Genomic DNA, 57671 nt, shown 5'->3' with positions numbered 1-57671 from the left:
TGGATCACCGGCCGTACCCATATGGCCAAGGCGATCATCATAGGTATGGCGGTCAGTGCCATAGGGATTTACAGCTATGTGCAACTAGGGGTTTCACCCAAGATCATGTGGGCCGGTCCCAACGCGGTTATCGGTGGCTTGCTGTTTGGTTTCGGTATAGTGCTGGCCGGTGGCTGCGAAACCGGTTGGATGTACCGCGCCGTGGAAGGGCAGGTGCACTTCTGGTGGGTTGGCCTGGGTAACGTTATCGGCTCCACCATTTTGGCCTACTACTGGGACGACTTTGCCGAACCACTGGCCACCAGTTGGGACAAGGTCAACCTGCTTTCCAGCTTGGGGGACAAGGGCGGCTTGCTGGCCACCTACCTGATGCTGGGCCTGGCGTTTGCCGCCATGCTCGCCTGGGAAAAACAATTCTTTGCCCGTAAAGCCAAACGGGATGCACAACTGACTGCGGAGGCCGTGTAATGAGCCAATATACTCCTGATTATCAATTGGATATGGTTGGTGAACCCTGTCCTTATCCCGCCGTTGCCACCCTGGAGGCCATGCCCCAGCTCAAGCCTGGCGAAATTCTGGAAGTGATCAGCGACTGCCCACAGTCGATCAACAATATTCCATTGGATGCCAAGAACCACGGTTACAAGGTGCTGGAGATAGAACAAAACGGCCCGACTATCCGTTATCTGATCCAGCGCTGAGGAGCCGGTTATGCTGACGATTCTCAGTGGTTTGGGCATAGGTCTGGCCATGGGGTTTGTGATGCAGCGGGGGCGTTTCTGCATGGCGGGTGGCATACGTGACACCTTCCTGCAGAAAGACTTCACCATGGTGATTGCCATATTGATCGCCATCAGTATCCAGAGCCTGGGGCTGTTTGCCTTTTATGAGTTGGGCTGGGTCAAGTTGCCGACGGGGCATTTCCCCTGGTTGGCAACTCTGATTGGTGGCGTGCTGTTTGGCCTGGGTATGGCGGCGGCAGGCAGTTGCTCCACCGGAGCCTATTACAGGGCGGCCGAAGGCTTGGCTGCCAGTGTGATGGCAGTGCTGGGCTTTATTGTTGCCAGTAAACTGGTGCGCACGGCCGAGCTCAAGAGCATGCTGGCCCCCATCAAACAGCAACAGTTGGCCGATCAGACCCTGTATCAAAGCCTGGGGGTTTCTCCCTGGTTGGTGAGTATCGCCCTGGCGCTGCTGACTTCCGTACTGGCGATGCGCTATCTCAAGCGACGCAAGCACCCTGTGGCCCTGATGACCCCGAGGCGCAGCGGCCTGGCACACCTGTTGTTTGAAGCCCGTTGGCACCCCTTCGTGAGTGCGCTGATCATCGGCGTGCTGGCTCTGCTGGCCTGGCCTGCGAGCCTGGAAAGCGGTCGGGTCGGTGGCGTTGGTATCAGTGGCCCCAGCGCTCAGCTGTGGGATCTGCTGACCACTGGCAACACCAAGTTCTTCGGCTGGCCGGGATACTTCCTCATCGGCTTGTTTGTCGGGGCCTTTATTGCCGCCCGCGGCAGTTCGGAGCAGCGTTGGCGCTATCCGGGCCACAAGACGGTATTGTTTGGGCTTATCGGCGGTCTGTTGATGGGCTTTGGCAGCGGCATTGCCGGTGGTTGCATGTTGGGCAATGCGCTGGTGGGTACCGCCTATCTGTCCTGGCAGGGCTGGCTGTTTATTCCGGCCATTCTGCTTGGCAGTTACTGCTTCAGTTACTTTACCCTGATCCGGCCCATGCGCCTGGCTCAGATCTGAGTTTTATCCAAGGAGTTGTATATGAAACATGTTCTCGATACTACCGGCAAACTTTGTCCTTTCCCTTTGATAGAGCTGCAGAAGCTGATAAAGGGCATAGAAAAAGGCGACGAAGTGGTACTGGACTATGACTGCGCCCAGGCGACAGAAAACATTCCTCGCTGGGCCGCCGAAGAGGGCCATGAGGTGACTCACTTTGCCCAGAAGGGCGATGCTGCCTGGACCATGACCATCAAGAAGGGCTAACGGTCGTAAAGGTAAAAAAGCGCTGCCGAGGCAGCGCTTTTTTCATCCAAACTGTAACGCTATCAGCGAGCCTGCATCTGGATGCTGACCCCTTCAGCATTGGCACCATCCAGCATCAGATAGTACCAACCTTCGCTTGGCGCCTGCAGCAGTAAACGTTCTGCATTGCCTTGCTGGGTGGATACCTGTTGATAACTGTTGGCCGTCGGCCAGCTAGTGCCACCATAGAGGCTGACATCGCCGCTGCCGTGGCCTGTGACAACTTCAATCTCCTGAGTACCTTCGGCAATATAGAAGTAGAAGTCTCCCCGGCCACTGGCGGCGCAGATGGCCGCGCCGGACTGTAACTCGCTGTAACTCTGGGGAGCCTTGGTGGCGCAGGCATTTTCGAGAACACCGGGCTGAGGTTCACCGGCCGTGGCCACTTTCAGGCTCAGGCTGACACCGGCATACTGGCTGTCACTCTCCACCGCCAGGTAACGCCAGCCGCGATTGGCCGTGACTGTTAGTGTCTCGTTGTTGCCTGCGGTCTTGGCGAACGCATCATAGTGAGCTGTACCTGCCCAGGTATCGGCAGCATAGTAGAGATCGGCGTCACCAGTGCCGCCGCCGAGGCTGAAGGTCAGGCGAGTGTTATCTTCCTCAACCCAGACATAAAAGCTGGAACGGCCACCACTGAGGCATTCATTCTTGCCGGCCAGCAACTGGCCATAGTCTGTGCTTGGAGCACCGCAATCCACCGGCTCGCCGCCATCGCCATCACCGCCGCCTTGGGCCGGGTCCGGGTCGGCTTCGACTTCTGTGGTCGACAGCAATAGATCCACGCCGCCAAATTCACCGGCCAGAGTCAGGTAATGCCAGTAGCTGTCGGGGTTGAGGCGCACCTTGATCACCTCGTGATTCCCATTGCCTATACCTAAGCCCTCGTTGTTTTCGGCGCTGGCCCAGCCTTGGGAGCTGAAATAGATATCGGCATCACCCCAGCCGTCACCCACCTTGATCCACAGCTCTTGGTCGGAACGCTGCTCATTGGCAAACACCAGGCTGGCGCGGCCGTTTTTCGAGTCGATACACTCGATTGGCACATCCAGCAGCGGCGTCATGCCTTCCTGATAACGATAAGATTCGTCGCTGACCGTGCAGGGGGCAAAGTCGCGGCTGATATTGCCGCCCGGGCCACTCCAGTTACCTTCACGGCCGCTGGGTGCGGCGTCTATGTCGCTGGGGCCCTTATCCACTATGCCATTGTCGGCCGTGCTCAGGCCGCTTGTCAGCCAGCTGTACCATTCATTGTCATAACGACTGCCTATGCCATCTATCAGGGCTTGATACTCGCTGTAGTTGTCGCTGCGCAGCAGACTGAGGATCTGGCGAACATCATCCATATGGCGCTCGAACATAAAGCGCACCGCCAGGTAGCCCCAGCGATAGACTCTGTCCTGCCCGGAATCATAGGTGTTTTTGAATATTTGCGACAGGGCAAATGCCTTGGTTTCACCAAGTGCTATGGCTGCGGTGTTGGCATCCCGGTAGGAGATGTATTCAGCCAATCCTTCAACCCACCAGATGGTGTCGGCCGAAATGCCGCGGGCAAAGTCGCCGTGGAGGTTGAAGCGGCCATCCAGGTAGTGCACATATTCATGCTGCAGGTTCCAGACATGGAAATCGGGGCGGCGCCACTCGGCTTCATAGGCGATAAAACGGGCCTGATTCTTGAGCCCGGCCGGCGAGCCTTCAAGATACATGCCGCCGTTGTCTGTATTGATGCCGAAGAAGCTGCCGGCGAATGACTGGTAGTCGCCGGAGGAGTTGAAGATCACCAGCTCAAGATCGTCGTTGTTATCCTCGCCCACCGGAGTATTGCCGGTTTCCAGCTTGCTGTGGAAGTAGGCTTCCTGGCCGCTGAGCACTTCGCAGATCCAGCTTGCCTGATCCTGATACAGATCCTGGGCGCGCATCTTCAGGGTATCCGAGCACTTCCAGTTGAAACTCAGGGTGTCCTGCTCCAGTTGGTATTTGAAGCCGCAAATGCCGTAGTAGTCGCACTGGCTGCGGTCATAGTAGTCGGCCATTTCTGCAGCGGCGAGCCAGATGGCGCGGCTGCTGTCCTCTTTACTGCTGCTGTCGATTACCGCCTTGACCAGAGTAGTGACCCTGGGCTTCATCGCCTCTATGTAGTAGAGGCGGGACATCTCACGTACCGCATTGACCAGCAGGTATTCGGCGTTGGTTCCAAGTAGTTGGCGCTGCTCAAGTTGAAACTGATTGAGGGCATCGAGAATGCTCTGATCCCGGGCGAACAGCGCTTGCATTTCGTCGTTCCACTGAGCCCGGAACAGGGTAGTAAACACAGCATTGGCGGCGGCATTCATGCCAAACAGCGCCTGCCAGTCGCTGTCGTATTCGTTGAGAACCTTGATGGTTACCCAGTTGAATTCGGCACCCAGATTGGCCGAATCCACCAGTATCAACGCTTCTTTGAGAACCCCGGCATTGGCCTCGGAAACTGTCCAGCTCTTGGGATTGTTGAACAGACTATCCAGTGCGCCGCTTAACGCCGTGGTTACCGAGGCATCATAGGCGGGCACATCTTCAGGATGATAAAACTGCACGTAGAGGGCGGCGCGGACAAAGTTTATCAAGGACTCCAGCCCTTGGATGTCAGTTCCTGTGTAGCTTTCGGCGCGGCCGTCTATGGCATTGGCCACCGCCAGCACATTGGCCTGGCTGAAGCTGGCGGTGGCCTGACTGCCCACCAGGCTGTAAAAGGCACCGACACAAGCAGGCGTGGCGGCGCTTAATGCATCGACCAGTGCCTGACCATTGAGGCCTGTCAGCTCATCACAGCTGCTGTCGGCCTGCATCTGCCGATCGCCGGCCGCCGAGCGGCTCATCAGGTTGAGGCTTTCGACGGCTTGGCGTTTTTGGGGCGTTTTTTTGTCAACGGCATGTCCTTCAATTACCTGGTTCGCCACCGCCTGACTGCTAAAGGCCTGCGGCGGCGCCGGCAACGAAGCCTTTGTCTGCCTCTCCGCTTGAGAGTTGACCTCGCGCTTAAGCCGCGTATGAGAGGCCAGTCTCGCCTGCTCGTTGGCTTGAGCGGGCAGTAAGGGATGACCGTGCAGCCTGGCGGCTGGATGAGGTGAGGAAGCTTGGGGGGAGGAGGGCTGTGCAAACGTCTGTTGGCTGAATGCCATGCCGGAAAGCAGGCCGATACTGGCGACCAGTGGGCTGATCTTCATTGGTTTTCTCCATTTTATTTGAGTCTGCTGTTGCAGATCTTTAGTGGTTAAAGTGACCTCCTGCGCCGTTTGCCGATACTGCCTGACTGTGCACAACACTTTATTCAGGGTAAATCAGTGTTTCATCATAGAAGTAAAAGAATAAAATATACAATATAAAATTGTCTATTTTTTATTCCAAAGGAAAACAGCGAGGATTTCCTTGGTCACCGCGAGCTAGGATAGATTTATAACGCAATGAAATTAATAGAATTTACATTTAAATTCGCCAAGGCTGAATTTTGCCTGGCGGCTTTGTTGTGCTTCTGGCAAAAGACTGAAGCCATTTGCTGTGAAGCACGCCTTGGATCCAGGCCTGTAAGTCGATGCAGTGCATAGATGGGACTTTTTCGCGCGAGTATGAGCCTGAGGCGGCTTCTGCTACTGTGTTGGCTACAGGTATCAGTCTCTGCCAGGCTTGGCCTCTGGATTAACGTCAGAGGCAAATCTTTCGGCAGTGGCTCAGTTATCAAGGAGCAGTGTATGAGACAGGTGACTTTCGACACACCCGGGCAGCCCGAGGTGCTTTATCTGACGGATGTGGAGATCCCCAAACCCGGTTCGGGTCAGGTGTTGATTCGGGTGGCGGCGGCCGGGGTCAATGGCCCGGATCTGGCCCAGCGCAAAGGCAACTATCCGCCGCCGGCAGATGCTTCCCCCGTGCTGGGGTTGGAAGTGGCCGGCGAGATAGTGGCGCTGGGGCAGGGCGTAGCACAATGGCAGACCGGGCAAGAGGTCTGTGCCCTGGTGCCGGGAGGCGGTTACAGTGAGTATGTGCTTACCTGGGCCGATCATTGTTTGCCTATTCCCAGGGGCTGGAGTCTGGAAGAAGCCGCTGCGATTCCCGAGACTTTCTTTACTGTGTGGGGCAATCTGTTTATGCGAGCCGGGTTGCAGCAAGGCGAGACAGTGCTCATCCACGGCGGCTCTGGGGGTATCGGCAGCAGCGCCATAGCGCTGGCCAAGGCCTTTGGTGCCAGGGTACTGGTGACTTCCGGCAGTCCTGAGAAATGCGCCTGGTGTCAGCAACTGGGAGCCGAACTCGCGATTGACTACCGCCGACAGGACTTTGTCGAGCCTGTGTTGGACTGGACCCAGGGCAAGGGTGTCGATGTGGTGCTGGATATGGCAGGTGGAGACTTTGCCAACAAGAATCTCAAGGTACTCGCCTTTGATGGCCGCATGGTGTCCATTGCCATGCAAAGGGGTGCCAAGGCTGAAGTGGATATCTTTCGCCTGATGGCCAAACGTATTGTTTGGACCGGCTCGACTCTGAGGCCTCAAAGCGTCGCGGCCAAGGCGGCGATTGCTGCCGAACTCAAGGCTAAGGTCTGGCCGTTATTGAATGAAGGTGCCCTGAAGCCACATATTTTTGCCAGTTTCCCGCTGCAAGAGTGCATTGCGGCACACCACTTGTTGGAATCCGGAAGTCACTCGGGCAAGGTCGTACTGACACTGAAGTAAGTAGCTACTGACGCTCAACACCCTATGGCTGCTGAACACTCGCTCGGCAGCTTTTTCTCTGTCGCCGCTGTTTGGCTGTAACATGCAGCCTTAAGGCGTTTGCGTGCAAAATTCAACTTGCCCTGATGGAAATTTAGGCTAAAGTCCTTTGTGAGAGCACTCGAGGGTGCTGTCATGAAAAATTAATCGTTATTTAGTTGGAAAAATCACGGTTTGTAGCATTGATTCTCGGAAAGATTCTGTAAGAATACGCACTTGAAAACTCCACCTCCCAAAGGTGGAAACCTATTGTGGCAAAGTGAGCAGTAGTGCGCTTCTTTGGCCGAAAAACTTTAGGGAAGGCGCGAGCAAGTCCAGGCATTATGCGCAGCGACTTATTGGCAACTTCTCTGGTGTATGTGTTGATTTAAGGGTATTGGCATATATGTATAACACTGCAAAGAAACAAGTTTGGTATGGCGAGCTCAGAACCGCACGTGGCAATGCTATCGTCGTCCATGACAATCAGTTACCCGAGGCATCTCCTGGACGTATCTACCTGTTCAACTCTCAGCGTAATGCGATTATTGAATATGTGGAAGATATAGTTAAACCCAACCTGCATGATCTGGGTGAGGATGAAGCCAAGGCTGCCGAGCGTGAGTTCGGTAGTGCATTCAAAGCGGTCCGCAGCGAGTTTATGCAAAAGCAGCAGGCCAGAGTCAATCTGAACAACGTCAAAGACAGCGCTCCCGCGCGTAAGCCCAAGCCGGAACCTGAGGTCGAGGTCGAAGCCGACAACATGGGTGATGATTTCGATGACGATTGGGATGACAGCTTCGACGACTGATATTCCTATGCCCGGCCGTCCGACTTCAGTTCACTGAAGCGATGGTCCGGGTATACCGGAAAGTCGAACGCTGACATTTTAAGACGATGATTTATAAGTTGGAGAATAATGATACCAGATATTAACGAAGAATATTATGTACTGATATGTGGCTCTGGAAAGGTGCCTTCCCCTTATGTTTCCTGCAGTAAAAGTCATTATTTAACTTTTAGACAACCGACTTGTCTTAAAATGCCTATTCAGGTTGAATCTGAGGCAGATGATAATGAGGCTATTCCACTGATCGAAGCAATGACTGCTTTAAGTGATCCATTACTGTCAAACCGGATAAGTAAAGTACTGGAATACTTTGACCTTTATCAGGTTCAGTTACTCCCTGCTTTATATACCCACAATGATGGAAATGTACATTCATATTCAATTTTAGTCGTAGATAATGATATTGATGCTTATGACTTTGATAATGGAAAATACACTGGGATTTTAGAGGATGGTGAAGTAAGAAATCCAAGGAATTGCCGACTGGACTATAATAAGTTATCTAAAATACCTCTTGAAAAGAGATGTATTTTCCAAATTCCAGGGATGATGGATTATTTGGTGCATAAGTCAATCGCAGAGCCATTAATCGCCTTGAACGCCAGTGGTTTGCATTTGGTTCCTGTGCTGGAATGGGATCTTAGCTTTGGTATGACAATTTAATAGCTGGATTAAAGATGAATCATTGTCAGATTTTCATCACAGCAAATACTGGCAGAAATTAAACTATACAACCCAAGCCAATATGGGGCGGATGATGTAGATTCAACCCGATCTTCCTTTATTGACAATAAAATTTTAAATTGAATTGTAATGTCAATGAAATACGACAATCAATATCCGGTGATAGTCGATTATTCTTTATCGAAGCTATCGACTATGATGGCGCCCATAGAGGCCGGCATGGCGATCAGCAGGGTGCGCTTCAGCGCCAGTAAGGGCTCGCTCAATAATGGCCATTTATCCAGGGCCAGTAAGACGACACTCACCACCAGCAGGGTCAGGGCATAAGCCAGCAGGATCCGCAGCCAGAACACCCACACCCTGGCCTTGATATTGGCCTGAAACACACTCTGATAAGCAAACAGGGCGATAAAGCTCAGGCTCAATACCACCACCAGCACCAGATTCACCATCGGCAGATTGGCCGCCAGCATCCAGGCCTCCTCGGAAAAAGAGATGGGCACGGACAAGGCAAAGGCGCCTATGCTGATCTGGCCGAGATCCTCGGCGTTGAAATAGAGTTTGGTCATGCCTGGGTATCGAACTCGTAGCGGCTCAAATGGTGATAGACTTGTCCGGGTGTTATCCAGGGATCGCCGTGCAGCTGTGGCTGATTGGCGCCGTCCGGCAGCATTTGCGGCTCAAGACAGACACCCTGCCAGGCCTTCATCGCCTGGCCCTTACGACCCTTGACGCCTTCGAGCCCGGCGCCGGTGTAAAGTTGCACTCCGGGTTGATTGGTATACAGTGTCAGGCCGCGACCCGATAGCGGCGCGCTCAAACGGCCCACACGCCAGAGCTCATCTTTCTGTTGCCGGCTGATAAAGCAGTGATCCAGCCCTTGGCCGGCGGCTAGTTCCGGCTGCCCCAGCAGCGTCTTGAGTACCTTGCCCTGACTGAGATCCAACATGCTGCCTTGGGTATCGACTATGCCGCAGGGAATGCCTTCAGAGTCGGTTGCCAGGGCTTTGTTGCTATCGAGTTGCAACTGGTGCTCAGCGATATCCGCCCGGCCATCGAGGTTGAAATAGCTGTGCTGGGTCAGGCTCACCGGGCAGTCTTGGCTGCTTGAGGCCATAAACTCAACAAACAGGTTGTTGCCCGCCAAACGATAGTCCAGCTGTACCCGGCATTCACCGGGAAAGCCCATGTCGCCATCCGGGCTTATCAGGCTAAGGCGCACCCCGTCCGGCAGTGTGCCCAGTTGCCACAGGCGCCGATGAAAGCCTTCGCGGCCGCCGTGCAGGCAGTGGCCGTTGAAGTTCTTATCCAGAGAAAAAGCTTTGCCGCGGCCGTGGATTTGACCTTGCTTGATGCGATTGGCGTAACGCCCCACAGCGGCGCCCAAACAGGCGTCCTGGGCCAGATAATCGGTTGCAGAGTCACAGCCAAGCACGATATTGGTTCGTTCACCGTGGCGATCCGGCGCCCACAGTGAGCGAATAATGCCACCGAGACTGAGCACTTCCAGCGCCAGAATGCCGTTGTCGATTCTGATTCTTTCTATCTGGCCGCCGCGGGGATCTTCCCAACTGTCGAGTGCGCTGAAACGTATCATCTGCTAGTTCCTTTTGGCTTTAGGGCTACAACTCAGTCCAGGCGGCTGGCTCCGTCGCTGGGGCTGCATAGGTACACACTGGCCTCCAGCTCGGTTTTGGCCGGATATTGCTGCTCGACGGCGGCTATCACCTTGTCGGTCAACTCATGTTCCACCAGGGCGATGACGCAGCCGCCAAAACCCTTGCCTGTCATCCGTACTCCGCCGCGTTCGCCGACGACTTCGGCTATCAGCTCCACCAGGGTATCAATTGCCGGATGGCTGATTTCAAAGTCATCGCGCATCGAGCGGTGTGATTCGGCCATCAGTTTGCTGAGCCTGGCGATATCTCCCTGCTCCAGGGCGCGGCAGGCGCTCTGGGTACGTTGGTTTTCACTGATCACATGGCGGGCGCGGCGAAAGGCAACCGGGTCCAGTTCATCTTCGGCGCTTTGCAACGCCCTGAGTGACAAGTGGCGCAGGGTATCCAATCCGAAATGACCGGCCACCTGCTCGCATTGCAAGCGGCGTTCGCCAAACTCTGTGCTGTGGGCGATGGAGGGCAAGCCGGAATTGATGATCAGCAGGCTGAGATCGTCTGGGAAGGGCACGCTCTCGCAGTCCAGATCCAGGCAATCGATCAGCAGCGCCGACCCGGCTTCGGCCATGGCACAGGTGATCTGATCCATGATGCCGCAGCCATAGCCGACATAGTGGTTTTCGCCCCGCTGCGCCAGTTGTGCAATCGCCAGCGGCGACAGATGCAGTTGACTGGTGTCATTGATGGCGGTGCCGAAGGCGATTTCCAGCGAGGCCGATGAGGCCAATCCGGCGTTGGCCGGCACATTGCCGATCACCGCCAGGTCCAGGCCGCGAGCCGGCAGGCCACTCTGGGCCATGGCCGAGGTAAAGCCCTTGAGATAACTGACCCAGCCCTCATCCTCGCTCATGCTGCCTTCATCGCCATAGTGCCATTCAAAAATGCCGGGAAAGGCAGCCGATACGGCGCGGAACTTGTCATCGTCACGGCGTTTGACCGCGATTATGGTGTGAAAGTTGATTGCCGCCGGCAGCACCAGACCTTCGTTATAGTCTGTGTGTTCCCCGATAAGGTTGACCCGCCCGGGGGCCTGATACAGGGCATCCGGCTTGGTGCCGAAGGTTTTGACAAAGAGTTTGGTAACGCTGGGGGCAGGATTCGACATGCTCTTATGGATTCCGCAAAAAAACGCTCGAACAGCAACATAAATGACTGCTTTTCTGTTGTTATATCATTTCTGTCACTGAGGTGTAAGTGAGATTTTTATTCGGGTTGCGCCCAAGGGAAGATTAAGGAGATATCTATGGGAACAAGAGAAAAGCCTCACTCGCCGTTAGCGGACTGAGCGAGGCCAAATTATGCCGAAAAATATCAGGATGCGGCTTCCTTGGCGGGCGATTCATTGACGGTTTCGGCCGCCAGCAGTTCACAGACCACATGCTCAACGAAACCGGCACCGGCGGCCTCGTAGAGGTTATAAACGCTGTGAACGCCGGATTCGCGCAGGGCCACGGCATCATCACCATATTGCACTATGGCGCTGATCTTGCCTTGGTAATCCAGTTTCTTGAGCTGCTCAACCGCAAACATGTTACCCGCGTGGTACGGCATCGCCAGCAGCACAAGTTCCAGCGCCGGAGCCCGGTCGAGTTTTTCCCAGAAGTCGGTATCCGAGGCATCGCCCTGTACCACATTACGCCCTTGTTCACGGTGGAAGTCCACCAACTCCTGTTTGTGTTCTATGCCGAGGATCTCACCATCAAACCTGGCCTTGAGTTCATCGTAGGCGCCTGAGCCTATGCGCCCCATACCCAGAATAAGGAAGCGAGGGTTGCCCACGGGGATCTGCCTGTCTTCCGGATGCAGTGGGTGCTTCTCGAGCTTGACCAGCTTCTGCTGATACTTCTGGTAGATGCTGCCCACCATGGCGTTGAGCGGCGCCGCCAGCACGAAACTCAGGCTCAGGGCCACGGCAATGATCACCAGCCATTGGGCGGGAAGCCAGCCTTTGCTGGTGGCTACGGCAGCCACAATCAGACCGAACTCGCTGAAGTTACCCAGGTTGAATGAGCCCAGCATTGAGGTACGGGAACGCAGTTTGAAGCGGGTAAGGATATAGACAAACAGCAGAATTTTCAGCGGCACCAGAGTCACCAGCAGCACCGCCAGCATAATATCTGTCATGCTCGGCAGGCCGTTGAGGCCTATGGTGAGGAAGAAGGCCACCAGAAACAGTTCTTTAAAGTAGAACAGCGACTTGGCCAGCTCAGATGCCTTCTTGTGCCCGGCCAGCAGTATGCCGATGATCAGCGCGCCGAGATCCGGTTTCAGTCCCACGGACTCAAACAGCCAGGCGCCGACCACCAAAGCCATTACCAGGCCGAAGAGCACCAGGAGTTCACCGTGGCCGACCTTGTCAAAGGCCCTGTATATCAGCGGCTTGGCCAGAGGCAGCAACAGCAGTGCCAAGGCCCATATCGACGGAAATTCACCCTTGGAAATAGTCAGGAATAATACGGCAAAGATATCCTGCATGATCAGAATACCTATGGCGACCCGGCCGTAGAGAGATTGCATATCGCCTTTGTCTTCCAGCACCTTGACCGCAAACACAGTACTGGAAAAGCTCAGGGCAAAGGCCAGCAGGGTCAGTTGTTCGACCGTGAGATTGGTCAATTGCACCAGGCCAATCAAGCCCAGTAGCTTGAGAATGGGGACAAAGATTACCATGGACAACATCAGGTGCAGGCTGGAGCCTGCCCAGACTTCGGCCTTGAACAGGCTGCGGATATCCAGCTTGAGACCTATGGCAAACAGCAGCAGGGTCACACCCAGACTGGCCAATTGGTTGAGCAGCGGCAGGCTTTCATTTTCTATGCCCATGGTATAGAGCACAAAGCCGGCGGCCAGGTAGCCGATAAGCGGTGGTAAATTGATACGGTTGACCAGCATACCGCAGGCCAAGGTAATAACGAGAATTGCAGGTTCCATTTTGCTCTTTCAGGAAGGAGGCTAGCTGTTTAAAGAGTATTCTATAAGAAGAGCATTAAATTTAAATAAAAAAGCGAACTTATCTGCTGATAAATTCGCTTTTTCAGAAATGTCGGCGTGTTGAACGTTAGTTTTTGAGCAAAATATCCAGGTGGGCGGCAAACTCTTTCGGGCCCATGAAACCTGTCACTCTCAGTTCATTCTTCAACTGGCCCTGTTCATCGATGAACAACAATGTCGGCAGCCCCAGCACATCGTAGGCCTCCAGCAGAGCGACATCGGTTTCATCCATGGCAGTCACATCGGCTTGCAGCAGCACCATCTGTTCCATCCGCTGTTTAACCTCGGCATTCTTGAAGGTGATCTGCTCAAACTCCTTACAGGCCACACACCAATCGGCGTAGAGATCCAGCATCACCGGCTTGCCGGCGGCCTCGGCATCCGCCAGTTCGGCCTTGAAGTCCTCAAGCGACTTGATGCGCTTAAAGGCATGATGCTCGGCTTGCTGTTGCCCCATGAAGTGGTAACCCATGGCGCTCATTACCGCCTGGAGGCCATAGGAGAAGCTCGACAGCAGCAGCAGGGTCAGGATCACGCTGCGCACCGTCTGTTTCCAGTTGAACTGGCTCAGCTTGTTCTGGTGCATCAGGTAGCCGACAAAGACGATGGCCCACACAGACCACATGAGATCCGACACCAATCCAGGCCAGATGCGGCCCAGCATTATGATGGACACGGCCACCAGCAGGAAACCGAACACATGCTTGATGATGTTCATCCAGGTGCCGGCGCGCGGCAGCAACTTACCGCCCGAGGTGCCTATCAGCAGCAGCGGTAGTCCCATCCCCATGCTGAGGATGTAGAGGGTCAAAAAGCCCTGCAGCAGATCGCCGGTTTGCGCCACGTACACAAGTACTGCCGATAAAGGCGCCGTGGTACAGGGCGAGGCCACCAGGCCCGAAAGCACACCCATGACAAATACGCCCAACAGATTGCCACCCTTTTGCTTATTGGAGAGGCTGTTCATCCTCTGCTGCCAACTGGCGGGCAGGCGCAGTTCATAGAGGCCAAACATAGACAGACTGAGTACCACGAACAGCACGGCTATGGTGATCAGCACGGCCGGATGTTGCAGCGCCGCCTGATACTTGAGGCCGGCCGAAGCCACCACCAACCCCAGCAGCGAATAGGTAATAGCCATACCCTGCACATAAGCCATCGACAGGGTAAAGGCCTTACCGGTAGAGACTTTCTGCCCCTGGCCGACAATGATCCCCGATAGAATGGGATACATGGGGAATACACAGGGGGTCAGCGCCAGACCTATCCCCAACACGAAGAAGGTCAGATAGTTGAGCAGGGTGCTGTCACCGGAGAGCAGTTTATCCAACAGGTTATCCTGTTGGGTCACCGCCTGGCCCTTGGGAGCCGCCTGGGAATCGGCTGCCTTGTCTGCATCGGGCAGTATGCCATCATTGGCCGCCACAGGTTTAAGCAGGGCGTCACGGGTGGTGGGCGGGAAGCAGAGCTTGCCTTCGGCGCAGCCCATAAAGGTTACGGACAACTTGGCGGCTTCACCCGCCTCCTTAATGGCAACTGGAATCTCGATAAAGGAGTAGTACACCTGCTGCTCACCGAAATACTCATCCGTGTGGCCCTTGCCCTGGGGCAGGGCTATCTCGCCCAGTTCACCGCCATCTATGCTGAACTTGAGTTTGTCGCGGTACATGTAGTAGCCGTCGGCTATTACCCAACTGAGCTTGACCTTGTTGCCTTGCTGACTGAAGTCGAAGGCAAAGGCCTGATCCACGGGCATCAGCTCAGGTTCACTCTTGAGAAAATCGAATTGCTTGTTGCCAAAGATCCCATCGGCCTGAACCAGCGGGCTGAGAAGCAACAGGCTGCCTAGCAGCAGGGTAAGTATTTTCTTCATAGCTTAGTGTTGTCTTTTATCCAATCCAGATAGGCGGGCAGCCCATGGCTGATGGGCACAGCAATAATTTCAGGTACTTCATAGGGATGCAGTTCGAGTATTCTCTGCTCCAGCCTGGGGTAGGCGCTGGCCAGACACTTTAGCTGCAGACTGACTTCAGTCTCCTGGCAGAGTTCGCCCTGCCAGATATAAAACGAATCCACGGTCTGGCTCACCTGAGCGCAGGCCACCAGCGACTCGCGCACCAAGGTTGCGGCCAGGCTCTTGGCACTGTCTGTATCCGGGCAACTGCAAAAAACCAGCAGCGCTTGTTGAGATTTTATGTCCATAATGAGCGGGTTAAATTAAACCTGACTTAAGCCAAGGGGATTAAAATCGAGCGTCTACTTTACGTGTTTTGCCGCAAGCTTGCATTAAGGCTTTGCTGAAACAGTGAGCTCAGGCGTCAAACCCGGGGCAGGCTGCGGACTTGAAATCAGACCGGGTTATCCCCATTTAGTTTTCAACTACTGTAAAAAATGAGGCCTACATGCCATTTCTGATAATGTTTATCATCTTTGTGCTGATCCCTGTCGTCGAACTCTCGGTGCTTATCCGGGTCGGCGAAGTTCTGGGCAGCTGGAACACAGTGGCATTGGTGATCCTCACCGCGGTGGTCGGTGTTTCTCTGGTTCGCAGCCAGGGCTTGAGTACCCTGATGTCGGTACAGAAAAAGTTGGCCGCCGGTGAAGCGCCGGGGCAAGAGATAGTCGAGGGCATGATGCTGGCCATGGCTGGTATTCTGCTGCTTATTCCAGGGTTTGTTACCGACCTTATCGGCCTTATCCTGCTGACTCCAATCACCCGGGCACCGCTGGCGCGTTATTTCTATCAGCGGATGCAGCTCAAGGTGGTTGCCGGTGCTCAGTTCAGAGCCGGTGCCAACCCCTTTGAGCCGCCACATCAAAGAGGCCAGGGCGGTGATGTGTTCGAAGGTGAATTTGAGCGCAAGGCCGACCCTTCCGATAAGCGTCCTGAGAGCCATCAGCTGGGTGGGGAGAGCCATCAGCTGGAAGAAGATAGCCCTCAGCGAGGTGAAAATGGCCCACAGCGAGGTGAAAACGGCCCTCAGTCGCAGGATACGGAAAGCCAAGACGATGATCGGCCCGGTAGCCGGTGATCAGCACAAACACTGATAAAAAAGACCTTCCGCTCGGAAGGTCTTTTTTTCTCATAGCCGGCAAACAGCCTGTTGCCTCAAAAAGTGAAGAGGCCGGCAGCGTATTCTCAACTATCGTCAGCCAAATCTGCGCCCTTGGTTCGCATCCAGTCGGCCAGTGAATCCAAGGTAGGTTTCAAAGACTTCCCCAATGGGGTTATTCGATACTCCACACGCGGCGGCACTTCGGCGTAAACCTTGCGCTGCACCAGTTTGCGACGTTCAAACAGGCGTAATTGCCGCGTCAGTTCCTTCTGCGTAATGGGGGCTACGGCCCGCTGCAATTCACTGAAGCGTACCGGAGAGTCGATCACTATCAAGCGATAGAGAATGGGGATGGCCCACTTACCCGAAATGAGATTGACAAAGCTCACCATAGGACAGGGTTCAGAGCTATCCAACTCATAGGAGGGCGCGGCCGTTAAACTTGTTTTCTGAGAACTCTCTGCGGTAGACATAGCTATCCAAATGCCTCTTTAGTATCAAAAGGGTGCCTACTATACAATGGATACTATTGTAAATAAAATGCGCCCTCCAACAGTGTAGAGGGAGGTATGCATGAAACGACTGCAAAATAAGTTTGCCTTGGTTACCGGGGGGACCAGTGGTATAGGCCTGGAAACCGCACGACAGTTTCTTGCCGAGGGGGCCAAGGTTGCCATTACTGGGCGCGACATCAATGCCCTCAACCGGGTTCGGGAAGAGTTGGGGGGTAACACCTTGGCCATTTGCTGTGATGCCGGCGATATAAACTCACAACGGGAATTGGCACAAACGCTCAGCCGCCAGTGGCCGCGTTTGGACGTCTTGTATGCCAATGCCGGAGACGTTACTCATCTGCCATTGGCGGATTGGGACGAAACCGCCTGGGATAGATTGATGTCGGTGAATCTCAAAGGGCCGTTTTTTCTTATCCAATCACTCTTGCCTCTGTTGGCAAACCCGGCCTCTGTCATCCTCTGTGGTTCAACCAGCGCGCATATCGGCCTGGTGCAAAGCAGTGCCTATGCCGCCAGTAAAGCGGCGCTGCTGTCGCTGGCGCGAACCCTGTCGGCAGAGCTGCTTGGGTCTGGCATCAGAGTCAACTGTTTAAGCCCCGGGCCGACAGAGACTGCGGCTTTGGGTAAGTTGGGGCTGGCTGCTGAAGAGCAAAAGGCACTGCAGCAGGAGATTCGGCAACTGGTGCCCATAGGTCGTATGGGAACGCCCTGGGAAATCGCCAAGGCGGCCGTGTTCCTCGCATCCGACGAGTCGCGCTTTGTCATCGGCACCGAATTACTGGTCGATGGTGGCGTTGCCAATCTCTAAGGAAGGTGCGAGCCAGTCCCATGTGTGCTCTACGTCGGCAGAGACTAGGCCGAAAGGGCTTCGACAGGGGGCTTGGGTTGAATCAGCTTGCCTATCTTGGGCCCTTGCTGTTGCTCGGCAAAGCGCTGTTGAATGTCGAGCAATTCAGCTTCGCAGGCACAGAAGGCTGCCACCAGTTGTGGGTCGAACTGGCCTCCGGCCTCCTTCTTGAGGTAGGAAAAGGCTTCCTGATTGCTCCAGGCGCTCTTGTAAGGCCGCTCAGAGGTCAGGGCGTCGAACACATCGGCAATGGCGGCTATGCGGGCGCTGAGGGGAATGGCATTGCCCTGCAAACCCTCAGGGTAGCCACTGCCATCCCAGCGTTCGTGGTGGCTGCGGGCCACTTCCGCCGCCAGTTGCAGCAAAGGTGAGGCATCATCGCCGAGAATATCGGCGCCTATCTTGGTATGCCCCTGCATGATGCGGTACTCCTCCGGCGTCAGCTTGCCCGGCTTCAAGAGAATATGATCCGGAATACCTATCTTGCCGATATCGTGCATGGGCGCGGCATTGAACAACAGCTCGACCCAGGATTCAGAGGCGCCCAACTGTCGGGCCAATACCCGGCAATAGTGGCTCATGCGCTGCACATGCAGGCCGGTTTCGTTGTCACGATATTCGGCGGCGCGCCCCAGGCGGTTAATGATCTTATGACGGGTCTGTTCCAGCTCCCGGGTGCGCAGCTTCACCAGTTGTTGCAGTTGCCTGGCCTGATTGGCCAATGCCAGCTGGTTGGCAATACGTACCTTGAGGATAGCCGGACTGATGGGCTTGGAGATGTAATCCACGGCCCCCAACTCAAAGCCGGTTTGCTCGTCGATCACTTCATTCTTGGCGCTGATGAAGATCACCGGGATCTGCGCCGATCTGGGGTGCTGTTTCAGGCGGCGACAGGTTTCAAAGCCATCTATGCCGGGCATCATCACATCCAGCAGGATAAGATCGGGCTCCAGCCCCTGATCCAGCATGGCCAGGGCTTTTTCACCGGATGTGGCGGCGCGCAGACTATAATCCTTAGCCAGTACTGCATGGATAAGTTGCAGATTGTCGGCGGTATCGTCCACGGCCAGAATGCAGGCCTTGTCGAAAGTTTGCATATATCTCCTCAGTGCCCAATGGGGCGGTCGAGTTAGTGTCTGAAACTTCCTGTCACCACCTTGTTATATTGAATATCCTGTCACATCCTATTTACTTTTTATGCCATATTCATCTGAAAGGCGCTGAGATTTTGGCACTTTTCAGCAGTTAATGTTGTATCAGTTTGTTTCCTTGGGGCGATCCACTTCACTAAAGCTAAATTATCTTTGGCATCCATCGCGGCTTTCGCGCAAGATATGCGCCTTTTTTAGACAGCTGACGCCCGAATTGAGGCAGTGTCAGCAATCTGACACCCGACTCCGTTTTACTCTGCTTGGCACAAGCACGAAGGAATAAATAATGGGAAAATCCCTGTTGCTGTTTTGTCTGCTGATTTGCTTGAGCCCCTTTGGGTTTTCCAAGGTGGGCGATCTGCCGCTGCAGCTTGATGATGGGACACAGCCGGAAACGCCCAAGGTGGTGCTCTTGCTGGAAGACGGCAGCCCATTTTGGCAGCGGGTGGAACGCTTTACCCGGATGGCGGCGCAGGATCTCAAGCTGGATCTGCAGGTTCGTTTTTGCGATGCCAAGGGGCGGAACCAACTGTCTATCGGGCGTGAAGCGCTGGAGCAGGGGGCATCCGGGCTGATCTTTTCCCCTTTCGGTGAGCAGAGTAAAGAGTTGTTGGCATTGGCAGACAGTTATGGTGTGCCGACAGTTACTATCAAATCCTCCTTTCCCGAGTCGACACACAAGCCTCATGTAATGCACCGCAACTGGATTGGCAGTATCACGGCCAACAGCAAGGTGCTGGGCAGCATGCTGGCCCGGCAACTGCTGGAGCAAGCCGATCCTGAGAAACCCGAATTGCAACTGCTGGTGATGGCCGGGCCTGAGTCCGACCCCGAGGTGCAACAGCAACTGGCGGGGATCCGCGCTTATCTGGATATCCTGCCGCAGCCGGTGAAGCTAACGGTGAAATACACCCAATGGCGCGCCAGAGATGCCGAGCGAGCCTTGAAGCAAGCGTTGGATCAGCAGCAGGGCCTGGACGCGGTATTGGCCATGAATGCGGTGATGGCATTGGCAGTTGCCAAACAAGCCGAGGAAGAGGGGCTGCTGCTGGGTACCAGTAATTGGGATGCCGATATTGCCGAGGCGATGCGCGGAGGCAGAATCCACGCAGGCATTGGTGGGGTGGAGTTTCAAGGTGCCTTTGCCCTGGTGATGCTGGCGGATCATCTGCGTGGCGTGGATCTGTCCGGGCAGGCGTTCAATCAGTATCTCAACCTGATCGCCATTAATGGCGAAAACCTCAATCGTTACTGGCAATTGTTTGATGTCAGCAACTTCAATCCCGACTTTTCCCAGATCTCCATGGCCGCTAACCCCAGGATCATGTCGTTGGATTTTCGACTGGAAAACCTGATCCCGGATCTGGATGTGCACGAATTTATTGCCCGTTTGAGCCCGGAAGAGCTGCAGTTTTTGCAGCAGCATCAGGTGGTGGATGTCGGGGTTGCACCGGATGCGGCGCCGGTGGACTTTCTCAGCCTGGAGGGCGTACATCAGGGCATGATGGCCGACTTTCTCTACGAGATAGATCGCTTCCTGCCGCTGGTGTTCAATGTCCGCAATGAGCTCAGTTGGGACAAGAATATCCGGGCGCTGAAGGATACCGAGGTGGACATGCTGAGTCTGGCTTCGCCTTCCAGCGAGCGTCAGGAACATATGTTGTTTACCCGGCCGCTGGCCGAGTTCCCCGGAGTGCTGCTTACCCGTCACGATGCCAAGAAGATCAACGGCCTTAAAGATCTGCAGCAGCAAACTCTGGGCGTACTCAAGGATGATGTCACCGAAGAGGTGATGCGGCGGGACTATCCGCAGATGACATTGCGGCGTTTTCGCTCCATCGAAGCCATGATGCGGGCGGCGGAAAAAGGCCAGGTCGCTGCCGTATTTACCAATCTGCCCACGGCCAATCACTATCTGGGCACTCATCTCAACAGCCCACTCTGGCTCGCCAGCGATACCGAGTATAAGTTCCAGGTGGCGATGGCGGTGCGCAAAGACTGGCCTGAGCTGGCATCTATTCTCGACAAGGCCTTGGCGCAGATCCCAACCTATAAGTCGCAGGAGATCCAGAACCGCTGGATCAACGTCAAGTACGACTTCGGCATACATCACAGTAAGGTGCTTAAGTGGAGCCTGGTGGCCGCGGCGCTCACCATCACCTTGCTGTTGCTGTTTTGGCGCTGGAACCGGCGTCTCAACCGCGAGGTGCAGCAGAGGCTGAGAGTGGAAACCGAGTTGAAGGCCAGTATGCAGAGGTTTCAAGTGTTGTTTGACTCGGCGGTGGATGCCTGTGTGCTGGCCGACAGCCAGGGAACTATCCTCGACTGCAACCAGGCGATGCTGGCACTGCTGGGGCGTGAGGAAAAATCCCCCTTACTGGGGCAAAAGCCGGACTGGTACTACTACCCGGCGCCGGGGAATCGTCAACAGGTGGACCAAAGGCTGAAGCAGGTCTTGAGCCAAGGTAAAGTGTGCTTCGATGGCGACTTGCTCGGGGTTCATGGGCGCAGGGTTCCGGTTGAAGGTACCTTGGTGCGGGTGATGCTGCAGCAACGCTCGCTGATCCTCTGCTCCTACCACGACCTGACCCAGAAGCGGCAGATGCAGCAGTCTCTGGCGCGGGAGCGGGACATTCTCAAGAAGGTGCTGGGCAACAGCCCGGTCGGTGTGTGGATTGCCGTCGACGGTGTGCTCAGGTATGTCAACGAGCCCATGACCCGGATGACGGGAATGCGCCTGGGGCAACCGCTACAGCCCTGGTTCCCCGAGCCGGAGGCCTACACTGAAGCTGTGCAGCGGCTGGAAGGGGAAAACGATGTCGTGACCATAGAGACCCGTATCTTCTCCGACGAGGGCGGCTTTCGGGATGTGCAGCTGAGTCTCTATCGCACCGAGCTGGACGGCCAGGCCGCCAGCCTCTGCTGGGTGGTGGATATCACTCAAAACAAGCAGGTGCAGACTCAAATGGCCCATGCCAAAGAGTTGGCCGAAGCGGCCACCCGGGCCAAGTCCGAGTTTCTGGCCAATATGTCCCATGAGATCCGCACGCCGATGAATGCCATTCTGGGCATGTCCTGGCTGGTGTTGCAAACAGAGCTTGACGGTCGTCAGCGTAACTATCTCGACAAGGTGCATCAGGCGGCGTCGTCGCTTTTGGGGATCCTCAACGACATTCTCGATTTCTCCAAGATAGAGGCCGACAAGCTGGAACTGGAACAGCGGCAGTTGGATCTGTTTGAACTTGTGGGGCAACTGGTGGGGGTGATGGGCTTCAAGGCCGATGAGCAGCAGCTGGCACTGCGAATGGAGCTGCCGCTGGATATGCCGCGCCTGTATCTGGGGGACCCGCTCAGGCTCAATCAGATCTTTACCAACCTGCTGGGCAATGCCCTCAAGTTTACTCCCCAAGGCGGCGAAATCTGCCTGCGGGGCCGTTTGCTGCATCGCCAGGGGGACAAGGTGCGGCTGCAGTTTTGTGTTCAGGACACCGGCATAGGTATTCCTGAGGACAAGCTGGCAACCCTGTTCGACTCTTTCGAGCAGGTGGATGCCTCCACCTCCCGCAAGTATGGTGGTACCGGCTTGGGGCTGGCTATCTGCAAGCGCTTGAGCGAGATGATGCATGGCCGCATCTGGTGTCAGAGCCGCGAAGGTGAGGGCAGCCGCTTCTATCTGGAGCTGGAGCTCACCTGCCGGGACGAGTACCACTATCTGGCCGATTACGCGCCACTCAGAGGTCATGAGGTGACTCTGGTCAGCAGTGATGACGGCGAGTACCGACACTGGCATTGGCTGTGTCGCCAGCTCGGCATCAGGCTGCAGCGTTTCCATAGTTTGCAACAGCTTGGCGAATGGTTGGGCGGCCTCGAAGCCGACAGCGAAGCCGAGCTCAAAGGCTTGCCGCTGCTGCTGGATATGAGCCGCGAATGCCCGGACGCCCTGGCGGCGCTGCCATTGCCAAGCCATGCCGGAGTCTGGCTGCTGGGGAACCTGAGTCAGGATGAACAGTTAAGCCGCATCGGCGGCGAGCAGAGATTGCTGCGCCCCTACACTCCCTGTGGTCAGTTGACGGCGCTGCGATCTTTGCTGGATCTGTCCGGCGAAACGCCCTGTTGCTCCGATGAGCCGCGAACACATGTGAACATAAGGCAACAACTCAAGGGCGCCCGTATCCTGCTGGTGGAAGATAACCCGCTCAATCAGGAGTTGGCGCTGGCGCTATTGAGTCAGGTGGGGATGCAGGTCAAGCTGGCCCAGCATGGGCAGCAGGCGCTGGAGCTACTGCAGCAGCAAGACTTCGATGCTGTGCTGATGGACTGTCAGATGCCTGTGATGGATGGCTATCAAGCGACCCGGGCTATTCGTGCCAATCCGGCGCTAAAGGGGTTGCCTGTGCTGGCTATGACGGCCAACGCCATGGTGGGGGACAGAGAAAAGGCGCTGGCGGCGGGCATGGTGGAGCATATCACCAAGCCGATTCAGGCCGAGGTGCTCTATGGGGCGCTGGCGCGTTGGGTCAAACCCAGGCTAGAAACTCCGGCAGCGGCATTGCCTGCAGAATCTATGCCTGCGAGTGGCTTACCCGAGTTTCCCGGGCTGGACAAGGACGCAGGGCTCAGATGCTGCAACGGCAATGAGGCGCTTTACCTGCGCTTACTGCAACTCTTTTGCGACACTGGCAAGGGGGTGGCAACTGAATTGGCAGAGGCGATGCAGCGCCAGGACTGGCCGCAGCTGCAGCTTCTGAGTCACAGTATCAAGGGCTCGGCCGCCAATATCGGCGCTATTGAGCTGGCCGAGTGCGCCGGTGCCCTGGAGTTGGCACTGAATAGCAGGATAGCCACAGCACTCGGCTCGCAGTTTGGTCAGCAACAGGAGCAGGATAATCCAACCGACTTGCCGCAGATACAGACTCGGCTGGACAGTCTATTGCAAGCTCTTGAGGCACTGGTTCTCGCCCTGGAGGCCTTGCCCCAGCCGTCATCTCAGCCATCATCGCAGCCGTCATTAAAGCCTCAGACGTTTGAGACACTGCCTCCAATAGGCAGTTTCAGCTCAAGTGCACCTGCGACCAAACTTGCCGCCCAGTTCGATGCCCTGAACCAGAGCCTGGATGAATACAACACAGAAGCGCTGGAGCAGGTCGATGCCCTGGTTCAGCATTCGGCACTGCAGCCCTGGCGCGAGTCGCTTGAGCGGCTGCAGCGGGCGGTGCGGGCCTTTGATTTCGAGCGCGCCGCCACTGAACTAGCCAGGCTTCGGCAGTTGGCCCGGGTTTGATGGTGCTGTCTCCCTATCAAGCGGCAGCTTGGGTAAAGCCTGTCTGGTAAAAGCCTGCTGCATCAAAGCTGGCTGCACTAAAACCGAGCGTCTCAAAACCCTGTAACCTATCGCCCCAAAACCCTGTGGCGCAGCTAGTGCGGCAGCGCCATAGGGTAGCTGAACAGCAGCAGATGGCAGAAGTTGAGGCAGAAGTGGCACAGCGCCGCCAGCCACAAACGGCCGCTCAGATGGAACACCAAACCATAGAGAACACCGGCGAGGGCGGCGAACAGCACCAGAGTCCAACCCCCGGCCAGATGCGCCAGCCCGAATAGCACGCTGGCTAGCGTTATCCCAAGCAGGGCGCCGCCGCGCTTGACCAGATACTGCTGCAATGCGCCGCGAAACAGCACCTCCTCGGCGACGCAGGTCAGCAGCAGATTATTGAGCGCAAACAGCCACCACCAGCCCGGCAGCTTGGGATCCCAATGAATGGCGCCGCTTAAACTTGCCAGCCCCAGCAGCGCGGGCGTGGCGGCAAACAGCAAGGCCAGCAGGATTATTTTTCGCCTTGGCAGAGATTTCGGCGTACCCGCAACCAGCGGCCAGGCCAGCAGCAACAGAAACAGGCTCAGCGGCTTATCCAGGTTGAGATACATGCTGAAAGGTGCACTGCCGCTGCTGGCTTGCACTTTATCCAGCAGCTTGAGGTTGTCAAAGCCCGGCAGCAGATGCACTGCGAGTGCCACGGCGCTCAGCAGTATCAAGCCCTGGGCGCCATAAACGGCAAACTGTTTGAGCCGTATGTGGCCCTGTTCGTTTGCCTCATTATTCGCCGCCGCACTCTTGGCTGAATTTGCCTGTCGGCAAAACCGCTGGCGCCATTGTGGCAACTTGAATGCCAGCGCCAGCAATAGGCCCACAAGTATCAGAGTCGGCGCCGCAATGCGGCCCAAAAACAGCGCCAGTAGCAGGCTGGTGGCGAGCAGCAAGAGTGCGATGGGAATACGGCGCAGCAGCGCAAAAGGCACCGCCAACATCAGTGCTAGCCAGATAAGCAAATCGACAGAAGGCACAAAGGGCATGGGGAAGGCTCCGAAAAAGCGGCGATTAAAGCTGTATAGAGGATACCGGGCAAGCGCCGCTAACAGAGATCGGACTAGTTCAGCCTTTGCCGAGCAATTGATTAACCCAAGTCTGATAGTCGCCCTGATAGGTGGCTATCTCCATGGTGCTGTAGGGCGCCAGTAAGATGCCGGGAAACTGCCAGCCACGTTGCTGCATCTGTTTCAGAGGCGGCAACATGTCTTCTTTGATGGCATCAAAAGCGATGCGATAGCTGGCGAAATCCCCCTGGCTGAAGCGGGTTATCAGGCGGTCGAACAGCGCCTTCTCCTCCGGCTCAGCGTCTGCCGGGTTGGAATGGAAAAAGCCCTGCCCATACCAGTAGAGCAGCAAGGCTGTGCCGGCATCACAGAGAGGGTGATTGAGTATGGCGGCCGGGCTTTCAAGGCCGTTGTCCCAATTGAGATTGGCGGCCACATAATGCAGCTCTTCCATGCTCTGCAGCTCGGCTATGGTCATTAGGCTATCGGCAGTCTTGGCAAATTCACCGGCAATAGCCGTCAGTGCGGCGCCGATTTCCGGGTCTGCCAATTGTGCCTTTAACTGCTCGGCATCGCAGATGGCGCCGCTCTCGGCGCATTCAAAGGCCCTGAAAAATTGCTCTTGGGTCAGACGTTTGGCCATCCTTGTTTCCTGTGCTTTATCATCCCTCGTTGGGGCAGGGGGATTTGATTTTTTGCGGTTCGCTGATGTTGCTGGCCAGATAATAGCTGGCAATGCCCATGAGTATGTTGGTTACAGGCAGTGCCAGCATCAGGCCTTTTACCCCGCCGAGGAAGGCGCCCAGCGCTGCCAGCGGCAGCATCAGCAGGAACAGGCGACACAGATTCAGTACCAGCGAGGCCATGGGCCTGTGATAGGCGTTGAGCGAGGTGGCCACTATGATCACCACGCCCAGCGGGCCATAGGCGGCGGGCAACACCAGAACATAGAAACTGAGCCATTCCAGCACCTGAGGGTCGGTACTGAACAGGGCGGCAATTTGCGGCGCCAGCAGCGCCAGCGGAATATACAGCAGGGTCTGGAACAGGAGCACAAACTTCAGCGCCAGCAGCAGTGCCTCGCGGGCACGCTCCTTTTGACCGGCACCCAGGTTCTGGGCGATAAAGGGCACCAGGCTGGAAGACAGCCCCATCACCACAATCAGCAGCAAGGACTCCAGCCGGGTTCCGGCACCGAAGGCGGCCACGGCGGCGTGATCTATCCGCGCCAGCATCCCCATAATCGCGGCGTTGGCCAGGGGGTTGATCATATTCATCAGCGCCGCCGGTTGGGCGATATGGGCCAGCTGTTTCCAGTTATCGGCAAAGCGGCTGAAACACCAACCCGCGGCCACCAACATATGGCGTTTGACCACCAACAGGTAACTGGACAGCGACAGCGCCACCAACCAGGAGATCAGGGTCGCCACGGCGGCACCTTGAATTTCCAGCCTGGGGAAGGGGCCGATACCAAAGATAAGCAGCGGGTCGAGGATCAGGTTAATCAGCGCCGCCAGCGACAAAATTGCCGCCGGTGAGCGGGTATCGCCGGTGGCCCTCAGGCCCTGATTGCCCACCATCAACACCACCAACAGCGGCGCCCCCAGATACCAGAGATTCATATACTCATGCACCAGCGGCAGTATGTCGTCTTTGGCGCCGAGCAGGGAAAACAGCGGGTCGATACACAAGCTGCCCAGCAAGGATAGCCCGGCAGTCAGAATAAAGGTCAGCAGCAGGGCGTCGTGCAGAAACACCTTGGCCTTGGGGGCGTGCCCGGCGCCTATAAGGCGGCCAAGATTGGTGGACACCCCGGCGCCTATGCCTATGGCAATACTGGACACCACCAGGGTCACAGGGAAGGTGAAGCTGATCGCCGCCAGCGCCTCTGTGCCCAGCTTACTGATGAAGTAGGTGTCTACCAGGTTGAAGCCCAGCACGGTGAGTATTCCTAACATGTTGGGAACACTCATATTAAGCAGTACACGACCTATCGGCTGACTGAGCAGCCCGTGTCTGTCTCTCATGGCCCGTATCTGCCTCTTGTGAAATGGATGAAGTAAATCGTGCGGAAGCGCGATTCTAACAGGATTGCCCCGGCTTTAAAAAACGAGGGTCAAAAATTTTCAAAAAATTTTGACCTGTCCCCTTGGAAGTGCCAAATCCGGCCCCATATAAGCCAACATCAAGCGGCTAAAGCCTGTTGGCCTGGCCGTCTTTTACATAAACCATGAACCGCCTCATATTGGGCAAAAATCATTAGGAGAATCCATAGATGAATATTCGTCCATTACATGACCGCGTGATCGTCAAACGCCTGGAAGTTGAAAGCACTTCGGCCGGTGGCATCGTACTGACCGGCAGCGCAGCCGAAAAGTCTACCCGTGGTGAAGTACTGGCTGTTGGCAATGGCCGCATCCTCGAAAACGGTGACATTAAGCCATTGGACGTGAAGGTAGGTGACGTAGTGATCTTCAACGAAGGTTACGGTGTCAAGAAAGAGAAGATTGACGGTGAAGAAGTACTGATCCTGTCAGAAGCTGACCTGATGGCCGTAGTGGAATAAACCACTCGAACCATTGAAAACCTTCCAAAGTAATCAAAAAATTTAAGGATAATCAACATGGCAGCTAAAGAAGTAAAATTTGGCAATGACGCTCGCGTAAAAATGCTGGCGGGCGTAAATGTTCTGGCTAACGCAGTAAAAGTGACTCTGGGCCCTAAAGGCCGCAACGTCGTTCTGGAAAAGAGCTTCGGTGCACCACTGATCACCAAAGACGGTGTTTCAGTCGCCAAAGAGATTGAACTGGAAGACAAATTTGAAAACATGGGCGCGCAAATGGTTAAGGAAGTTGCTTCCAAGGCCAACGACGCTGCCGGTGACGGTACCACTACCGCCACAGTACTGGCCCAGGCTATCGTGACCGAAGGTCTGAAAGCCGTTGCCGCCGGTATGAACCCAATGGATCTGAAGCGCGGTATCGACAAGGCTGTAATCGCCGCCGTTGCCGAGCTGAAAGCCCTGTCTCAGGATTGCTCCGACTCCAAGTCTATCGCTCAGGTAGGTACCATCTCTGCCAACTCTGATGAGTCTATCGGTGAAATCATCGCCACCGCGATGGAAAAAGTGGGCAAAGAAGGCGTGATCACAGTTGAAGAAGGTCAGGCGCTGGAAAACGAACTGGACGTAGTTGAAGGTATGCAGTTCGACCGCGGTTACCTGTCTCCTTACTTCATCAACAAGGCTGAAACCGGCTCTGTTGAACTGGACAACCCATTCATCCTGCTGGTTGACAAGAAGATCTCCAACATCCGTGAGCTGCTGCCTATCCTCGAAGGCCTGGCCAAGACAGGCAAGCCACTGCTGATTGTTGCCGAAGACGTTGAAGGCGAAGCCCTGGCGACTCTGGTTGTCAACAACATGCGCGGTATCGTTAAAGTGGCTGCCGTTAAGGCGCCTGGTTTCGGTGACCGTCGTAAGGCCATGCTGCAGGATATCGCTATCCTGACCGGTGGTACTGTTATCGCCGAAGAAATCGGCCTGGAGCTGGAAAAAGCCACTCTGGAAGACCTGGGTACCGCCAAGCGTGTGGTTATCACCAAAGACAACACCACCATCATTGATGGCAGCGGTGAAGAGTCTCAAATTCAAGCCCGTGTTGCCCAGATCAAGCAACAGGTTGAAGAATCGACTTCCGACTACGACAAAGAAAAACTGCAAGAGCGTATGGCCAAGCTGGCCGGCGGTGTTGCGGTAATCAAAGTCGGTGCCGCTACCGAAGTGGAAATGAAAGAGAAGAAAGCCCGCGTTGAAGATGCGCTGCACGCTACCCGCGCCGCCGTTGAAGAAGGTGTGGTTCCTGGGGGCGGTGTTGCCTTGGTTCGCGTTGCCTCCAAGATTGGTGAGCTGGACGTGAGCAACGAAGATCAGAAGCACGGTGTGGTTATCGCCCTGCGCGCCATGGAAGCCCCACTGCGCCAGATTGCCACCAACGCAGGTGAAGAAGCCTCTGTTGTCGCCAACAACGTCAAGAACGGCAGCGGTAACTATGGTTACAACGCCGGTAACGACACTTACGGCGACATGCTGGAAATGGGTATCCTGGATCCAACCAAGGTTACCCGTTCTGCGCTGCAGTTCGCGGCCTCTGTAGCCGGTCTGATGATCACCACCGAAGCCATGGTAGCCGAGCTGCCAAAGGAAGAGGCTGCGCCTGATATGGGCGGTATGGGTGGTATGGGCGGAATGGGCGGCATGATGTAATTCTAGCTGGTTAAAATCGTCTATAGCGGCGTTATCTTGCCACTCGTTTAGTTCACTAAACGTCGCGGCAAGATGCCTGGCTCTAAAACGATTTTTCCTGCGCTAGACGCAAGGTCGGTCTTAAGCTCAGAAGCTTAGAACTTAAAAAAAGCCCCGATGCCAAAGGTATCGGGGCTTTTGCTTATTCCGAGAAAGGAAAAGACCCGCGCCTCGAACGCGGGCCTTTTCCATTTCAGCTGTTTCTGCCGAGGGCGGGGGAGTGGTTTGGGTTTGGAATGGCTTCCGGCTGATTGTGCAACTCATTGCCTGCCGCAGGCCTTATGCATATGCGCCTCAGTGACACGCTGTGAATACATCCGTGTAAGCTCGGCGCCAACATCCATGTTGGCGACGGTCACTGATGCGCATATGCCGGGTCATTTGGTGCAATCTGCTAGTGATGAATTAGCAATTGATCATATTGGGTTTGGATAGGGCTGCAGGCTCTACTTTTCGGCTCGTCGCCCTCTTACTAATAGATAGGTCCCTGTAGGCTCCGCACAGCAAAAGTGTTGTGGGTGTCCTGGCTTTTCGGCCGCTTCGAGCGGGATTGGTGTATTCCTCGGCAAAAGTGTTACGGGTAGCCTGTATTTTCTGCGATTTAAATAACTAACTACAATGAGGAATCAATAGAACTAAGAATAGGTGTAGGATACTTCGTAAATAGCGGCATTTACTATGCCATCTGAATGTTCAAGCTCAATGATTTTTGGGGCATGTATCTGAATATTCTGAAGAGTATCAGCGTCAGATATCATCAACATCTCACGCCTTTCAGAGACTATTTTGTCATTGCGAGCAGTCACAGTGACAAAATAGTTGGTTTCCAATCGGCTACCGCTACTGGCTGCTCGACAAATATTCGCTAAGCGCCGGATGTCTGCAGCCATACTTTGAGTTTTAATTCCTCGCTTAATCTCAATTATATGTGCTGGAGTATCTTTTGAACGCGTGAGTAACACTAAGTCAAAGCGACCATTTTCACGATCCTGAGGCTCTCCGGTTGTCTGAACTTCTAAATAAGCTAGCAACTCCTTTACACTCATTTCAAAACGTGCTTTGAAGTTATCAAACTCGGTGACCATTGCCTGACCAATTGTCACGCCTAAAAAATATTCAGGCATTTTATTAAGCGGCATGCCGCAGTGAACTAATGCAAAGTCATGTGCATCTCTTATCGCCTGTTCAATTACTTTTAATCTATTATTTTTAGAAGATTTCATTATTTAATCTCTATTGTTTATTTTTGCCAGACTCGTCTTCTTATCACCATGAGTCATTGCTAAAAAATAAGTATTGTGAGTCCCCTCAGTTTTTGGTTGTCCTCGGCAGCAGCATTATGGCTGTCCTGACTTTCTGGGTATACTCCTTGTGACCTTTCCCCCGAATTTAAGACCATGACATTGATGAGATTTCCAATACACTAGAGCCAATGGAGATCTCAACATGAAGAAGCGTTACACCGAAGAACAAATCATCAAGGCCATCAAACAGCATGAGGCAGGGGCAAAAGTCGATGACATTTGCCGTGAAATGGGCATATGCCGGGTCATTTGGTGCAATCTGCGGGTGAAGTGTTGTGGCTGTCCTCACTCTTTTAGAACTTAAAAAAGAAAGCCCCGATGCCAAAGGCGTCGGGGCTTTTTTATGGTTTGGATTTAAATAAAGAGCACAGATTATCGATAAGTTCTAAGCTAATACTTTGCAACCAGCGACAAACCGAATTAGATATTTCTAATGTAGTAGACAATGCGGTTTTCGCTTCTTCTGGATGGTCGGTTTTGAAGATTAATATAAACATAATAAATGCTAACACCAGTCCGACCCCAAGCATCCAGTTGGACATTTTATCTATAAAATCAACTCGATCCTTAGCTTTAATTAATTGAGCATTAGGTGAAGTGTTTTGGCTGTCCTCACTCTTTGCGTAACGTCGTGGAGCTTCGCCCCACACCCGAGGAAAGGGGGCAGTATCGACTTGCCCCCTTATCCAATCCCCCAGCGACCCGCGACGAAGCGGACAGCTCCTTGGGCTTATGCTTAAAATCGGCTAATGCGCCAGACGCTCATCCCTGATTCGACTGACGCTGCTTCGGCATCCATGCCTCGCTACGCCATTTTCAGCAACGCCCTGCGGCCGCTTCGAGCGGGATTGGTGTATTCCTCGGCAAAAGAGTTATGGGTGTCCTGACTTTTCTGTCCTTTTTGGCAAAACAAGTGACAGTTTTTGCGGTCGGTTGCAGCCACTTGTTAACTTTTACTCGATATTGGGAAGGTTTGTTTTTTTACCGTCAATTGATAAAACAGTTTTGTTATCTTCTGCAGCAATATCTAGCTCCATTGCTTCCAGGCTATCAATTGCAGTTTTTTCCATCTTAAAAGTTATTTCATCAAGGTCTTTTTGTAATTTGGCGTTATCTTGCTTAAGCCTCTCTGCAGCCTCCCTCCAAATCCTGGCTTCATTCTTGAACTTTTCAATTTCATCCTTGTTGACAGAATCCATAGCTGATTCTTCAGCCTTGCTAGCTTTATCTTCAAAGTCTTTGACCTGAATTTCAGAGTTTTCATCAACCTTAGATTTAATCTTATCCTTTAGTGCTTTGGCAAGCAGCATAATTATGTCTGCAAGATGCTCCCTTAAAATTGGCCAAGCGAACTCCTTGAACCATGGCCAAAAAGCTTCCACTAAAAATACTCTAACTGTATTCCATATGCTCATTTTACTCTCCTAAAGTTAACGCCGTGTTAAGGGCCCGAAGCAGCGTAGCTGCGAAGGGCCCAGTGAACGTAGCGAACGAACTTGAACACCTTGTATGGATAATAACCAAGCCAAAAGGGTAAAGTGAGACCCAGGCTTTAGCGGCAACTAAAGCTTTCTATGTGGCAGTTCGGTTGAATGCTGGCTCCTCTGGCGAGAGACCGATAACAAACATGAACGCCTCATAGGACTCCAAGCATAAACCTCGAATAGTCGACTGGGTCTCGAACCCGCATTTCGCAAGCAAGAGTTAGCTTATTATGAATACAAACACACTTCAAAACATTAATATTGGTGTTGATACCGGCAAATCACAGCTCGACATTTACATCCGTCCATTCGATGTCTTTTTTACCGTGCCAAACAACGAAAAGGGTATCAAACAAGCCTTAGCTACTATCAAAAAACACAACCCACAGCGTATCGTTATCGAAGCGACTGGGCGCCTAGAAATGCCCTTCGTGTTAGCGTGTACCGAGGCCAAGTTGCCTATTGTTCGTGCCAATCCTGTTCATATCAAACGCTTTGCCGGTGCTATTGGTCGTAGAGCCAAAAATGACCGCTTAGATGCACAGCTTATCGCCCATTATGGTGAAGCCATTAAACCTGATTTGACGGTCATAAAGGCTAAGAACATACGTTTAATGAGTGACTTAGTAATTCGCCGCAATCAGCTGCTCGCGATGCAGACCATGGAGAAAAATCGTATTCAAATTTTGCCTAAGCACCTACATTCGACAATGACACCCATCCTGACTGCGATAAAAAATCAGGTCTCAAAGATTGAAAATAAGCTTGTCAAACTCATCGAAGATTGCCCCGAATACCAAACTAAAAATACCCTCTTACAAAGTGTACCTGGTATCGGCAATATCGCCGCTGCGTCTATCATCAGCAATGTGCCTGAGTTATGCTACATTACCAACAAGCAAGCGGCTTCACTCATCGGCGTCGCCCCTATTACACGTGAAAGCGGACGCTACAAAGGGAAACGAGTCATCCAAGGAGGCCGCGCACAGGTGAGAACCGTTTTGTACATGGCCATGATGTCAGCCATGCAATGTAATCCTGTTTTCAAGGACACTTACGCTCGATTACTCGAAGCTGGAAAACCAAAGAAAGTGGCGATTATTGCCTGCGTTCGCAAGATGGTGGTCATCCTAAACTCTATGCTTCGAGATGGCATCATGTGGGACCAAAACATCGCCCAAAATAAAGGATTGACGCCATAGTCGTTTGTTATGGAAATCCAATTCCGCACAAGGCCCGATAAATAGAGGAAAAATACTGGAAGCCATACTGCCTGTACTTGCCCTGTTTCAAGCTGCCCTACGCCAACAATTTCGTAATTGCCAAACCCTATGCGCCCACCAACGGCACCTGGGTTGATGTGACCAAGCGGAAGTAACCACTTAATCAGAACCGAAGCCCTCAAGGCCAAAACCTCCCAAAGCCCTCGATCACTACCCAGGCCTTCAACCACACCGGGAACACCGGCACGATTTAGATGCAGCCATTCCACTCAGCTACAGCACCCATAAAACCACAAACTGGCCGATTTACATAACGCCCGCAGCAACTGCCGGCAAAAATGGCGCGACTTTTGGAACAAAAGACGTGACAGTTTTGACGGTCAGATTGCCTGCGCTTGTTATATTTTTCCAGTTAAACCTCAACATCCCATCTTGGCGTAAAGGAATTTTGAGTTTCTTCAACAGATATGATGTTTGAAACAAATAGATTTCTTGTGCCACCCTTATTTATGTCATAGCAGAAAAACTTTTCAGTTCCGGCTGTGACACGATAGCTATATGGCTCTGCCTCTCTTGTTTCGACAGATCCACCTTTTTCTCTAGCCGTAATCATGATTGTATGAAGGTTCTGTCCTGCAGAATGAATTGTCTCTTTGATGCTCATAGTACTTTCCTTAGTTGAATTGAAATATAACGCCCAAAAGCAGCGGCTGCTTTAGCTGTCCGCCTGACTTTTATTGTTAGCAGTTGACTGTTCTCGCTTGGCTTTCTGCTCTTCAAACCATCTCTGCTGATCTTCTCGTTCTTGCTTTCTGTCTTGAGATGAATATGTGTTTACATGAAGCCTTTTTGAGGATGACCGTGTCATTCCTTCGAACTGCTCTCTGAGCTTTTTGATGTCTCCCGAAATTTTATGGAGAGGATCACCTCCACCGATCTCTGAAACGCCATCGAACTCTTTAAAGTCAATGATTAACTCATCAGAGTATGAGTTTCCTTCAACATCCTCATAAGAGGTTGAAATTTTAAAATATGGGGAAAATACATCTTCACTATCGATTTTATTTTTCACATCATAAAAACTGAATAAGAAACTCTCAAATTTTTGATTAATACCAAGAGAGTGCAGGCCTTTTGACATGATATGCAACTTTAAAAACTCATCGACAATAGCGTCTTCAGTCGCTTTAATTTCGTTACCATTCCTATCATAAAATTTAAAACGAACATTTCTCGCTATACCTTTACCAAGATTGCTAACCTCAAGCATCATCAAATTGAATGATATTGGACTACTAAAGAATTTTATGGATACGTTAGGACGAATGCTCTGTACTCGTAGTTCGTTAACTTGCTCGATTTGTGCTTCTCGCAAGTACCACGTTTCTTTAGCAAGAACAAAAGTAAGTACTGCGATCGCTACTGTAGCTAATGCACTTATCCAAGAAGACAATGAATCTGCAGTTAAAATGTTTGCTAGCTGAATTTGGCTACCTGCAACAATTCCAAGAATAAATATCAAAGGTGTAGCTACAATTCCTAAAACAGCTAAAAGCGGAATTAGACTTCTCTCATTTTTACGTTTTGTCACTATTTCTCCTTCGACTGCTAACGCCGCCATAAACGGCGCGAGCTTGCGAGCGTCCGGCGACCGTAGGGAGCGAATTTAATGGCCTTGTTAGGCATTTAGTCAGAGTTTGGATCAACAAGGTTATTCTCCCAACCCCCCTCTGTATTGTCATAAAACCATCCATCTTCTTCGCTACGAGCAATAGAGTCAGCGTAATCAAATATTTCCTCTCTGATTTCACGCTGGGTTTCCTGATAGTCATGGTCTTCGACATAACTATCTTCGACGGAATAATCTTCTAACTCGTATTCGATGGAATCTGGCTCATCGCCTTGATCCAACTCATCGGGAATATCAACAAAAAATCCAGAGCCTTTTCTCCCAAATTTTATTGTCACATTGTTAGTGACTGAAATATCTTTGGCGAGCTCTGAGGCTTCTTTGTATGTGTTAAATATTCGGATTGCCATCTTGATGCCTAACATTTTATTAGTGTGCATGCGCGTTTACCTCGTTGGACTAGTGAAAACGCGCATAGTTAACTATTTGTATGTAATGAACTTATCAGCATTTTGCTAAATTCACCATCTGGAAAAACGCGCATGCGCGTTTCCCAAACCTATTATCTAACCTAAGGTTTTTTGTAATTACATGATTTTAATCATATTTATTTATCTTTAAATGTGAAAACGCGCACGAAGTTGGAACAAAAATCGTCATGATTGCAATATGACTGTATGCCCGTCCATCGTTTAGGCTTTTCAACGAAAGACAACATTTGAGTGAAATGAATGAAAATTTGTAGGCGAGAAAGTCTGCGTTTGACTTCGCCACAGAAAACGACTCAACTCGTTTGGGGGCATCTCCACACTTTCTATCTGGCGAGTGCCTTTGACTGACCAATGCTGACCCAACGTGGGTTGTACGGGGATGCTATCGGGGTTTGCTTTGATAGTGACGTAATACTTACCACTATTGGTTTTGTAAGAGTTTTTCGCCACCGGCACACCGCTGAATATCACCATCTTGGTCGAGCGATAAGGGATGCTGGTGACACGCATCTGGTCTTCATGCAAAGCGGCATTCATCGTGCATCAACCCCATTTCAGATAAGGTTTCAGACAGTTCATCGAAGCGCTCAAGTCGCTTTTCAAGCTCCTTAACCTTGGCTTTCAATTCAATATTCTCAGCCTCAAGTGAAGACACCCGCTTTGAATCGAGAAGCTGTCGATTTGCTGTGTTGTCGTAGGCTTGCGGTTTGCCCTCATTCTTCTTGGCAGCGTCGGTCAACGGTGGCAGGACACCTTTACTGCGCAGCTCATCTTCTAAGGCTTTGAGTGCTTTTCTGAGGGCGGGATTTTGGTTTAACGCCGATTTGCTACAACCGGTCCCCTTTGCCACTTCGATTCGATTTAGCTGACCTCAGAACACGATTTGTTTAAAGTCATCGTCCGTTTGTGTGGCTTTCCAGACCTCAAATGCCTCAAGGTTTTGTTGCGCTTTCTGCTGCCCACTTGCCATTAGTCATCTACCTCACCCAGCAGTTTGCAAAAAGAGTGGGGACACCCACAACTATTTCACTAAACACTATGGCCAAAGGTTTCACACTTTTTCAGCCCATAAGGTCAAAATGCTCGGCTTCGTCGGGTGAAGCTTGGAAGGTTTAGATTCTGGGTCGCTTGTGAGGCGACAAATCCCAAAAGGTTAGGTCAAACGCAGCTTGGCGCATGGTTGCAATTGGACTGGGATGGCTACCGCAGTGAATTCTAGCTATCCAAGAGCGTACTAAACCGAGTTAAATTTCAATAAAAACAACACTAAAACTATCAATTTGTGGCTGGCAAAACCTTAGCTTAGGTCACAAGTTGCACAGCGGTTAAAGCGGTTAAAGCGGTTAAAGTGGCTTAGGTCAGGGAGGTAGATGAGGTGAGGTGTTGAAAGCTTATCCTTGCCTTTTGCCTGCTCGAGTGAGAGCGGCGGCCATCCCTGATTGTTGCTCGTACTTTAGCTGGCGCTTAAGTATTGCTTTTGGTTGGTTTTTTGTTAAAAGCCTAGCCAATCCTACAGTATTGCTGCGGTGAAAAACAAGCTTTACCGCATGGGGTTTTGTTGTGCTGTTGTGCTGTTTGGCTTAAGTGACTTGTTTGAGTTGCCCGTTTAAGTTGGTCGCTTGAGTTCGCGGCTTCAGTGAATGGTTTTGCTGGCCTGTTAACTGACAAATAGTAGCTGACGGGGGAGCGGCGATGATTTTTAGGGAAAAGTGAACGGTTTTAACCGGTTTTTGAGGATGTTGCAGCAGTTGCTGCAGGGTTGAGATGTTAGTATCGGTGCTTGAATCTGTTCTGTTGCTGCAGCGGTCTTTGTGGCTGTTGCTGTATAGGGCTTTGGAAGTCGTAGAGAAAGTTATCGGGATTGTGTAGTGAAAGGAAAAGTCGTTTCGTATGTCTCATCTAAAAAATTTGGCTTTATCAATGGGGATGATGGTGAAAGCTATTTTCTGCATGTTTCGGCCCTGGTGAACAGGAGTGATGAGGCTAAGCTGGTCAAGAATGTGCTGGTCGAGTTTGACCCTACGCCAACCCCCAAGGGATTGTCTGCCAAGCAGATCCGTATTCCTGAGGTCTATATAAGAGAACGACTGCTGAATTTCTTCACATCCAAGGGTAGCAACCCCAAACATGGTGATGCCGCGTTGCGCTTGCCTATTTCGACCCGTTTTTTCAAAGATCCGGCCAAGGGGCGCCAGTATATAGAAGAACTGGCTAAGCAGTGTGGCTGCAATGCCGTGCTCGGGCTCGAGTTTGAAAAGAAGACCTTCTCTGAAGGCAACTATCGCTTTACCGGCCATGCTTTCAAGGGGGAGCTGGCCCTGGTCACTGAAAAGCAGCCCTGTGACACCAAAGAGATGGCCCTTGCTGCCGAGCGGCAGTTACAGCAAAGAATTCAGGCGGCGGAGCAGGCCTTTGGGCCGATACAAGAGGCTGAGCTTAAGGCAAGACAGAGCCAGCTTTCCGGTTGCCTCGGCAGCGCCGTCGCTGTGCTGGCTGTGGTGGCAATCCTGCCGGCGGCCATTATCGCCGGTATCGCCGGTCTGTTCCCACAGTAGCTAACAAGGCTATTTCAGCGCCTTAAAAGTATAACAAACTACACTTTTAAGGCGTTTTCGGCTTGAATGGATGAAAAAGTGTATTTAAGTACACTTTTTTATTGTGTCGAGTCTCCAAGAGTATAAAAGTGTATGTTGGTACACTTTTATATTGAGTCAGCCCTAAAACACGGCTAAAGTGTAGCAAAGTACACTTTGAGTCTATCTTATGGTCTCCCCATTAACTCCACATTCATTGGGCGCTTTAATTAAGGCCCGTAGAAAAGAAGCTGCACTCACTCTGGATGTGGCGGCAATGCTTTGTGGTGTCACCAAGAAAACCTTCATCCGGGTAGAGAAGGGTGAAGATGTCTACATCTCTACTGTCTTCAAGATACTCGATGGTTTGGGGATCAGTCTGCTGGCACAGCCCAAGCCTGATGTTGATTCGACCGGGTGGTACTAGATATGAGTGGAGCAGCAAACCTTGTCTTGGATATGCATCTTGGTGATCGAATCATAGGTGAGTTGTCATTCTATCCCGCCACCGAGAGTTTTGCCGTCAGTTACAGCCAAGATTGGCAGCAAAACGGCTTTCCCATATCACCCATGATCCCTTTGGATGGCACAGGAAGCAGCACACAGATCGCCATGTTTCTCGGCAACCTGTTGCCCGAAAACAGGGGCTTGGATTACCTCATCGAATCTCTCGGTGTATCCAGGGGCAATACCTTTGCCCTTATCCGAGCCATTGGCTTGGATACTGCCGGTGCCGTTGCCTTTTCTCCCAAGGGGACTGAACTGCCACAGACGGCATTTCGAGAAATCAGTGATGAAGAAATCATTTTGCGCCTGGAAGAGCCTGAACTCTGGCCAATGGAGGTGTGGGATGGCAAGCCCAGGCTGTCGGTAGCCGGGGTACAGTCGAAACTGAATCTATTCTACAACGGTAAGCAATTTGGTTTCGGTGAAGGTGCCTTATCATCGACCCATATCTTGAAGTTCGAAAAGCAGCGGCATTTAGTCATCAACGAGTTTCTCACTATGCGTTTGGCGAAGGCGATAGCCATGAATGTCGCGAATGTTGAGATCCGCCATTTTGGCCGGCACAAATCATTGTGTGTCGAACGCTTTGATCGTCGTTATTTGCCCGCTGAACAGCGGGTGCTGAGAAGGCATATTATCGATAGCTGCCAAGCCCTTGGTTTTAGTGTGAATAAGAAGTACGAACGAAATTTTGGTAATGGCCGTGATGTCAGAGATATTCGCGAAGGCGTGAGCCTGCCCAGGCTGTTTGCTCTTGCGGAGCAATGCGCTAATCCGGCGGCGGCCAAACAGGATATGCTGCAGTGGACGCTGTTTAATCTACTGAGTGGCAACGCCGATGCTCATGGTAAAAACTACTCCTTCTTCATGACACCGACAGGTATGGTGCCTACGCCTTGGTATGACTTGGTTTGCGTGGCCTTGTATGAGGAATTTGAGCAAGAGCTGGCGATGGCGATTGATGATGAATTCGACCCAGACAAGATCTACGCCTATCAATTGGCCGCGTTCAGCGAGGATATAGGGTTACCCAGAGCCTTGGTGAGCAACAGCCTAACCAGAATGGCGACCAGAATAAGCCAAGAAATAGACGGTGTTATCGCAATGCTCAATGGATTGGATAACGATGAGCAGGCGTTTGTGGCGAGCTACAAAGCACAGTTATTGGCAAGGTGTGAGCGCTATTTGGATATTGCGCTCCAAATCAATGAGATGGAACTTTAGAAATAGCTTCTAAATGGTTTCATCGAAACTGTTTGGCTGATGAAGGTAGGGATACAAAACATGGATCAAGAGCTTGGCCCGATTTTGTTTATTGTGGTGCTGCTGGCGCTGACCCTAGGAGTTATGTGGCTGGTTGAGATGCGGCGTAAGCCGACCCTGATGCAGGGCTGGTTGGATAAGCAGGGCAGCGAGCGCTTGTTTACCTACTGGGATGCGCCCAGCGCGGCAATTTATGCAGAAGGCGAACCACGGCACTATCGGCGTTTGCTTGAGGCTTGGCAAGGGTTGACGCCACTCGAGGCCTGGTTTCAACATAACCTCAGCCGTATCGGGGTAACACCTGTGGGATTGACTGTGGGCAGTGCCAAGCGTTGGTGTCTTAGGGCCTGGCAGAAACAGCAGGACCCGGCGGCGGCCTATTATCTGGGGATGATGCAGCTGATGGGGCTGGGAGGTAAACCCGAATACCGCTCGGCGCTTGAGTTGTTTACCGCGGCGGAGCAGGGCGGCATTGCCAACGCCATTACCGCCCGCGGGCTGATGTTGCTGCGAGAACCCGCCAATGGCGAAGATTGGCCGATTGACCTTCCCGAGCAGCAGCGCTTTGCCGAGGCTGTCGCCTGTTTCCGGCAGGGGCTTGAACATGGGGATAAGCTGGCGGCCTTGAATCTGGGCTACTGTTTGGAGCATGGCATAGGCATAGCGGCCGATACCGAGGCCGCCATCGACAGCTATCTGATGGCGGCAAGACAAGGTGAGCCCGCTGCCCAGTATCGTTTGTCCATGCTGTATGCTGCCAGAGGCGATTTGGCCGAGGCCTATGTCTGGGCCTGTGTTGCCAGTCAGTGCTCCGAATCTGATATTGCCGTGGCGCGCAGCCGCAATATTGAGGCCATGCTGGATCAGAACCAGCGCCATCCGGCTCGTCAGAAGGCGGCGCTGTTTACCCTTGAAATCGTGGCGCCGCGAATGCAGGCATTGGCCAAGAATATGGATTTGCTCAAGGTGGTGTAACTGATAGTCCCAGCTGAGCGGACTCAACTGAGTGAGCCGCAGTGACAGATAGAAAGCAGGCCCGAGCGCCAATCCCGGCTCCCGGCCTGTTCCTTTACCTAAGCTTTAGTCGAGCGGAATAAACTTTTCGCCTTTAAAGCTTCTTCGCGGATTGCCCCGCTGCAGTTCCCAGTGTTGTTGCCAACGCTGTTGCTCTTCCCGGTTCATCTGCTCTTGCTTCAGCGCCTCCAGCTTTTGAAACAGCAAGGCCGTTGCCAGGCGTTTGTTGGCATGTTGGCTGCGCTCGGTTTCAACCCGCACCGACAGGCCGCTGGCGATATGGGTCGCGCGGATGGCCGAGTCTGTGGTGTTCACGTGCTGCCCTCCGGCGCCCGAGGCTCGGCAGGCCTGAAAGTGGATTTGCTTATCCAGAGCCTTGTCATTGACCTCAAACATCTGGCCGCTGAAGAACCAGTTTTTGCGTTTGTGCCCGGGCCTAAAGCGGCTTTGGCAGCTCCAGAGCATGGCTCCCTGCCAAGCCAGCGCCAAGTGCTTGGCCCGGGCTTCGTCATTGGCACTGAGTTGCAGCAAGACCGACTTGAAACAGGCGACGCCGGTTTTAGCGTTTGCCTGAGTCACCTCCAACAACTCGCAGCCTATGCCTTGCGCCTGACACTCCCGCTCTATGGTTTGCACCGCCAGGGCCACAGCGCGGCAGCATTCAATCGGACCGGTTCCGGCCGACAGTTGCAGCAGTATCATCAGCAGCACTCCCCGTTGGTTTTGAAGGTCAGCACAGGGCGCAGCCTGGCAACAACCTCAATCAAACCGGCATCGACCATATCGCCAACCACAGTCGCACATTTTTTGTAGGCCTGGGGCGCTTCGTCATACAGCAGTGTCTTGTTACCGCAGATCACCCGGCTTCCCAGGGCGGTGAGGTAGAGATCTTCACGGCTGAACTTGTGCGCCAGGCGGCCCTGACACTCGCCGCGCTGCCATTTTCTCCCGGCACCATGAGCCAGGGAAAACAGGCTGATGTCGGCGGCATCGCCCGCAGCGGCGCAGGGTTTCACCAGATAGCTGTAGTCGCCGCGGGATCCCGGGATCACCACATAACCCTTATCGCTCGGGGTGGCGCCTTTTCGGTGCAGCCAGCCTTGGGTTCCGTTTATGCACTTGGGGGATACCATATTGTGGTTCACATCCAACACCGAGCTGCCAGAGCTGTTGATCGCTTCCAGGAAGCGACACGCTATCAGCTCGCGGTTCAACTCAGCCCAGCGTAGCGCCTCATCGTGTTTGGCCAGATAGTCGCTGAACTCGCTATCTTCCGGACTCAGGCCTTGGTGGCTGTGGCGGCGGATATGTTCCTGCAAAATTGCCTGCCCCAGGCCTCTGGAGCCTGAATGCACCAGCAGTTGCAGATAGCGGCTGTCCAGCCCCAGCTCTTGCAGCGCCGCCTGGTCATAGACAGTTTCTATCGCCTGAAACTCGGCAAAATGGTTACCGGCGCCTATGGTGCCCAGCGCCTGGTCAAAGCCTGTGATGGCTATGCCTTTTTCCCGCTTGCGCTCGACAATTGTTTGCGCCCAGGTTTCATCCAGAGGCTGTTCTATCAGTTTGAACTTGTTCGCCATCTTATCCAGCTTGACCTTGGATAGCTTCAGCGAGCTCTGCCACAGTGACATGCCGCAGCCAATGTCGTTGCCGACCAAGGCAGGATAGATTCTGTTGACGGCAAAAAACGCCGCACCAATGGGATAGCCTCTGCCGGGGTGCAGATCCGGCATTCCTGCCACGTGCTGCATACAGGCCAATTCAGAGGTTTTTATCAGTTGTTGTATTGCCAGCCCTTCTACCCAGGTTTCTTTGGATGCAATCAGGCTGACGCTTTCAGTAAGTTTTTGGACGGATCTGCCCATAGACCAATTCCTTTAAACAGGATTTAAACGATAAACGTATTGGCAGGCCAGTTGACCGAAGCGATAGCTTTACTTGAAAGCTATGAAATCAGTGGATAGCTTTCTGCTATTTAGCGGACAAGACCTGCAAAGGAGGTTGATGTGTTTTGCATGATGTTTTCTCCTCTACAGTGAATGAATGGTGAGCGATGCGGGCGCATGGTAATCAGTTTGCCACCATAAGGCAAATATAAATTCAATCACTTAACTTTATTTGCCGCCGAGCACCCATGGCAAGTGCGCCAGGTTGGGATTGCGGCCGGGGCAGCCGACCGCAGAAAGAGGCTACTGTTTCAGGCCATGATTTAAAGTCATGATTTAACGCCATGATTTGAAACCACACCAAGAAGCCGAGATAGAACTTTCACTTGCCGGGTTAAGGCAGCGGTTGGCGGGGCTTGGCTTTATCGCTTTTGCTGTGTGCCAGTTCAAGCACTTGTTCAAAGTCCAGACCATTAATCTTTTGCCCTATCAGGCCGAAGTCCATCTGGCCGTTGCGATCCGAGTGGTTCAGCGCTGCTAATGGGGTGTCGAACTCGGCCAGTTGGATTGCCAACAAGGCCATGACAAATTCCTGCTTGTCATGGGAGTTCAGCTGCGCCATGAGTCTGATGACATCCTGTTGGGTCGACTCTGCACTGCTGCCGTCGAAGACTATGGTGTTGGGGGTAGTGCTGCAGGCCATCAGGCCGGTCAAAACGATAGCAATTATTATATTCTTCATGAGCTAACTTCCGTTTTTTCGGTGTTCTACTTCCGTGCTGGCTTGTGATCGCCCTGTGGCATTCTCTCGAAGCGCCGCTGGTCTGGGGTACAGTTCCGGCCAACAACAGTGTCAAGGGCACAGGCTCGGCAGAAGCGAATAATAAATTAAACCGCGACTCTAACAGTTTGAGATCAAAATTTTTTGAGTCGAGTCAAACAATTGACATATAAGGAAAAGGTTTGATTTTTGTGAGGTGTCCCTGTTGCAACAGCCCTGGCCGCCCCTCTTCCTTGAGTCAATCTTTACAAACAGGTTACAGAATACCTCACCCTAAATAGGGCGACAAGTCATAGTGATCATTTATCCAACTTACCCAGATTGCAATCTTCACAAAGTATTTGCATGTTATTAATGTCCAGCGCTTTGTGCGGGTACTTGCTGCGGGGCAAAATATGGTCAACATGCAGCACTATATTGTGTTCGGCTTTAGTGCGATTGCACTCTACACATTTGTGCTCGTGAGTTTGCAGCACTTGATATCTGAGTGCCAGCCAGGCTCTGGATTGATAAAAGTTATCTATGGTTTTGGGCTCGAACTCGCTGAGCTGCTCCGGATGCTCAAAGGCGCGGTGGCCGAGTTCGGGGGAAAAGAAGCTGGCCTGAATATCGGCCTTGTCCTGATGCTTGCTGAGCCATTTCCAAATGCCGCGCAGGGCACCTTGCTCACTCTTGTAACGCCGGGTTCTTATGCTGTCTCCAGTGCGAAAAGTGACTTGGATTTCCAGTTCCATGGGCTTTTCTCTCCTGAGGGCAGGCTCTTGGTGCCTGCCGGTATTGAGGCTTAGTTGAGTTCGTCCAACTGTTTGAGGATCTGCGTTTGTTTTTTGGAGAGCTTGATGACCTTCAACGCCTCCCAGAGGGCGATGGCCGAGCCTATGGCGATCAGCAGATAGCAGTTGATGGGGTTATTGAGCGCCGGGGCGAAGGCATCACCTTCGGCGACAACCAGGCCATAGAGTGCCAGGCCTATAAGCAACATACCGGGGGCCCCAAGCAGTTGAGTGATTACCAAAGAGCGCTTGACCTGGGCCAGTTCAGCTTGCAGTTGAGTCTTCATAATGCCTCCTTTGAAGGGAAGGTATAACGCCGGCTGCGACAGCAGAGAAACGGCATTTCGGCGGTTATGCTCTGCTATAGCTGAATCTGCCCTGTTGCAAGCGGGAACTCAAGTGATATTTACCCGCTTGTCGCTTGAGTCTGCCTTTGAACTAATCCGGCAGCACTATGACTCCCAAGGGTTCCAGCAGTTGCTCCTGCTGCCAGGCACAGATCTTGACCCCTTCGAGGTTGACCCGTCTGGGATCGAGCCCATCCAGATCGGCAAAAGTCAGGTCACAGCCCCGCAGGTTTACCTGTTGCCAGCAGTCGCGGGAGAAGGTGCCGCGGCTGAGGTCGGAGCCCATCAAGGAAGCGCCGCTGAGGTTGGCATTGCTCCAGTTGTTTTCAAACAGCTCGCACTTTTCCAGGCATTGGCCGCTCAAATTGGCATAGGCCAGGTTGCAGCCTGAGATATAAGCCGAGCAGAAGTACATCTTATGGCTGATTTGATTGTAAAAACGGGCCCGGGAAAAATTGGCGCCCTTGAGATCGCACTCCCTGAACTCTATGCCAAAGCAGTTGGCACCGCTGAAATTGGCCAAAGACAGGCGGCAGGCCTTGAAACTGGCATCGCGCAGATCGGCATAGCTGAAGTGGCACCCTTCGACGGCGCCGCTTTCAATGAAACTGCAATCCTCGAAACTGGCATCCCTTAGCTGGCAATGGCTGAAGTCACACTGATAAAAGCGGCAGCGGCGAAAACGGCTGTCGCTCAAATCCTGGCGTGAGAAATCCTCTTGCTGAAAAACTTTATCAATAATATCCATACGGCTTCCTTTAACCAGGGAGGGCGCTAACTCTCTTTGCTAGCTCTGCCTATGCAGGCAAGCATGGGTTTTGTTGGCGCCTTCCCAAAAACCTTTGCAGGCTAACATCGGCACTCTGGAATATCACTAAAAATAAAACCTTTAAAATCATGGTTTTGATAAGTGCTTAAATCGCGATTTTAAGGGGGTAAATCGACATTTTGAGAGCCTTTAAGTGTGTTCCATGCTCAAGGCGTCGTGAAAAATAATTCAAGCCCTTTACGGGCTGCTGACATGGCTTGCCGGATGCCAGGACTCTCCTTTCGAATGGTTTTGTTGAAAAACATATTAATACAACAACTTACTAAGCATTAAAACCCGGGTTTGTATATTGAGCCGCCTTTGACAACACTTAATAGATACTGTTGTCTCGGGGGATAGTTATGCGCTTGCTGTTTCCGCTATTGCTCTATTGTTGCAGCGTTCAGGCTGCCGTGGGGCTTGGTCAACTCAGATATCTCACGGAAGAGTATCCACCCTATAACTTCAGCCTGGATAATGGGGAAGTATCCGGATTTGCCACCGATGTGCTGCGGGCCGTTTGGCGGCGGACAGGTACAGAGCCCCAGACCATAGAACTTCTGCCCTGGGCCCGTGGTTACTATATGTTGGGGAGTCGCGATAACGTGGTGCTGTTTTCCACAACCCGTACTCAGGTGAGGGAACCGCTGTTTCAATGGGCCTGCAGCCTTGGCACCCTGGAGCTGAATCTCTATGCGCTCAAACGCTCAGCGCCTGCGCTGACCAAGTTGGAGGATGCCAAGCATTTGCTGGTGGCAACCGTCAGGGAAGATGTCGGCGAGCAGTTGCTGCTGAGCCAGGGTTTCGATCCGGCTTTTTTGGTACGTACCAGTAGCCTGGAGCAGGCAGTCAAGGTGCTCAACAGCGGCCGGGCCAGCTTGCTGTCCAGCAATAGGTTAACCTTACTCAGCACTCTGAGACACGGGGGCTACGACCCCGAGATGATACAGCCCTTGGTCAAGGTGAGTCACAGGCCCTTGTGCTTTGCCTTCAGTGCCAAGGTGCCGCCTGAACTGGTAATGCGCTTTCAAGCTAATTTGGATCAGGTGTTGAACTCTGAAGAGGGCAAAAGTCTCAGAAAACAGTACTTTCACGGCGAGACCTTACTGAGCCTGCCCTAAGGAAGGTGCAAACAAATACCATGTGTGCTCTGCATCGGCTTATAAGTCTGGATGCAAGGCTGTAAGCCGCAAATGGCCTTAGTCCTTTGCAAGAAGCACTTCCCTAAGAATGTGAGTTGCTTTGAAGACCCCTTTGCCAAGCTGAGGTAGACTGCAATTCTGTATTTGCAACGGAGTTGTTATGCAAGTTGTCAGCTTTACCGCCATAGGCCACGCCGAAACCCAGTACACAGAACTGGCCAACATGCCGATTCAGGGCAGCAAGGTCGCCGATAATCAAGGGGTTTTGGTGATCCATCCCGACTATGCCGAAGGGCTGGCGGACCTCGATGGTTTTTCTCATGTTTATGTGCTGTTTCATCTGCATCAATGCAAGCAGGGCGCGCTCAAGGTTAAACCTTTTCTCGATAACCAACTGCGCGGTGTATTTGCTACCCGTTCGCCCAAGCGCCCCAACCCCATAGGCCTGTCGATACTGGAAATCGACCGGCTGGAGGGCAACCGCATTCATGTTAAGGGAATCGATATGCTCAACGGCACCCCTATCATAGATATCAAGCCTTATATTCAGGCATTTGATTGCGTGCAAAATACCCGTGATGGTTGGTACGAGCAGGGCAAAGATCCGCTGCAAACCCTCTCTGACGACAGATTTGCCTGAAGTTATTAGAGCGCACGCTTTTATCGTTCGGCATACTTAATAATGGCTGTGGTTAACATAAAAAACACTTAATCGTCTCGCCTTTATTTCATTTGTAACTAAATGATTTCAGTTGTGGCAAAAATTGTTGTTTTTTATTGAAGTGGTAGTTTGTTGACTATATATTGCCCCCGCTTTTTATGGGGGCTATATGAAACAAACAGTGGTAATTTTGCTGCTTACGGCAGCTTTGTCCGCCTGTGGTGGCGGTGGCGGCGATGATTCGCCTGCTCAGAAGACCAACGACAAGACAATTCACCAAGGGCTCAAGGTGCAGGATCTGCAGCTGAGCTACAGTGCCAATCAAAGGTTGCAAGTCAGTGTGCAGGGTAAGGTGGGGCAGCTCAGCTATCAGTTGAACGAGCCAAATACTGATATCCTGCTGTTGCAGGACAACCAACTCTATATACAAAACGCCGGTGAAACCGGTGTCACAGTCAAAGACAGTGGCAACGCCACCACGCTGGGAACCGAAAGCCAATTTATGGTGAAAGTACTGCCGGCTGCCCGCGGCCCTTTGCTGGTCAACGATCTGCTGCTGAAACCCGGAGAGGCAGGCAAGCTGAGCATCAGTGGCGTCAAAGGAACCTTGAACTACCAACTGCCTGAATCCCAGTCCAATGTTTCCTTGAATGCCGGTAACGGTGAAGTGAAAGCCTTTGTGCCGGGTGAAGTGACTCTGCAGGTCAGTGATGATGGTGGTCGTAATTATCAGGCCGCCGAGGCGCAACTGAAGATTATTGTTTCCCAGCCCGATGGCGAATTTGCCAAGGTATTACCGCTGGCGCCCAAGCCCTTCGTTGAGGGAGCGCAGCTACAACCTATGCTGCAAGGCGAGCCCTTACCCGAAAGCTGGTTCCGCGTTGCCGATGGTGCGGCGCAGGATGTGGTGCAGTTGAACCCCCGCACCGGGGCCATGGCTGTTATGCATGCCGGCAAGACACGTATCGAACTGATACAGCCGGGTCGTTATAGCGGAGAGGCCGCCAATGTGCAGGGCTTTGATGTGACCATCAACCAGGCACAAAATACGGAATTGGCGCTGGAGCGGCAAGAGTGGGCTTATGCGCCTTATGCCGAAGTGTCTTTGCTGGCGCGCGGTAACAAGGGCCAGGTCAGTTACCAGCTGTTGGCCGGTGATGATGTTGTTACACTGGAGTCGGCCAATGGTGATTTGAAACTCTTGGGTGCCGGTAGCGCCAGTATCCGCGTGCAAGACAGTGGCGATCGTGACTACGGTGCAGCAGAGATCACTTTGCCTTTGACCATACTCAAGGGGACTAGTCAGCAGTTGTCTGTGGCCGATATCTATCACAGCTTTTCCAACGACAGACTGTGCCTGCAAGTTCAGCAGGCCAGAGGTAAGCTCGAATATGCCCTGTCTCCTGGGGCTGCCACCGATGTCATCAGTCTGCAGCAAGATGGTTGCTTCGATATGCTCAAGGCCGGTGAGGTGAGTGTAACCGTGACTGACTCGGGCGATGATAATTATCATCCTGCCAAAACGCAGGCCAATATTCAGATAAGCAAGGCATTGAATACCGAGTTGAAGGCGCAGGCGCTGAATTTTGCCAAGGCTGAGGATCAGTTGTTGGCTCCATTGGTTACAGGTGCCAAAGGCCCGTTGAGCTACAGTTTTGACGCAGGGGTTACTGCATTGAAGCAGGAGGCCGATGGCAGTATCCGCGTGGTGGGTTCCGGTTATGCCGTGGTTAAGGTACACGATGCCGGGAATGACCAATACCAGGCTGCAGAAACCAGTTTCACCGTCAATGTCGGTGCTATGGATGGCACTCTCAGAGTTGAGCCGGTCACGACTGTGTTTGCGCCAGGTAAGTTGGTACCAGTCAATTTCAGTGGCGTGCTGGGGCAGCTTAGCGGTGGTTTGAGCGCTGGTTCCGCCAATGATGTGGCCGAGTTGAATCTCGCCACCGGGCAGATAAAGGTGCTCAATGCGGGGATTACCTATTTCACTGTGACCGACAGCGGCGATGCAACACATAGAGATCGCAGTGTCAGTCTGCGGGTCACTGTCACTAAGGCTCCGGCGAAAATGCTCAGCTTCAGCCAGTCGCAGTTGCTGACCGAATATGGTCAGGCACAGCTCTTGCCTCCGACTCTTGATGGTGTCGTGTCTGGCAGTAGCATCAAGTATTTGCCGGAGCCCTACGGCCAGGATGTGGTTGATCTGAATTCGGTATCGGGCAGTATGCAGGTGAAAAACGCCGGTTCACTCAAGGTCACGGCCACCGCTTCACATCGCAACTATGAAGATGCCATCGCCAGTTTTGATGTGAAGGTGAGTCCTGCCCCCTATCCCGGTGATTATCCCCAAGTGGAGAAGGATGAACAGCCGGCCTTCTTCCCGGGTATTAGTGTTGAAAGTGGTCGGGTTAAAGCGCCCTATGGCAAGGTGACCCATGAGATCACTCAGGTCTACAATCCCAAAGAGATGGCGATAACGGCAGATGATAAGTTGCTCTTGGTGGCCCTGCCTGAGTCACATCCTATCTCTATGTCGGTGACAGATGATGGTGGCCGTAACTATCTGCCGGGAACCCTGACTTACAGTGTATTTTTGCAAAATCCACAACCGGGTTCAGGTGAGGAGCAGCAACTGAGTTTCAATGGCGCCGAATTGAGTGTCAGCTCTCCGGCAACAGTTGCCAATGGTGATGAAGACAAGAGTTATTTCCTGCTGCAGGAATTCAATAAACGCGCCAAAGCCGTGGAAGGCAAAGACTATAGCCTGTTGTCAGTTCGGGTGAAAAACGACAAAGGTCAGGTAGGTTTGGCTACTCTGAGAGCCAGTCGCAGTGGCAAGTGTGCCGATGGTTCGTTGGCTGGCGGCGCTATCGAAAAACCTTTGCTGAAGTTTGCCAGTTGTCCGGCTCAGGTGACTTTGAGTCTGCACCCGGAAGATGGCTATAACGGCAGTCTGCCGGCGGGCCATTATAGCGCGGCTGAACCTTTGATTTTGGTTCACTATGCACCGGCCTATGAGCCAGGTGCCGTGGTAGCCGCAAACAACAACAGTCCTCGCGCATGGTGGTTAATCCAAGTGGATCTGACACTCTGATAGTGTCTCATCTGAAGTAAAGAGCAGCGCCCCGGCGCTGCTTTTTGTTTTTATTGAGATAAGTTCCGAAGGGAAAACCTCAAAGCCGTAGGTTACAAATTTGTATCAGTGCTGAGAACCAAGGTCACTCTACTCAGAGAAACCTGTCATTGTCGGCTTCGCTTTGCCTGTTGGTTTTTTGGCGAATCATCCATCTTTTGTATTGATTGATAATTGTATAAATTTTGTTTCTTCCCTATTGACTCGCATCACTTTATTGGCATTCAAGCTTGTCATGGGGCGGCATAATCGTCAGAATTCACCTCTCCACCAAGGAAGCCATATGTGCGGCGCCGGTTGTATCCGGTGTGCCAATAGTCACTATGCTTCCTGCCGAATTTATATCAGCGAGCCCTGGATGGGCCCAGGCCTTAAGGCCATCGAAAAGGATTGTTTTGAAAACTGCTATTGTCGTTCAGTTTCCCATTAGGCTTCTGGTTAATCTAGGCCAAGCGTTACCTTCCCCTTTATTTGCTCTGCATACGCACCTGGCAAGCCCCATTAGCCATGCCAAGTTGGTTTTATGTTTGATGGGTGCCTTTGGGCTATCTCATTATGCCGTTTCGATTTACGGGCTCGGCTATCTCTTTACTGTTAACAACAGGAGTCTCAGATGACAGCTGCCAAATTGATTTTACATTCCCCGAAGCAGGTCGGTGCCCCGCAGTTGCAGCTGTTGACGCCGCTGGCTGACGGCCGTCAGCAATTGCTTTGGCAGTATGAGTTGCCCCAGGCCGAGAATAAAGTGGTGCTGAGCGCCTTCTACAGCGACAGTGAATTTGTGGTCGCCACCTGCTCCGGGCAGATCTATGCCGGTGATATCGAAACCGGACCTCGGCTGATGGTCAATCTGCCAAATGTCGGCATCTATGGTCATGGTTGGCTGGATAAAGACAGAGGCGAGTTCTGGTATGTGGCCGAGCAGCCAAGAGGGGATGATGAATATCCCTGTCTTCTGGGCTGGTCGCTGGCCGACTGGCGGCCTATTAAGGATATCTGGTTGCCTGAATATCTGGATGATCGCCGCCTTGGCAGCACCATGGTGCGGCGCCGAGACGGTTGTTTTTTATTCTATGAACGTGAATGCGACTCTCTGGCGCAGCGAGAGCATGGCTTCTGGTGCACCAATGTGGTCGATGGCCAGAGCCGATTTCACCGGATTGAGGGCAAACCGCAGCTTGAAGCTAGCCGTTATTCGAGCATACACCTTTGCCCTGAGCGGCAGTTGGCCTTATTGCCGGTTTCTGAGTGTCTGTTGGATGAGAGCGGTGACAGTCCACGCATTGGGTTGCAGTTGCAACTGGTGGCACTCGAATCCCTTGACGTGCTTTGGCAACAGCCGGTGTTTTGGTTTGACAGCCATGATGGCTTGTTGGATCCGGATGAGTTTTCCACTTTGCTTGAATCGCTCAGGAGCGGTGAAGATGCCTGTGATGAAGAAGAGCTGACTGACGCGCTCGAAAGCCTGTCTGACGGGCTGAGCGGTATCCGCCTTTGCCGGGATGAAGCCGCTTTTTGGCTGAGGTTGCGTAGTGGCGAGCTGATTAAGGGCTATCTGGCGCCAGAGGAACACTTCCGCCTCAAGGCGTTGTCGCCTCGCTATCGCGCCAACGAATGCCCACTCCCCGGCGACGAAGCCAATCCCTTTGCCCTGGTTGCCTTTGACCACTATGACTATCAATTGACCTCACCCACGGCCAATCGTTTATTGCTGGTGGGGTTCGAGATATATGCACTGGATACCAGTACTGTCACGCCCATGCTGCCAGGGGACGCCGATTGCCAGAGTTTGCCCTGTTACTTCTGGCCTAAACCTGAGTTGGTGATGAGTGAGCAGCAGAGCCTGGCCCATGGTGAGGCGGGGCTCAATATTATTGAGGCCGATTATCTGGAAATGGGGGAGTGTTTGCTGGCCAGCGCCAAAGAGATGGTCAGCCGTCTGGCCGACTTACCAAACAGCGCCAAGGGTGAGCGCCTGGAGTGGCGCTTTAATGACAGAAATGGCAGTGAATGGACCGAGGCGCAGTTTGTGGCCGCGCTGATAGTTGTGCCGGGCGGTGCCGAGCTGTTGGCCGAAGCCGTTGAGAAGCTGCTGGCCTATCCCGATGCGGCAAGTCTGCGCAGCGGCGCCGACAAGCCGGCCTTGTCGGATACAGTGCTGGCGCTGGCCGGTGATGACATAGCTTATCTGCCTTTGTTGGCCCGTTACTTCAATATGCTGGCTGATGGTCCAGGTGCCGCTTTTCATCAACAGCACTCAGTTCCGCTTATTCAACGGCGTCACGGCCAGGGGCTGCTCAAGAGCCGCCAATATCGCCGTTTTGTCCAGGATTTGCCCTGGCCGATTTCCCCCGCCTGATTGCAAATCACAGGAATAACTCAATGAATGCCAATGTAAGAACCAATATCCGCCTGCAACAGGCCAAGCTGTTTTTTATCGGCCCTGAGCTTATTCAGGTTATCCAGAGCGCTGATGAGGCCGACACCCTGTTGTGGCAATGTGAGTTGCCGGGAACCGAGAATGGCGAGCTGGCCTTGTTGCAATGGCTGGATGACACTCGCTTCCTGGCCTTGGGCCAAAATGGACTGCTTTTTGTCTGCGATTATCAGGCGCGCAGTTGTGAGCAGGTGCTGGATTTACAAATCTCCGGAACCCCCGGGGCCTGGCTCGATAGCCACAAACAGACCCTGTGGGTGGTCGGGCGGGTGGGCGTCGCTGCGCGCCGCGGCCACAGCTTGCTCAAGGTCGATCTCGCGGCCATGGAGCCGGTGCAGCATTGGCCTGTGAGTGCCGAAATCGAGCCTGAGTCACTGATTCTGACCCGGGATGGACGCGTGGCCTTTTATGGTCGCAATGAGCATGGCGGTTATCGCTTCCGCTTTCAGCAACTGGTGTATTTTGACCCGTCAAACGAAACCTGGTCCGAACAGCCTCTGCCGGGGAAACCGGCTCCAGTGCAGGTTTCAACGCAGGATTATTGGTTCCAGAACCGTGCCAACGGCCTTATCTCTACCCTGGCCGCCGATGGTGTGAGCCGTCATCAGGCCGAGGGCGAGCCTGTGCGTTACGAAGCCAGGTTGCAGCTGATAGATATGAATCTCGGCCGTCAAATCGATGCCGGGGTGCGCTTGCCGGCCATGGCCGATATTTGTGATGAATATGATGCCGAAGCGGTTCAGGAAGCGCTGGAGCGGATTGCCGCCGGTGAGATATCCCATCAGGATAACGACGAATGGCAGCAACTGCTCAACAGCCTGACTTCCAGCTATTTTTGTGAGCAGGAGCAAGTCTTCTGGCTGGGCTGGAAAGGGGGTGTGATGCAAAAGGTGTCGCCGAAGGGCGAGAGGCTTTCCCCTCTGTACCAACTGGGTAGCCAAGATGCGGCGGGGCAGTGGCGGCCCTTGAGCCACTATGGTGGTGATCTGGTCATGATTAAGGGGGTTAACCAAGGGCGGCTCTGGTTGGCATTCGGTGATCTCGATGAGCCCAGTCACTACTCGGTCGACATCGATTCCCAAGCTGCTGTGCCCCAGAGCCTGCTGGCTGCCGAACAGCAAAAGTGCCCGCTCAATTGCTGCAGCTATCAACCCAAGCCGCTGCAAATTCCCAGCCAACTACAGGCCGAGCCTTGCCCCAGTGGCAGGGTGACTCTCTATTGTGACGATCTGACATCAAATCAAGGCAGGTTGCAACTCTTGCAGCAGCTACTGGCGGTGCTCCCCAAATTGGAGCAGAGCCTGGGGGAGGTGTGCGGAGCGCCCTTAGCCTCAGTAACAACCAGAGCCGGCTGGCTTGACCGCTTGAAGCAGAAAATAACTCATAGTGCAGTTACTGAGCCTGGCAGGCTTTGGTTTGCTTTTGTCGATGGTTTGGGGAACGGGCACAGCGAGTACGACTTCTTCCACTATGCCGTGCGTCTGGAGCAGGGGCCTGAGTTGATTGCGGCCATCCTGGCGGCATACTGCCGTCTGCCCCAGGCCAGATGTTTGCTGGGAGCCAAGGGGCAGCCAGTGCTGGCCGAGGCTGCCTTGGCGCTCAGCCAGCACAGGCAGGCACTGCCGCAACTCGCGGACTATTTCAATGTTCTCAGCGCCTTGCCTGTGCATCCATTTCATATCAATCGCACCTTGAAAGTGATCTTTGCCGAACATCAGGGCTCGCAAGAGTTGGCGGCTTTCCTGGCGGCGGTCCCAAGCCCCTATAACGACCCGGAGTTTAAGCTGGCCGAGAAAGGCGACTATGACGAATTTGACGACGATGATGACTATAAGTAACTGTCATTTATGAGAAAAGGATAAGGAAGTATGTCATTCACAAGTTCGCCGGTTGGCGACGGTAAACTCATCTATATCGATGCGGACAATGGCTGCCCTTGCCTGTATCTCTATGAAGCGGCAGATACGGGCTCGGGTTATCGGCTCATCTGGAGCACAGACTTTCCCATGGCTGAGGGCACTATGCAGGTCAGTGGCTGTTTTCATGGGGTGCCGGGGCGTGAGCAGAGCTGCGTTATCTGGGATCAGCAGGGCTGTCTCTATTTGGTGGACCTGGCGCAACGGCAGCAGCAACTACTCGCCGAAACTGGGATAGCAAACCTCAAAGTCGTGGTATTGAGTGATGGCCGAACACTGGCATTATTGGGTGAAAATAAGTCTAGTTATTGCTACGAAGTCTGTCTCTGGCATTGGCGGGATGGCAATGCTCCCGTGCCCTCGGCCGTTCAGTGTATCAACCATGAGGTGGATAATCAGGGCGGCCCTTGGGCCGAGGTCGACGAGACCGGACTGCCGGACAGAGTGGGGCTGAGTTTTACCGATCGCCTCTTTGCCGGGCCGGATAACAGTTTGATCTTGCACTGTCACCGCAGTGAGCGCGATGAGGCGAAGGCTTGGCAATTCCTGCTGCGGTTGGACCCCATGGCTGTTGTGGGCAGTGCTCTTAGCCAAGTTCAATGGCAGGGAAGTTATCCCGAACTCTTGCAATTATCGGCCATGCCTCTGCCCACTCCGCCAGGAAACGAGGCACTCTGGGAGTGTGCCCTGGCGCTGGACAGTGAGCGCGGCGAGCTTATCCTGCCGGCAATGACGTTAAGCCGGGCGCAGGATACTGAAACCGAGGCGCTGGCGTATCAGTTGCAGCGTATCGACTTGCGCCTTGGCCGCGAGATAGGGCGTTTTTGTGTGCGTCATTATACCCACGAGCAACTGGCCGGCGATGCCGACATGCTGTTGGGCCCGGCCGATTTAGACAATTTGGCCTGGCAAAAGGCGCAGGGGCGTTTCTGGCTACAGCTGGATGATATTGCCTACTGCAACGACGAAGCGGCGCTTTGGCTTTGCTGGCATGGCGGCGCGACCCGCAAGGTTTCTCTGGACGGGCAGTGGCGCTCGCCCCTTTATCTCCCCGATGGCAAGCGTGATTTATACCATGCCGATGAAATGAATCTGCTCGGCAGTGGCGCTTTGCTGACCGACTGGGAGTATCTGTGGAGTTTCAATCCCAATCCAGCCTTGGATGCGGCCAGCCGGCCAGATACTGAACCGGCTGCCATGGAAGCGAGCTGCGACATTGCTACAAGCAGCGAATACTGGCGCAGCTTAAATAGTGCAACTGCAGAACCGCAGGAGATCCCCCCTCTACTTGGATATAAACGGATTGAGGTCAACAATCTGCAATCCGAGAGTGCCAGACTCGAGGCTCTGACGACCTTGATGAGCGAGGCCTTGCGTGGTTATGAATCTCTCAAATCAGGCCAAGACCTGCGCTTTGGATTTTATGATGCCGATGAGAGCTGGGATGAAGCGCAATTTTTTAAAGCCGTCGTGACTCAGGAGCCAGCCTGGAATCTGATGTTGCAGTTGCTGCTCTCATTCATACGCGACAAATCATGCCACAACTGCTTTAGTGACCCGGCACTGGGTAAGCCGGCGCTGGCAGATTGTGCGTTGCAACTGGGTTTGAGTCACAGTCGATTTTTGCCTATGGTGGCGCGCTACCTTAAGTGTATCGATCTGGATCATGAGTTGTTTTTCCAGCAGGACGGCCATTTGCAGGACTTGCTGGAGAAGTATGCCGATACCCTGGAGGGTAAGCAGTTTTACGACCTCTTACCTGCCGAGCTTCGCCTCGAGGATGGGGCTTATCTGGACTGAGTTCAATGCAACAACACGCTTTGTGTGGCTCTGTCTCAAGTGTATCGCCCCAGCTTAAAGCCAGAGCCCTATGATCTGAAGAACGAGGAAATATGTCATTCACATGCTCGCCGGTTGGCGACGGGAAACTCATCTACATCGATGCGGACAATGGCTGCCCTTGCCTGTATCTCTATGAAGCGGCAGATACAGGCTCGGGTTATCGGCTCGTCTGGAGCACAGACTTTCCCATGGCCGAGGGCACTATGCAGGTCAGTGGCTGTTTCCATGGGGTGCCGGGGCGTGAGCAGAGCTGCGTTATCTGGGATCAGCAGGGCTGTATCTACTTGGTGGATCTGGCGCGTCGGCAGCAGGAGTTTTTGGCTCATACCGGGATGGAATATCTCAAAGTCGCGGTATTGAGTGATGGCCGAACCCTGGCATCACTGGGCGAAAATGACCGGCGCTGCTGTTATGACTTAACGCTCTGGTACTGGTTGGAGGACAGGGACCTCTCGCCCTCGGCTGCCATGCAGCTGAATGATGAGGTGGATAATCAGGGCAGCCCTTGGGCCGAGGTCGATGAGACCGGACTGCCGGATAGCATGGGGCTGAGTTTTACCGATCGCCTCTATGCCGGGCCGGATAACTGCTTGATCCTGCATTGTCACCGCAGTAGGCGTCGTCGGCCCCAGGCCTGGCAGTTTTTGCTGCGGCTGGACCCTATGGCTGTCGTGGGCAGTGATCCCGTAGGTAGTAACCCCGTAGGTAGTAGCATTAACCAAGTTCAATGGCAGGGCCGTTATTCCGAGCCCTTGCAGGTGGCGGCCATGCCTCTGCCCAATCCGCCGGGGAATGAAGCGCTCTGGGAGTGTGCCCTGGCGCTGGACAGTGAGCGTGGTGAGCTTACCCTGCCGGCCATGGAGTTGAGCCGGGTAGCCGATGCTGAAACCGAGGCGCTGGCGTATCAGTTGCAGCGCATCGACTTGCGCCTTGGCCGCGAGATAGGCCGTTTTTGCGTGCGTCAATTTACCCGTGAGCAACTGGCCGATGACGCCGACATGCTGATGGCCCTGGCCGATGTCGACAATCTCGACTGGCAAGAGGCGCAGGGGCGTTTCTGGCTACAGCTGGATGATATTGCCTACTGCAATGACGAAGCGGCGCTTTGGCTTGGCTGGCATGGCGGCGCGACCCGCAAGGTTTCTCTGGACGGGCTGTGGCGCTCACCCCTGTATCTCCCGGATGGCGAAGATGACTTATACGACGAGGAGGGCATGAAGCTCCTCGGCAAGGGAGCCTTGCTGACCGACTGG

47 protein-coding genes and 2 pseudogenes (2 of these 49 cut by a window edge) are annotated in these 57671 nt (G+C 53.3%); 25 read left to right on the top strand and 24 right to left on the bottom strand.

Features of this window, described 5'->3' with window-relative positions:
• The 4 genes in view from yedE to HCX89_RS17945 are tightly spaced (at most 21 nt apart) and all read left to right on the top strand, a layout consistent with a single transcriptional unit that may run on beyond the window.
• Window positions 1-468, top strand: partial view of a selenium metabolism membrane protein YedE/FdhT gene (gene yedE, locus HCX89_RS17960; RefSeq protein ID WP_167716897.1) — the 3' end only. 747 nt of this gene lie to the left of the window's left edge; 468 of the gene's 1215 nt are visible here — the last part of the coding sequence; the start codon falls outside the window, past its left edge; its stop codon occupies window positions 466-468.
• A complete protein-coding gene (gene yedF / locus HCX89_RS17955; RefSeq protein WP_025010175.1) occupies window positions 468-701 on the top strand; it encodes a sulfurtransferase-like selenium metabolism protein YedF in 234 nt (77 codons plus the stop codon). The genes yedE and yedF overlap by 1 nt, the downstream gene beginning before the upstream one ends.
• A 10-nt stretch (window positions 702-711) precedes the next feature.
• On the top strand, window positions 712-1749 hold the full coding sequence (locus HCX89_RS17950; RefSeq protein WP_096141073.1) for a YeeE/YedE family protein: 1038 nt from the start codon (window positions 712-714) through the stop codon (window positions 1747-1749).
• Between the two features lie 21 nt (window positions 1750-1770).
• A complete protein-coding gene (locus HCX89_RS17945; protein WP_025010173.1) occupies window positions 1771-1995 on the top strand; it encodes a sulfurtransferase TusA family protein in 225 nt (74 codons plus the stop codon).
• Between the two features lie 62 nt (window positions 1996-2057).
• Here HCX89_RS17945 and HCX89_RS17940 read toward each other — a convergent pair whose 3' ends face one another.
• Window positions 2058-5237 (bottom strand): M9 family metallopeptidase, encoded by a 3180-nt coding sequence (locus tag HCX89_RS17940; protein ID WP_254428403.1) that lies wholly within the window; start codon window positions 5235-5237, stop codon window positions 2058-2060.
• A 522-nt stretch (window positions 5238-5759) separates the two neighbouring features.
• Between HCX89_RS17940 and HCX89_RS17935 the strand changes: the two genes are divergently transcribed.
• From HCX89_RS17935 to HCX89_RS17925, 3 genes are all read left to right on the top strand, one after another.
• A complete protein-coding gene (locus HCX89_RS17935) occupies window positions 5760-6740 on the top strand; it encodes an NAD(P)H-quinone oxidoreductase (protein ID WP_167716895.1) in 981 nt (326 codons plus the stop codon).
• 424 nt (window positions 6741-7164) lie between these two features.
• Window positions 7165-7569, top strand: coding sequence for a hypothetical protein (locus HCX89_RS17930; protein WP_025010165.1), 405 nt, complete (start codon window positions 7165-7167; stop codon window positions 7567-7569).
• A gap of 108 nt (window positions 7570-7677) precedes the next feature.
• Window positions 7678-8271 carry a hypothetical protein gene (locus HCX89_RS17925; RefSeq protein WP_174840165.1) on the top strand — a complete coding sequence of 198 codons (594 nt, stop codon included), beginning with the start codon at window positions 7678-7680 and terminating at the stop codon, window positions 8269-8271.
• Between the two features lie 191 nt (window positions 8272-8462).
• Here the strand turns inward: HCX89_RS17925 and HCX89_RS17920 are convergent, their stop codons facing one another.
• The 6 genes from HCX89_RS17920 to cutA all read right to left on the bottom strand — a co-directional run bounded on the left by HCX89_RS17920 (window position 8463) and on the right by cutA (window position 15161).
• Window positions 8463-8861: a DUF2391 family protein gene (locus HCX89_RS17920; RefSeq protein WP_167716893.1), complete on the bottom strand. Its 399-nt coding sequence runs from the start codon at window positions 8859-8861 to the stop codon at window positions 8463-8465.
• A complete protein-coding gene (locus HCX89_RS17915; RefSeq protein WP_167716891.1) occupies window positions 8858-9889 on the bottom strand; it encodes an aldose epimerase family protein in 1032 nt (343 codons plus the stop codon). The genes HCX89_RS17920 and HCX89_RS17915 overlap by 4 nt, the downstream gene beginning before the upstream one ends.
• A 32-nt stretch (window positions 9890-9921) precedes the next feature.
• A complete protein-coding gene (gene galK, locus HCX89_RS17910) occupies window positions 9922-11073 on the bottom strand; it encodes a galactokinase (RefSeq protein ID WP_129979964.1) in 1152 nt (383 codons plus the stop codon).
• A 206-nt stretch (window positions 11074-11279) separates the two neighbouring features.
• A complete protein-coding gene (locus HCX89_RS17905; protein WP_025887992.1) occupies window positions 11280-12899 on the bottom strand; it encodes a cation:proton antiporter family protein in 1620 nt (539 codons plus the stop codon).
• A 127-nt stretch (window positions 12900-13026) separates the two neighbouring features.
• Window positions 13027-14832, bottom strand: a complete 1806-nt coding sequence (locus HCX89_RS17900) for a protein-disulfide reductase DsbD (RefSeq protein ID WP_129979965.1) — start codon at window positions 14830-14832, stop codon at window positions 13027-13029.
• On the bottom strand, window positions 14829-15161 hold the full coding sequence (cutA, locus tag HCX89_RS17895) for a divalent-cation tolerance protein CutA (protein ID WP_109247066.1): 333 nt from the start codon (window positions 15159-15161) through the stop codon (window positions 14829-14831). The genes HCX89_RS17900 and cutA overlap by 4 nt, the downstream gene beginning before the upstream one ends.
• Window positions 15162-15361: 200 nt before the next feature.
• Here cutA and HCX89_RS17890 point away from each other — a divergent pair, with 200 nt between their 5' ends.
• Window positions 15362-15991, top strand: a complete 630-nt coding sequence (locus HCX89_RS17890) for an FxsA family protein (RefSeq protein ID WP_144220968.1) — start codon at window positions 15362-15364, stop codon at window positions 15989-15991.
• Window positions 15992-16098: 107 nt separating this feature from the next.
• Here HCX89_RS17890 and HCX89_RS17885 read toward each other — a convergent pair whose 3' ends face one another.
• On the bottom strand, window positions 16099-16488 hold the full coding sequence (locus HCX89_RS17885) for a helix-turn-helix domain-containing protein (protein ID WP_144131637.1): 390 nt from the start codon (window positions 16486-16488) through the stop codon (window positions 16099-16101).
• Between the two features lie 100 nt (window positions 16489-16588).
• Here HCX89_RS17885 and HCX89_RS17880 point away from each other — a divergent pair, with 100 nt between their 5' ends.
• Window positions 16589-17338 (top strand): SDR family oxidoreductase, encoded by a 750-nt coding sequence (locus HCX89_RS17880; RefSeq protein ID WP_167716889.1) that lies wholly within the window; start codon window positions 16589-16591, stop codon window positions 17336-17338.
• 44 nt (window positions 17339-17382) lie between these two features.
• On the opposite strand, the gene HCX89_RS17875 is transcribed toward HCX89_RS17880, so the two are convergent.
• Window positions 17383-18474 carry an HD-GYP domain-containing protein gene (locus HCX89_RS17875; protein WP_144163956.1) on the bottom strand — a complete coding sequence of 364 codons (1092 nt, stop codon included), beginning with the start codon at window positions 18472-18474 and terminating at the stop codon, window positions 17383-17385.
• A 340-nt stretch (window positions 18475-18814) separates the two neighbouring features.
• Here HCX89_RS17875 and HCX89_RS17870 point away from each other — a divergent pair, with 340 nt between their 5' ends.
• Window positions 18815-23809 (top strand): transporter substrate-binding domain-containing protein, encoded by a 4995-nt coding sequence (locus tag HCX89_RS17870; RefSeq protein ID WP_167716887.1) that lies wholly within the window; start codon window positions 18815-18817, stop codon window positions 23807-23809.
• Between the two features lie 134 nt (window positions 23810-23943).
• On the opposite strand, the gene HCX89_RS17865 is transcribed toward HCX89_RS17870, so the two are convergent.
• The 3 genes from HCX89_RS17865 to HCX89_RS17855 form a co-directional block, all read right to left on the bottom strand.
• Complete coding sequence (locus tag HCX89_RS17865; protein ID WP_167716885.1) at window positions 23944-24876, bottom strand: CPBP family intramembrane glutamic endopeptidase; 933 nt, start codon at window positions 24874-24876, stop codon at window positions 23944-23946.
• A gap of 79 nt (window positions 24877-24955) precedes the next feature.
• Entirely contained in the window at window positions 24956-25540 is a 585-nt protein-coding gene (locus HCX89_RS17860; RefSeq protein ID WP_167716883.1) for a DUF4274 domain-containing protein, read from the bottom strand.
• 19 nt (window positions 25541-25559) lie between these two features.
• A complete protein-coding gene (locus tag HCX89_RS17855) occupies window positions 25560-26924 on the bottom strand; it encodes an MATE family efflux transporter (RefSeq protein ID WP_028780603.1) in 1365 nt (454 codons plus the stop codon).
• A 248-nt stretch (window positions 26925-27172) separates the two neighbouring features.
• Here HCX89_RS17855 and HCX89_RS17850 point away from each other — a divergent pair, with 248 nt between their 5' ends.
• Window positions 27173-27463 (top strand): co-chaperone GroES, encoded by a 291-nt coding sequence (locus HCX89_RS17850; protein ID WP_025010152.1) that lies wholly within the window; start codon window positions 27173-27175, stop codon window positions 27461-27463.
• A 57-nt stretch (window positions 27464-27520) separates the two neighbouring features.
• Window positions 27521-29161, top strand: a complete 1641-nt coding sequence (gene groL / locus HCX89_RS17845; RefSeq protein ID WP_028780602.1) for a chaperonin GroEL — start codon at window positions 27521-27523, stop codon at window positions 29159-29161.
• Window positions 29162-29835: 674 nt separating this feature from the next.
• Here the strand turns inward: groL and HCX89_RS17840 are convergent.
• On the bottom strand, window positions 29836-30423 hold the full coding sequence (locus HCX89_RS17840) for a hypothetical protein (RefSeq protein WP_167716881.1): 588 nt from the start codon (window positions 30421-30423) through the stop codon (window positions 29836-29838).
• 223 nt (window positions 30424-30646) lie between these two features.
• Here HCX89_RS17840 and HCX89_RS17835 point away from each other — a divergent pair.
• Window positions 30647-30742 (top strand): annotated as a pseudogene (locus tag HCX89_RS17835) (transposase); the annotation flags it as partial.
• 715 nt (window positions 30743-31457) lie between these two features.
• Here the strand turns inward: HCX89_RS17835 and HCX89_RS17830 are convergent.
• Window positions 31458-31919, bottom strand: coding sequence for a hypothetical protein (locus HCX89_RS17830; RefSeq protein WP_167716880.1), 462 nt, complete (start codon window positions 31917-31919; stop codon window positions 31458-31460).
• Window positions 31920-32218: 299 nt separating this feature from the next.
• Between HCX89_RS17830 and HCX89_RS17825 the strand changes: the two genes are divergently transcribed.
• Window positions 32219-33190, top strand: coding sequence for an IS110 family transposase (locus tag HCX89_RS17825; RefSeq protein WP_167716878.1), 972 nt, complete (start codon window positions 32219-32221; stop codon window positions 33188-33190).
• 433 nt (window positions 33191-33623) lie between these two features.
• On the opposite strand, the gene HCX89_RS17820 is transcribed toward HCX89_RS17825, so the two are convergent.
• The 4 genes and pseudogenes from HCX89_RS17820 to HCX89_RS23025 form a co-directional block, all read right to left on the bottom strand.
• Entirely contained in the window at window positions 33624-33875 is a 252-nt protein-coding gene (locus tag HCX89_RS17820) for a hypothetical protein (RefSeq protein ID WP_167716876.1), read from the bottom strand.
• Between the two features lie 51 nt (window positions 33876-33926).
• Window positions 33927-34802, bottom strand: a complete 876-nt coding sequence (locus tag HCX89_RS17815; RefSeq protein WP_167716874.1) for a hypothetical protein — start codon at window positions 34800-34802, stop codon at window positions 33927-33929.
• Between the two features lie 95 nt (window positions 34803-34897).
• The gene (locus HCX89_RS17810; protein ID WP_167716872.1) at window positions 34898-35281 is read right to left on the bottom strand and encodes a hypothetical protein; all 384 of its coding nucleotides are present in this window, start codon (window positions 35279-35281) and stop codon (window positions 34898-34900) included.
• 568 nt (window positions 35282-35849) lie between these two features.
• A pseudogene (locus HCX89_RS23025) lies at window positions 35850-36302 on the bottom strand (VPA1267 family protein).
• A gap of 898 nt (window positions 36303-37200) precedes the next feature.
• Between HCX89_RS23025 and HCX89_RS17800 the strand changes: the two are divergent.
• The 4 genes from HCX89_RS17800 (at window position 37201) to HCX89_RS17785 (ending at window position 40650) form a co-directional block, all read left to right on the top strand.
• The gene (locus HCX89_RS17800) at window positions 37201-37887 is read left to right on the top strand and encodes a cold-shock protein (protein ID WP_039033499.1); all 687 of its coding nucleotides are present in this window, start codon (window positions 37201-37203) and stop codon (window positions 37885-37887) included.
• A gap of 208 nt (window positions 37888-38095) precedes the next feature.
• A complete protein-coding gene (locus tag HCX89_RS17795) occupies window positions 38096-38332 on the top strand; it encodes a helix-turn-helix domain-containing protein (RefSeq protein WP_028779559.1) in 237 nt (78 codons plus the stop codon).
• Window positions 38333-38334: 2 nt separating this feature from the next.
• Window positions 38335-39636, top strand: coding sequence for a HipA domain-containing protein (locus tag HCX89_RS17790; protein WP_167716868.1), 1302 nt, complete (start codon window positions 38335-38337; stop codon window positions 39634-39636).
• A 60-nt stretch (window positions 39637-39696) separates the two neighbouring features.
• Window positions 39697-40650, top strand: coding sequence for a tetratricopeptide repeat protein (locus HCX89_RS17785; RefSeq protein WP_167716866.1), 954 nt, complete (start codon window positions 39697-39699; stop codon window positions 40648-40650).
• 105 nt (window positions 40651-40755) lie between these two features.
• Here HCX89_RS17785 and prfH read toward each other — a convergent pair whose 3' ends face one another.
• From prfH to HCX89_RS17755, 6 genes are all read right to left on the bottom strand, one after another.
• Entirely contained in the window at window positions 40756-41391 is a 636-nt protein-coding gene (prfH, locus tag HCX89_RS17780) for a peptide chain release factor H (protein WP_025888020.1), read from the bottom strand.
• A complete protein-coding gene (locus HCX89_RS17775) occupies window positions 41391-42554 on the bottom strand; it encodes an RNA ligase RtcB family protein (RefSeq protein WP_167716864.1) in 1164 nt (387 codons plus the stop codon). Before HCX89_RS17775 ends, prfH begins: the two co-directional genes overlap by 1 nt.
• Before the next feature lie 415 nt (window positions 42555-42969).
• Window positions 42970-43317, bottom strand: coding sequence for a hypothetical protein (locus HCX89_RS17770; protein ID WP_025011793.1), 348 nt, complete (start codon window positions 43315-43317; stop codon window positions 42970-42972).
• Window positions 43318-43655: 338 nt separating this feature from the next.
• A complete protein-coding gene (locus HCX89_RS17765) occupies window positions 43656-44090 on the bottom strand; it encodes an HNH endonuclease (RefSeq protein ID WP_020442396.1) in 435 nt (144 codons plus the stop codon).
• Between the two features lie 50 nt (window positions 44091-44140).
• Complete coding sequence (locus HCX89_RS17760; RefSeq protein WP_045283442.1) at window positions 44141-44416, bottom strand: hypothetical protein; 276 nt, start codon at window positions 44414-44416, stop codon at window positions 44141-44143.
• Window positions 44417-44567: 151 nt separating this feature from the next.
• On the bottom strand, window positions 44568-45224 hold the full coding sequence (locus tag HCX89_RS17755) for a quinolone resistance pentapeptide repeat protein QnrA3 (protein WP_024266192.1): 657 nt from the start codon (window positions 45222-45224) through the stop codon (window positions 44568-44570).
• A gap of 422 nt (window positions 45225-45646) precedes the next feature.
• Here HCX89_RS17755 and HCX89_RS17750 point away from each other — a divergent pair, with 422 nt between their 5' ends.
• The 7 genes from HCX89_RS17750 to HCX89_RS17720 form a co-directional block, all read left to right on the top strand.
• The gene (locus HCX89_RS17750; protein ID WP_167716863.1) at window positions 45647-46405 is read left to right on the top strand and encodes an ABC transporter substrate-binding protein; all 759 of its coding nucleotides are present in this window, start codon (window positions 45647-45649) and stop codon (window positions 46403-46405) included.
• 181 nt (window positions 46406-46586) lie between these two features.
• Window positions 46587-47066, top strand: coding sequence for a tRNA (N6-threonylcarbamoyladenosine(37)-N6)-methyltransferase TrmO (gene tsaA / locus HCX89_RS17745; RefSeq protein ID WP_020442393.1), 480 nt, complete (start codon window positions 46587-46589; stop codon window positions 47064-47066).
• A gap of 190 nt (window positions 47067-47256) precedes the next feature.
• On the top strand, window positions 47257-50184 hold the full coding sequence (locus HCX89_RS17740) for a hypothetical protein (RefSeq protein WP_167716861.1): 2928 nt from the start codon (window positions 47257-47259) through the stop codon (window positions 50182-50184).
• Between the two features lie 652 nt (window positions 50185-50836).
• Window positions 50837-52582, top strand: coding sequence for a hypothetical protein (locus tag HCX89_RS17735; RefSeq protein WP_167716859.1), 1746 nt, complete (start codon window positions 50837-50839; stop codon window positions 52580-52582).
• 23 nt (window positions 52583-52605) lie between these two features.
• Window positions 52606-54498 carry a hypothetical protein gene (locus HCX89_RS17730; RefSeq protein WP_167716857.1) on the top strand — a complete coding sequence of 631 codons (1893 nt, stop codon included), beginning with the start codon at window positions 52606-52608 and terminating at the stop codon, window positions 54496-54498.
• A gap of 30 nt (window positions 54499-54528) precedes the next feature.
• Window positions 54529-56376 (top strand): hypothetical protein, encoded by a 1848-nt coding sequence (locus tag HCX89_RS17725; protein WP_167716855.1) that lies wholly within the window; start codon window positions 54529-54531, stop codon window positions 56374-56376.
• Window positions 56377-56468: 92 nt separating this feature from the next.
• On the top strand, window positions 56469-57671 hold the 5' portion of the coding sequence (locus HCX89_RS17720) for a hypothetical protein (RefSeq protein ID WP_167716854.1). 687 nt of this gene lie beyond the right edge of the window; 1203 of the gene's 1890 nt are visible here — the first part of the coding sequence; its start codon is at window positions 56469-56471; the stop codon falls past the right edge of the window.

Origin of the sequence: Shewanella sp. Iso12 (assembly GCF_012030025.1) — a bacterium.
Taxonomy (GTDB): domain Bacteria; phylum Pseudomonadota; class Gammaproteobacteria; order Enterobacterales; family Shewanellaceae; genus Shewanella; species Shewanella algae.
This window is presented reverse-complemented; position numbering and strand designations above follow the sequence as displayed.

Bases quoted from the DNA above. Each gene is read 5' to 3' on its own strand.
- HCX89_RS17825 (WP_167716878.1), top strand. From the start codon at position 32,219: ATGAATACAAACACACTTCAAAACATTAATATTGGTGTTGATACCGGC.
- HCX89_RS17740 (WP_167716861.1), top strand. From the start codon at position 47,257: ATGAAACAAACAGTGGTAATTTTGCTGCTTACGGCAGCTTTGTCCGCC.
- yedF (WP_025010175.1), top strand. From the start codon at position 468: ATGAGCCAATATACTCCTGATTATCAATTGGATATGGTTGGTGAACCC.
- HCX89_RS17765 (WP_020442396.1), bottom strand. From the start codon at position 44,090: ATGGAACTGGAAATCCAAGTCACTTTTCGCACTGGAGACAGCATAAGA.
- HCX89_RS17830 (WP_167716880.1), bottom strand. From the start codon at position 31,919: ATGAGCATATGGAATACAGTTAGAGTATTTTTAGTGGAAGCTTTTTGG.
- HCX89_RS17755 (WP_024266192.1), bottom strand. From the start codon at position 45,224: ATGGATATTATTGATAAAGTTTTTCAGCAAGAGGATTTCTCACGCCAG.
- HCX89_RS17900 (WP_129979965.1), bottom strand. From the start codon at position 14,832: ATGAAGAAAATACTTACCCTGCTGCTAGGCAGCCTGTTGCTTCTCAGC.
- HCX89_RS17790 (WP_167716868.1), top strand. From the start codon at position 38,335: ATGAGTGGAGCAGCAAACCTTGTCTTGGATATGCATCTTGGTGATCGA.
- HCX89_RS17820 (WP_167716876.1), bottom strand. From the start codon at position 33,875: ATGAGCATCAAAGAGACAATTCATTCTGCAGGACAGAACCTTCATACA.
- HCX89_RS17935 (WP_167716895.1), top strand. From the start codon at position 5,760: ATGAGACAGGTGACTTTCGACACACCCGGGCAGCCCGAGGTGCTTTAT.
- HCX89_RS17905 (WP_025887992.1), bottom strand. From the start codon at position 12,899: ATGGAACCTGCAATTCTCGTTATTACCTTGGCCTGCGGTATGCTGGTC.
- HCX89_RS17920 (WP_167716893.1), bottom strand. From the start codon at position 8,861: ATGACCAAACTCTATTTCAACGCCGAGGATCTCGGCCAGATCAGCATA.
- HCX89_RS17840 (WP_167716881.1), bottom strand. From the start codon at position 30,423: ATGAAATCTTCTAAAAATAATAGATTAAAAGTAATTGAACAGGCGATA.
- HCX89_RS17930 (WP_025010165.1), top strand. From the start codon at position 7,165: ATGTATAACACTGCAAAGAAACAAGTTTGGTATGGCGAGCTCAGAACC.
- HCX89_RS17785 (WP_167716866.1), top strand. From the start codon at position 39,697: ATGGATCAAGAGCTTGGCCCGATTTTGTTTATTGTGGTGCTGCTGGCG.
- HCX89_RS17875 (WP_144163956.1), bottom strand. From the start codon at position 18,474: ATGCAAACTTTCGACAAGGCCTGCATTCTGGCCGTGGACGATACCGCC.
- tsaA (WP_020442393.1), top strand. From the start codon at position 46,587: ATGCAAGTTGTCAGCTTTACCGCCATAGGCCACGCCGAAACCCAGTAC.
- prfH (WP_025888020.1), bottom strand. From the start codon at position 41,391: ATGATACTGCTGCAACTGTCGGCCGGAACCGGTCCGATTGAATGCTGC.
- HCX89_RS17795 (WP_028779559.1), top strand. From the start codon at position 38,096: ATGGTCTCCCCATTAACTCCACATTCATTGGGCGCTTTAATTAAGGCC.
- groL (WP_028780602.1), top strand. From the start codon at position 27,521: ATGGCAGCTAAAGAAGTAAAATTTGGCAATGACGCTCGCGTAAAAATG.
- HCX89_RS17860 (WP_167716883.1), bottom strand. From the start codon at position 25,540: ATGGCCAAACGTCTGACCCAAGAGCAATTTTTCAGGGCCTTTGAATGC.
- HCX89_RS17775 (WP_167716864.1), bottom strand. From the start codon at position 42,554: ATGGGCAGATCCGTCCAAAAACTTACTGAAAGCGTCAGCCTGATTGCA.
- HCX89_RS17915 (WP_167716891.1), bottom strand. From the start codon at position 9,889: ATGATACGTTTCAGCGCACTCGACAGTTGGGAAGATCCCCGCGGCGGC.
- HCX89_RS17880 (WP_167716889.1), top strand. From the start codon at position 16,589: ATGAAACGACTGCAAAATAAGTTTGCCTTGGTTACCGGGGGGACCAGT.
- HCX89_RS17870 (WP_167716887.1), top strand. From the start codon at position 18,815: ATGGGAAAATCCCTGTTGCTGTTTTGTCTGCTGATTTGCTTGAGCCCC.
- HCX89_RS17725 (WP_167716855.1), top strand. From the start codon at position 54,529: ATGTCATTCACAAGTTCGCCGGTTGGCGACGGTAAACTCATCTATATC.
- HCX89_RS17810 (WP_167716872.1), bottom strand. From the start codon at position 35,281: ATGCACACTAATAAAATGTTAGGCATCAAGATGGCAATCCGAATATTT.
- HCX89_RS17925 (WP_174840165.1), top strand. From the start codon at position 7,678: ATGATACCAGATATTAACGAAGAATATTATGTACTGATATGTGGCTCT.
- HCX89_RS17850 (WP_025010152.1), top strand. From the start codon at position 27,173: ATGAATATTCGTCCATTACATGACCGCGTGATCGTCAAACGCCTGGAA.
- HCX89_RS17885 (WP_144131637.1), bottom strand. From the start codon at position 16,488: ATGTCTACCGCAGAGAGTTCTCAGAAAACAAGTTTAACGGCCGCGCCC.
- cutA (WP_109247066.1), bottom strand. From the start codon at position 15,161: ATGGACATAAAATCTCAACAAGCGCTGCTGGTTTTTTGCAGTTGCCCG.
- HCX89_RS17950 (WP_096141073.1), top strand. From the start codon at position 712: ATGCTGACGATTCTCAGTGGTTTGGGCATAGGTCTGGCCATGGGGTTT.
- HCX89_RS17865 (WP_167716885.1), bottom strand. From the start codon at position 24,876: ATGCCCTTTGTGCCTTCTGTCGATTTGCTTATCTGGCTAGCACTGATG.
- HCX89_RS17945 (WP_025010173.1), top strand. From the start codon at position 1,771: ATGAAACATGTTCTCGATACTACCGGCAAACTTTGTCCTTTCCCTTTG.
- HCX89_RS17855 (WP_028780603.1), bottom strand. From the start codon at position 26,924: ATGAGAGACAGACACGGGCTGCTCAGTCAGCCGATAGGTCGTGTACTG.
- HCX89_RS17730 (WP_167716857.1), top strand. From the start codon at position 52,606: ATGAATGCCAATGTAAGAACCAATATCCGCCTGCAACAGGCCAAGCTG.
- galK (WP_129979964.1), bottom strand. From the start codon at position 11,073: ATGTCGAATCCTGCCCCCAGCGTTACCAAACTCTTTGTCAAAACCTTC.
- HCX89_RS17750 (WP_167716863.1), top strand. From the start codon at position 45,647: ATGCGCTTGCTGTTTCCGCTATTGCTCTATTGTTGCAGCGTTCAGGCT.
- HCX89_RS17770 (WP_025011793.1), bottom strand. From the start codon at position 43,317: ATGAAGAATATAATAATTGCTATCGTTTTGACCGGCCTGATGGCCTGC.
- HCX89_RS17890 (WP_144220968.1), top strand. From the start codon at position 15,362: ATGCCATTTCTGATAATGTTTATCATCTTTGTGCTGATCCCTGTCGTC.
- HCX89_RS17735 (WP_167716859.1), top strand. From the start codon at position 50,837: ATGACAGCTGCCAAATTGATTTTACATTCCCCGAAGCAGGTCGGTGCC.
- HCX89_RS17760 (WP_045283442.1), bottom strand. From the start codon at position 44,416: ATGAAGACTCAACTGCAAGCTGAACTGGCCCAGGTCAAGCGCTCTTTG.
- HCX89_RS17940 (WP_254428403.1), bottom strand. From the start codon at position 5,237: ATGAAGATCAGCCCACTGGTCGCCAGTATCGGCCTGCTTTCCGGCATG.